Annotated in this window: 52 protein-coding genes and 3 pseudogenes (3 of these 55 running past the window's edge); 18 read left to right on the top strand and 37 right to left on the bottom strand. The window is 65.0% G+C overall.

What is annotated here, in order from left to right; translation table 11 throughout:
• A protein-coding gene (locus tag N5A92_RS25480) for a hypothetical protein (RefSeq protein WP_260907282.1) crosses the window boundary here: on the top strand, positions 1-128 show its 3' portion. It extends 4 nt beyond the left edge of the window; 128 of the gene's 132 nt are visible here — the last part of the coding sequence; its start codon lies off the left edge, out of view; the stop codon is at positions 126-128.
• Between the two features lie 41 nt (positions 129-169).
• Positions 170-376 (top strand): annotated as a pseudogene (locus tag N5A92_RS25485) (SAM-dependent methyltransferase); the annotation flags it as partial.
• A gap of 107 nt (positions 377-483) precedes the next feature.
• Here N5A92_RS25485 and N5A92_RS25490 read toward each other — a convergent pair.
• Positions 484-681: pseudogene (locus N5A92_RS25490) on the bottom strand (transposase); the annotation flags it as partial.
• A gap of 338 nt (positions 682-1,019) precedes the next feature.
• On the opposite strand from N5A92_RS25490, the gene N5A92_RS25495 reads away from it, so the two are divergent.
• On the top strand, positions 1,020-2,042 hold the full coding sequence (locus N5A92_RS25495; protein ID WP_260907283.1) for an IS110 family RNA-guided transposase: 1,023 nt from the start codon (positions 1,020-1,022) through the stop codon (positions 2,040-2,042).
• A 715-nt stretch (positions 2,043-2,757) separates the two neighbouring features.
• On the opposite strand, the gene N5A92_RS25500 is transcribed toward N5A92_RS25495, so the two are convergent.
• The 6 genes from N5A92_RS25500 to N5A92_RS25525 form a co-directional block, all read right to left on the bottom strand.
• Positions 2,758-4,062, bottom strand: a complete 1,305-nt coding sequence (locus N5A92_RS25500) for a TRAP transporter large permease (protein WP_260907284.1) — start codon at positions 4,060-4,062, stop codon at positions 2,758-2,760.
• Entirely contained in the window at positions 4,059-4,607 is a 549-nt protein-coding gene (locus N5A92_RS25505) for a TRAP transporter small permease (protein ID WP_260907285.1), read from the bottom strand. Before N5A92_RS25505 ends, N5A92_RS25500 begins: the two co-directional genes overlap by 4 nt.
• Before the next feature lie 88 nt (positions 4,608-4,695).
• The gene (locus N5A92_RS25510; RefSeq protein WP_260907286.1) at positions 4,696-5,817 is read right to left on the bottom strand and encodes a C4-dicarboxylate TRAP transporter substrate-binding protein; all 1,122 of its coding nucleotides are present in this window, start codon (positions 5,815-5,817) and stop codon (positions 4,696-4,698) included.
• Between the two features lie 74 nt (positions 5,818-5,891).
• The gene (locus tag N5A92_RS25515) at positions 5,892-6,761 is read right to left on the bottom strand and encodes an amidohydrolase family protein (protein ID WP_260907287.1); all 870 of its coding nucleotides are present in this window, start codon (positions 6,759-6,761) and stop codon (positions 5,892-5,894) included.
• A gap of 37 nt (positions 6,762-6,798) precedes the next feature.
• Positions 6,799-7,290 (bottom strand): MarR family winged helix-turn-helix transcriptional regulator, encoded by a 492-nt coding sequence (locus N5A92_RS25520; RefSeq protein ID WP_260907288.1) that lies wholly within the window; start codon positions 7,288-7,290, stop codon positions 6,799-6,801.
• Entirely contained in the window at positions 7,287-8,075 is a 789-nt protein-coding gene (locus tag N5A92_RS25525; protein ID WP_260907290.1) for a crotonase/enoyl-CoA hydratase family protein, read from the bottom strand. Before N5A92_RS25525 ends, N5A92_RS25520 begins: the two co-directional genes overlap by 4 nt.
• Before the next feature lie 132 nt (positions 8,076-8,207).
• Here N5A92_RS25525 and N5A92_RS25530 point away from each other — a divergent pair, with 132 nt between their 5' ends.
• Positions 8,208-10,034 carry a feruloyl-CoA synthase gene (locus N5A92_RS25530; protein WP_260907291.1) on the top strand — a complete coding sequence of 609 codons (1,827 nt, stop codon included), beginning with the start codon at positions 8,208-8,210 and terminating at the stop codon, positions 10,032-10,034.
• A gap of 21 nt (positions 10,035-10,055) precedes the next feature.
• Here the strand turns inward: N5A92_RS25530 and N5A92_RS25535 are convergent, their stop codons facing one another.
• From N5A92_RS25535 to N5A92_RS25585, 12 genes and pseudogenes are all read right to left on the bottom strand, one after another.
• Complete coding sequence (locus N5A92_RS25535) at positions 10,056-11,324, bottom strand: LysR family transcriptional regulator (RefSeq protein ID WP_260907293.1); 1,269 nt, start codon at positions 11,322-11,324, stop codon at positions 10,056-10,058.
• Between the two features lie 19 nt (positions 11,325-11,343).
• Positions 11,344-12,399: a 4-oxalomesaconate tautomerase gene (locus tag N5A92_RS25540; protein ID WP_260907295.1), complete on the bottom strand. Its 1,056-nt coding sequence runs from the start codon at positions 12,397-12,399 to the stop codon at positions 11,344-11,346.
• Positions 12,392-13,063 (bottom strand): 4-carboxy-4-hydroxy-2-oxoadipate aldolase/oxaloacetate decarboxylase, encoded by a 672-nt coding sequence (locus N5A92_RS25545; protein WP_260907296.1) that lies wholly within the window; start codon positions 13,061-13,063, stop codon positions 12,392-12,394. The genes N5A92_RS25540 and N5A92_RS25545 overlap by 8 nt, the downstream gene beginning before the upstream one ends.
• Positions 13,063-13,794 carry a PIG-L deacetylase family protein gene (locus tag N5A92_RS25550; RefSeq protein ID WP_260907297.1) on the bottom strand — a complete coding sequence of 244 codons (732 nt, stop codon included), beginning with the start codon at positions 13,792-13,794 and terminating at the stop codon, positions 13,063-13,065. Before N5A92_RS25550 ends, N5A92_RS25545 begins: the two co-directional genes overlap by 1 nt.
• 10 nt (positions 13,795-13,804) lie before the next feature.
• Positions 13,805-14,773 (bottom strand): catechol 2,3-dioxygenase, encoded by a 969-nt coding sequence (locus N5A92_RS25555; protein ID WP_260907298.1) that lies wholly within the window; start codon positions 14,771-14,773, stop codon positions 13,805-13,807.
• A 56-nt stretch (positions 14,774-14,829) separates the two neighbouring features.
• Positions 14,830-16,137, bottom strand: coding sequence for a TRAP transporter large permease (locus tag N5A92_RS25560; RefSeq protein WP_260907299.1), 1,308 nt, complete (start codon positions 16,135-16,137; stop codon positions 14,830-14,832).
• Positions 16,134-16,649 carry a TRAP transporter small permease gene (locus tag N5A92_RS25565; RefSeq protein WP_260907300.1) on the bottom strand — a complete coding sequence of 172 codons (516 nt, stop codon included), beginning with the start codon at positions 16,647-16,649 and terminating at the stop codon, positions 16,134-16,136. The genes N5A92_RS25560 and N5A92_RS25565 overlap by 4 nt, the downstream gene beginning before the upstream one ends.
• A gap of 20 nt (positions 16,650-16,669) precedes the next feature.
• The gene (locus N5A92_RS25570) at positions 16,670-17,665 is read right to left on the bottom strand and encodes a TRAP transporter substrate-binding protein (RefSeq protein WP_260907301.1); all 996 of its coding nucleotides are present in this window, start codon (positions 17,663-17,665) and stop codon (positions 16,670-16,672) included.
• Positions 17,666-17,795: 130 nt separating this feature from the next.
• On the bottom strand, positions 17,796-18,068 hold the full coding sequence (locus tag N5A92_RS27605; protein ID WP_425248645.1) for a DUF1932 domain-containing protein: 273 nt from the start codon (positions 18,066-18,068) through the stop codon (positions 17,796-17,798).
• A gap of 304 nt (positions 18,069-18,372) precedes the next feature.
• A pseudogene (locus N5A92_RS27610) lies at positions 18,373-18,684 on the bottom strand (NAD(P)-binding domain-containing protein); the annotation flags it as partial.
• A 43-nt stretch (positions 18,685-18,727) separates the two neighbouring features.
• Positions 18,728-20,137 (bottom strand): syringate O-demethylase, encoded by a 1,410-nt coding sequence (desA, locus tag N5A92_RS25580; RefSeq protein WP_260907303.1) that lies wholly within the window; start codon positions 20,135-20,137, stop codon positions 18,728-18,730.
• Positions 20,138-20,304: 167 nt separating this feature from the next.
• Positions 20,305-21,054 (bottom strand): IclR family transcriptional regulator, encoded by a 750-nt coding sequence (locus N5A92_RS25585; protein ID WP_260907305.1) that lies wholly within the window; start codon positions 21,052-21,054, stop codon positions 20,305-20,307.
• A gap of 112 nt (positions 21,055-21,166) precedes the next feature.
• Here N5A92_RS25585 and ligM point away from each other — a divergent pair, with 112 nt between their 5' ends.
• The gene (gene ligM / locus N5A92_RS25590) at positions 21,167-22,531 is read left to right on the top strand and encodes a vanillate/3-O-methylgallate O-demethylase (RefSeq protein WP_260907307.1); all 1,365 of its coding nucleotides are present in this window, start codon (positions 21,167-21,169) and stop codon (positions 22,529-22,531) included.
• A 251-nt stretch (positions 22,532-22,782) separates the two neighbouring features.
• On the opposite strand, the gene N5A92_RS25595 is transcribed toward ligM, so the two are convergent.
• From N5A92_RS25595 to N5A92_RS25615, 5 genes are read right to left on the bottom strand one after another with little or no spacing between them, the layout of a single operon-like run.
• Positions 22,783-23,289, bottom strand: a complete 507-nt coding sequence (locus N5A92_RS25595; protein ID WP_313958462.1) for a GAF domain-containing protein — start codon at positions 23,287-23,289, stop codon at positions 22,783-22,785.
• A 13-nt stretch (positions 23,290-23,302) separates the two neighbouring features.
• A complete protein-coding gene (locus tag N5A92_RS25600; RefSeq protein WP_260907308.1) occupies positions 23,303-24,049 on the bottom strand; it encodes an ABC transporter ATP-binding protein in 747 nt (248 codons plus the stop codon).
• The gene (locus tag N5A92_RS25605) at positions 24,046-24,882 is read right to left on the bottom strand and encodes an ABC transporter ATP-binding protein (RefSeq protein ID WP_260907310.1); all 837 of its coding nucleotides are present in this window, start codon (positions 24,880-24,882) and stop codon (positions 24,046-24,048) included. Before N5A92_RS25605 ends, N5A92_RS25600 begins: the two co-directional genes overlap by 4 nt.
• Entirely contained in the window at positions 24,879-25,784 is a 906-nt protein-coding gene (locus N5A92_RS25610; protein ID WP_260907312.1) for an ABC transporter permease, read from the bottom strand. The genes N5A92_RS25605 and N5A92_RS25610 overlap by 4 nt, the downstream gene beginning before the upstream one ends.
• Complete coding sequence (locus N5A92_RS25615; RefSeq protein WP_260907363.1) at positions 25,781-26,809, bottom strand: ABC transporter permease; 1,029 nt, start codon at positions 26,807-26,809, stop codon at positions 25,781-25,783. The genes N5A92_RS25610 and N5A92_RS25615 overlap by 4 nt, the downstream gene beginning before the upstream one ends.
• A gap of 186 nt (positions 26,810-26,995) precedes the next feature.
• Between N5A92_RS25615 and N5A92_RS25620 the strand changes: the two genes are divergently transcribed.
• Complete coding sequence (locus N5A92_RS25620; RefSeq protein WP_260907314.1) at positions 26,996-27,661, top strand: helix-turn-helix domain-containing protein; 666 nt, start codon at positions 26,996-26,998, stop codon at positions 27,659-27,661.
• Positions 27,658-29,244: an ABC transporter substrate-binding protein gene (locus N5A92_RS25625; RefSeq protein WP_260907316.1), complete on the top strand. Its 1,587-nt coding sequence runs from the start codon at positions 27,658-27,660 to the stop codon at positions 29,242-29,244. The genes N5A92_RS25620 and N5A92_RS25625 overlap by 4 nt, the downstream gene beginning before the upstream one ends.
• Positions 29,245-29,393: 149 nt before the next feature.
• On the opposite strand, the gene N5A92_RS25630 is transcribed toward N5A92_RS25625, so the two are convergent.
• Together N5A92_RS25630 and uxuA are read right to left on the bottom strand one after the other, a co-directional pair.
• The gene (locus tag N5A92_RS25630) at positions 29,394-30,881 is read right to left on the bottom strand and encodes a mannitol dehydrogenase family protein (protein ID WP_260907317.1); all 1,488 of its coding nucleotides are present in this window, start codon (positions 30,879-30,881) and stop codon (positions 29,394-29,396) included.
• Positions 30,878-32,095 carry a mannonate dehydratase gene (uxuA, locus tag N5A92_RS25635; RefSeq protein ID WP_260907318.1) on the bottom strand — a complete coding sequence of 406 codons (1,218 nt, stop codon included), beginning with the start codon at positions 32,093-32,095 and terminating at the stop codon, positions 30,878-30,880. The genes N5A92_RS25630 and uxuA overlap by 4 nt, the downstream gene beginning before the upstream one ends.
• Positions 32,096-32,239: 144 nt before the next feature.
• Between uxuA and N5A92_RS25640 the strand changes: the two genes are divergently transcribed.
• The 5 genes from N5A92_RS25640 to N5A92_RS25660 all read left to right on the top strand — a co-directional run bounded on the left by N5A92_RS25640 (position 32,240) and on the right by N5A92_RS25660 (position 36,972).
• Positions 32,240-32,968 carry a GntR family transcriptional regulator gene (locus tag N5A92_RS25640; protein WP_260907320.1) on the top strand — a complete coding sequence of 243 codons (729 nt, stop codon included), beginning with the start codon at positions 32,240-32,242 and terminating at the stop codon, positions 32,966-32,968.
• Positions 32,965-33,933, top strand: a complete 969-nt coding sequence (locus N5A92_RS25645) for a TRAP transporter substrate-binding protein (RefSeq protein ID WP_260907321.1) — start codon at positions 32,965-32,967, stop codon at positions 33,931-33,933. Before N5A92_RS25640 ends, N5A92_RS25645 begins: the two co-directional genes overlap by 4 nt.
• 200 nt (positions 33,934-34,133) lie before the next feature.
• On the top strand, positions 34,134-34,640 hold the full coding sequence (locus tag N5A92_RS25650; protein ID WP_260907323.1) for a TRAP transporter small permease: 507 nt from the start codon (positions 34,134-34,136) through the stop codon (positions 34,638-34,640).
• A complete protein-coding gene (locus tag N5A92_RS25655; protein WP_260907325.1) occupies positions 34,637-35,914 on the top strand; it encodes a TRAP transporter large permease in 1,278 nt (425 codons plus the stop codon). The genes N5A92_RS25650 and N5A92_RS25655 overlap by 4 nt, the downstream gene beginning before the upstream one ends.
• Positions 35,915-35,925: 11 nt before the next feature.
• Entirely contained in the window at positions 35,926-36,972 is a 1,047-nt protein-coding gene (locus N5A92_RS25660) for an L-idonate 5-dehydrogenase (RefSeq protein WP_260907327.1), read from the top strand.
• Positions 36,973-36,997: 25 nt separating this feature from the next.
• Here N5A92_RS25660 and N5A92_RS25665 read toward each other — a convergent pair whose 3' ends face one another.
• From N5A92_RS25665 to N5A92_RS25705, 9 genes are all read right to left on the bottom strand, one after another.
• Positions 36,998-38,164 (bottom strand): PQQ-dependent sugar dehydrogenase, encoded by a 1,167-nt coding sequence (locus N5A92_RS25665; protein WP_260907329.1) that lies wholly within the window; start codon positions 38,162-38,164, stop codon positions 36,998-37,000.
• Positions 38,165-38,238: 74 nt separating this feature from the next.
• Positions 38,239-39,543, bottom strand: coding sequence for an aminotransferase class V-fold PLP-dependent enzyme (locus tag N5A92_RS25670; protein ID WP_260907330.1), 1,305 nt, complete (start codon positions 39,541-39,543; stop codon positions 38,239-38,241).
• 104 nt (positions 39,544-39,647) lie between these two features.
• Positions 39,648-40,706 (bottom strand): Gfo/Idh/MocA family protein, encoded by a 1,059-nt coding sequence (locus N5A92_RS25675; RefSeq protein WP_260907331.1) that lies wholly within the window; start codon positions 40,704-40,706, stop codon positions 39,648-39,650.
• Positions 40,703-41,569: a sugar phosphate isomerase/epimerase family protein gene (locus N5A92_RS25680; protein ID WP_260907332.1), complete on the bottom strand. Its 867-nt coding sequence runs from the start codon at positions 41,567-41,569 to the stop codon at positions 40,703-40,705. The genes N5A92_RS25675 and N5A92_RS25680 overlap by 4 nt, the downstream gene beginning before the upstream one ends.
• A gap of 240 nt (positions 41,570-41,809) precedes the next feature.
• A complete protein-coding gene (locus tag N5A92_RS25685) occupies positions 41,810-43,228 on the bottom strand; it encodes a CehA/McbA family metallohydrolase (RefSeq protein ID WP_260907333.1) in 1,419 nt (472 codons plus the stop codon).
• Positions 43,215-44,324, bottom strand: a complete 1,110-nt coding sequence (locus tag N5A92_RS25690) for an ABC transporter ATP-binding protein (RefSeq protein WP_260907334.1) — start codon at positions 44,322-44,324, stop codon at positions 43,215-43,217. Before N5A92_RS25690 ends, N5A92_RS25685 begins: the two co-directional genes overlap by 14 nt.
• A 7-nt stretch (positions 44,325-44,331) precedes the next feature.
• Positions 44,332-45,162 (bottom strand): carbohydrate ABC transporter permease, encoded by an 831-nt coding sequence (locus N5A92_RS25695; protein WP_260907335.1) that lies wholly within the window; start codon positions 45,160-45,162, stop codon positions 44,332-44,334.
• On the bottom strand, positions 45,159-46,070 hold the full coding sequence (locus tag N5A92_RS25700; protein ID WP_260907336.1) for a carbohydrate ABC transporter permease: 912 nt from the start codon (positions 46,068-46,070) through the stop codon (positions 45,159-45,161). The genes N5A92_RS25695 and N5A92_RS25700 overlap by 4 nt, the downstream gene beginning before the upstream one ends.
• A 286-nt stretch (positions 46,071-46,356) precedes the next feature.
• Complete coding sequence (locus N5A92_RS25705; protein ID WP_260907337.1) at positions 46,357-47,718, bottom strand: extracellular solute-binding protein; 1,362 nt, start codon at positions 47,716-47,718, stop codon at positions 46,357-46,359.
• A 303-nt stretch (positions 47,719-48,021) separates the two neighbouring features.
• On the opposite strand from N5A92_RS25705, the gene N5A92_RS25710 reads away from it, so the two are divergent.
• From N5A92_RS25710 to N5A92_RS25725, 4 genes are all read left to right on the top strand, one after another.
• Positions 48,022-49,071 (top strand): LacI family DNA-binding transcriptional regulator, encoded by a 1,050-nt coding sequence (locus N5A92_RS25710; protein ID WP_260907338.1) that lies wholly within the window; start codon positions 48,022-48,024, stop codon positions 49,069-49,071.
• A gap of 19 nt (positions 49,072-49,090) precedes the next feature.
• Positions 49,091-51,040: a DUF5054 domain-containing protein gene (locus tag N5A92_RS25715; RefSeq protein ID WP_260907339.1), complete on the top strand. Its 1,950-nt coding sequence runs from the start codon at positions 49,091-49,093 to the stop codon at positions 51,038-51,040.
• 80 nt (positions 51,041-51,120) lie between these two features.
• Positions 51,121-51,474, top strand: a complete 354-nt coding sequence (locus N5A92_RS25720; RefSeq protein WP_260907340.1) for a DUF1428 domain-containing protein — start codon at positions 51,121-51,123, stop codon at positions 51,472-51,474.
• A 165-nt stretch (positions 51,475-51,639) separates the two neighbouring features.
• Positions 51,640-52,038 (top strand): hypothetical protein, encoded by a 399-nt coding sequence (locus N5A92_RS25725; RefSeq protein ID WP_260907341.1) that lies wholly within the window; start codon positions 51,640-51,642, stop codon positions 52,036-52,038.
• Positions 52,039-52,058: 20 nt separating this feature from the next.
• Here N5A92_RS25725 and N5A92_RS25730 read toward each other — a convergent pair whose 3' ends face one another.
• Both N5A92_RS25730 and N5A92_RS25735 read right to left on the bottom strand, forming a co-directional pair.
• Complete coding sequence (locus N5A92_RS25730) at positions 52,059-54,263, bottom strand: amylo-alpha-1,6-glucosidase (RefSeq protein WP_260907342.1); 2,205 nt, start codon at positions 54,261-54,263, stop codon at positions 52,059-52,061.
• 30 nt (positions 54,264-54,293) lie between these two features.
• Entirely contained in the window at positions 54,294-55,388 is a 1,095-nt protein-coding gene (locus N5A92_RS25735; RefSeq protein ID WP_260907343.1) for a glycosyltransferase family 4 protein, read from the bottom strand.
• A gap of 261 nt (positions 55,389-55,649) precedes the next feature.
• Here N5A92_RS25735 and N5A92_RS25740 point away from each other — a divergent pair, with 261 nt between their 5' ends.
• Positions 55,650-56,330 carry the 5' portion of a glutathione S-transferase family protein gene (locus N5A92_RS25740; RefSeq protein WP_260907345.1) on the top strand. Its footprint extends 3 nt past the window's final position, so only the first 681 of its 684 coding nucleotides appear in the window; its start codon is at positions 55,650-55,652; the stop codon falls past the right edge of the window.
• Position 56,330, top strand: a 1-nt sliver of a protein-coding gene (locus N5A92_RS25745) for an ArsR/SmtB family transcription factor (RefSeq protein WP_260907346.1). It continues 353 nt past the right edge of the window; just 1 of its 354 coding nucleotides falls inside the window; only part of the start codon is in view: it crosses the right edge, with 1 base visible at position 56,330; its stop codon lies beyond the right edge, outside the window. Before N5A92_RS25740 ends, N5A92_RS25745 begins: the two co-directional genes overlap by 4 nt.

Genomic DNA, 56,330 nt, shown 5'->3' on the forward strand with positions numbered 1-56,330 from the left:
TGGGAGACATGATGGACATGATGGGCGGCATGGGCTGGATGATGGGCGGCATAGGAATAATCTGGATCTTGGTCCTGGTCGGCCTCGTCCTCGGCATCGCCGCGCTCGTCAAGTATCTGCAGAGATAAGTGGGCGGGAAGCCAGGAGCGCGAGGAGACGGAGGTGAGCCATGGGGCTCTACGAAGAGAGGATCCCGCCGCATCTCGTCAATTTGTCGATGCGCATCTGCTATCTGGTGCCCTGTCGCGAGCGCGTGATCTGCACGGCGGACGGCCGCGTGCTGGAAATAGGCATCGGCTCCGGCCTCAACCTGCCGTTCTACGGACCGCAGGTGGGCCGCAGCGTCTATATCCTCGGCCCCGCCGCGCCTTTCATTCGGTGAAGTTCTACGGCGAATCCTGACTGCGTAGCCGCCGTTCGAGATAGACTGATTGCCGCAAGGCGAAGCCCTCATCCAAGCGGCGGCCTTTGACCGTTTTCTCCTGCGCTGGCGCCGATAATCAGCAGGCGGCGCAGCGTTCGCTCGCCCATCTTCGACGTCGCGCCGAGCTTCTGTTTGCCTCCGGTCGATCGCTGCAACGGTGTCAGACCCAGCCAGGCGGCGAAGTCGCGACCCTTGGCAAAGGTTTCGGCAGCGGGAGCAAGCGCGGTCAACGCCGTCGCGGTGATCGGCCCGATGCCAAGGCGATTGCGCAGCGAAGAAGTCGAGCACCTTCGCCCGGCTCAGCCGCTTCGAGAAAACGCCTCGACCGCGTGAATCCGAACCATGCGCATGGAACACATTCTTCGCGATATCCAGACCGATCGTGGTAATCTCAGGCACGGACGCCTCCCTTCGAATGGTTGCAACACCCCATTCTGGCACAGCGATGCCGTCGGGGGGCGTCCACATGGGGTAATCGCGGGAGCGGTTTCGCCCTAAAACCAATCATAGTCTTGGAGGGTGGCTGTTCCCCGATAGGATGGAGATACGGGCTCACGACCTGACGCCGGGCCCAAGCATCTAAGGGAGAACAGCCATGGAAGAATATATCGGTCTCGACGTGTCGATGAAAGAGACGGCGGTGTCGATCCGCCGTGAAGGCGAGCGCATCTGGCGCGGCAAGTGTGCCTCGAACCCAACGATCATTGCCGAGCTTATCCGCAAGCGGGCGCCCGCGGCCAAACGTGTGGTGTTCGAGACTGGGCCCCTTTCCGTCTGGTTCTATCATGCACTTCAGGAAGAGGGGTTGCCGGCAATCTGTATCGATGCGCGCCATGCCAAGGCAGCGCTCGACATGGCCGCGAACAAAACCGACGCGAACGACGCCGATGGTTTGGCGCATCTTGCAGAGGTGGGGTTCTTCCGTGAGGTGCGGGTGAAAGGATACGACAGCATGCTGACCCGCACGCTCGTGGCCGCGCGCACCCGACTGGTCAGGATCACCACTGAGCTTTCGAACCAGATTCGTGGAATCATGAAAACGTTCGGCCTGGTCGTTCCCGCAGGTAAGGGGACCACGTTCGAGAAGAACGTTCGGCGCCTTGTCGATCAGGACCAACTTGCTCCCGTCGTTCTGCCGATGCTGGAGGCCTGGCGCGGCATTCGCATCCGTGCCGCCGAACTTGGGCGCCAACTCGCCGCAGATGCACGTCAGAGCCAGGCATGCCGCATACTCATGTCGATCCCCGGAATCGGCGCCATCACCGCAACCTCTTTCGCCACTGCCATCGAAGACCCGGACAACTTCAAGAAATCCCGATCTGTTGGCGCCTGGATCGGCCTGACGACACGCCGCTACCAATCCGGAGAAGTCGATTATGATGGCCATATATCCCGACGCGGCGACCGCCATTTGCGGGGCCTTCTCTATGAGGCGGCGTCAGTTATTCTGACGCGCAGCTCAACCGACAGCGCCCTGCGAACATGGGGGCTCCAACTCCGGGAGAGGATCGGCTTCAAACGCGCCGCCGTGGCTGTGGCGCGCAAACTGGCGGTGATAATGCATACGATGCTTAGAACCGGCGAACTCTTTAACCCGAATGCAGGAGCCACAACGTAACCCGCATAGCGTTCAGATTCTGAACGCATGAGACGTCCCTGCCGGGACGTGAGCCGAGCCATTCCGCTGATGGGGTTGCACCGCTGTCTCAGCGAAGTGCGTCGTCCACATTGAAGGCTCGCCCCGCGAAGCTCCATCATGCGGCGACCGATGTCGACCGCGAAGACAACCATGCACCCGGCAGCGTCGTCTCAATGCACCAAATGCTTGACGTCCCAGCTGCGATTAGACAACCCCATCAGCTTTTGACTTCGTAGCGAAGATGGCAGACGTTAAACCAGCTGGGATTGCGGTCGCGAGCTGCCTCGGAGTGGTGGTCTGTCCTTACCAGCCTTCACGCTTCACTGCGCTGGAACAAGATGCAGAAATTTGTCAGCAACAGCACGTTCGAATTCCATGGATGAGCCGCACTGGAATACAGCCGCGACGAGCCCGACGGCCGCATCTAAACAGTCTCAAGTGTGAACATCCTCACAGTCCCCATCCACCCGGTCCTGTAGAAGAGGGACCTCAACGCGCCTCCTCCCAGGCGACCGTGGAACTTGGGGAGGGCTTCGGCCCTCCCCTTTTTCGTTCCAAGCATGCATGATCCAGCGCCGCGAGGCGTCGCCCACGCCGTGCCATGAGGCAGCAAGTTGTCTTACTCTCTTAACCGAGATCGAAACCGGCGCCGATCTCCCTAGCCGCCGTTTTCAGGCGGAGCCGCGACGGCGACCTACCGCCCGCCCAATCCCGCAATTGACGTCACAAGCTCCGGGAATGTGATCAACAGCCCTATGATGACAATGTCGGCGAGGATGAAGAGGGTGACGCCGCGGAAGACGTCGCCGAGGCCGGCATATCTGGAGGCTACGTTGCGGATGACGAATACGTTCATGCCGAGTGGCGGCGTGATCATGCCGACCTCCAGAAGCTTCACCAGGAGGACGCCGAACCAGATCAGGTCGATGGAGGCGGCGTTGAGAAGGGGCAGGAGCACCGGCAACGTGATCAGCATGGCGCCGAAAGGCTCCATGAACATGCCGAGGATCAGGTAGAGGATAACGATAAGCACCATCAGTTCGACATAACCGAGCTCCCAGGCCGTCAACGTCGTTGAGATGAAGCCGGCGGTGCCGCTCAGCCCCAGGAAACGGGTGAACATCACCGCGCCGACGCCGATGATGAAGAGCGCCACCGACGTTCCGACGGTCTCCAGAAGCGCGGTGCGGAAGCGGTCCCATGTGAGCCTGCGGGTGAAGGCGGCGATCAGGATCGCGCCCGCCGCCCCGACAGCGCCGGCCTCGGTCGCCGTGAAGGCGCCGCCGAAAAGGCCGCCGAATACGAGAACGATGAGGACTGCGACCGGCCAGACGTCGCCAAGGATGGTGCTGTCGACGGTGGCCCGCGGCTCCTTCGGCAAAGGGGCGATGTCGGGGCGCAGCCTGGCGACCAGAAAGATCAGCAGGCAATAGATAGCCGCCGTCATGACACCCACCGAGATGCCGCCGAGGAAAACCTTCGTCACCGACTGTTCGGCGAAGACGCCGTAGATGATCATGAGGATCGAAGGCGGGATGAGCGCGCCGATGGTGCCGCCGGCCGCCAGCGTTCCCGTCGCGAAGCTCGGCCGATAGCCGGCCCTGATCATCTCGGGAATGGCGATGCGCCCCATCGCGGCGGCGCAGGCGAGGCTCGAACCGGAGACCGAGGCAAAGCCGGTGCAGGCGAGAACGGCGGCCATGCCGAGCCCGCCGGGAAGGCGGTGCAGCAGGCGCTCGGCGGCGGCGAAGAGCCGCGTCGTCAGCCCGGCATGGAAAGCGACGAAGCCCATAAGCAGAAACATCGGCACCGCCGACAGGGTCCAGCTGGCGACGAAATCGTAAGGCGTCGTCGTCAGCACGCCGACGGCCGGATTGAAGCCCAGCATGAGCCAGATGCCGGCAAAGGAGACAAGGATTAGCGCCACCGCCACGGGCACGCGAAGCGCCAGCAAAAGGAGAAGGACGGCGATACCGAGGAGGCCGGTGGCGACGCTCACGGCGACGTGCTCCCCTCACCCTGCTCGGAAAACGCCGCGCCTTCGGCGCTATCTTCCGTACCCGTCAGGCAAAGGTACAGCTTAAGCGCTGAGACGAGGCTCGCCAGCGCGAAGGCGAGCGGCAGGACGAAATATCCCGGCCACACCGGCACCGCCACGCTGAGCGAAAGCACGAAACTTCCCGACCCGAACTCGCGCATCGCTGCGAACCAGGTAGTGTAGGTGAGGAAGGCGAAAGCGGCGAAGCTGAGAACGTTCACCAGCACCTTGTCCACGCGTTCCCACCGGCCCCTGAACAGGCCGGCGAAGACATCGACGGCGATCATCTCGCCACGCCGCTCCGTCCACGCCAGGGGCAGGAAGGCGATGAGGAGCATGTAATAGCGCGACACGATCTCCACCGTCGCCGGCACCGGCCGCCCAAAAATCTGCCGCCCCACGATATCGGCGGTTACGTGGAGAAGCATGGCGAGAACACCCGCGGCCGCCACCAGCGCGAGCGCGTTGGTCAGGTGGCGGAGCAGGGTCAGGATGCGGGCGCGCATGCGAAGACGTTGCGATGTACCGGGCGCGGATTGGCCCGATTGAGAGGCACTGTCATCTCCAAACCGTCTCCGCCCCTACATCCGGCCTTCACATCCCGTAGCTCTCATAATCGATCTTGTCCCACACATCCGCCTGGATCGCCGCCGCGATCGCTGCGGGATCATGCCCGGCGTCCTCGACAATACCGGTCCATTTCTCCACCAACTCCTGAAACCGGGAGATCTTCGCCTCGGCGTCGGCAATACCGTACTGGCTCTCGGCGATGCCGACGGCCGCCTCCAGATCATCCTCGACGAACGCCTCGGTCAGCTCGACGAGCTCCTCGTCCGGCTCGATGAATTCCAGCCCCGCCTCGCGGGCTGCCTGGCGGGCCTCGTCCGGCCGCTCGAACCCCCAGTTCTGCGTGAAGGCGACGTTGGCCTTGTTGGCGGCGCGCATGAAGCCCCGGCGTTCCTGGGCGCTGAGCGAGCGCCAGGTGTCGGTGTTGACCGTGAAGTTCGACGTCGCGTGGTAGGTGCCGAGCGGCAATTCCACCACATAGCGCGCCAGATCTACGAGCCGGTAGGCGGTGAGATCGGAGACCGAGCCCATCGTGCCGTCGATCACACCCTGCGACATGGTCTCGAAGGTGTCGCTGACGGGCACGTTGGCCGGCACCGCGCCGACATACTCGGCCCAGCGGGCAAACGGCGCACCGCCGCTCCTCAGACGCAGCGCCTGAAGGTCGGCCTTGTTGCGCACCGGCACTGTGGTCAGGAGAACATAGACATCCGACGAGCCGGCGCCGGCGAACACCCCGCCCATCCTGGCGAATTCTGCTTGGCATTCGTCGCAGGTGGCGACGTACTCTGTCATGGCCGCCCCCATAACGTGAGGGTCGCGGCCGAGAAACGCCAGATCCCCCACCAGCGCGGAGTTCGGCAGGTCGCCCGGATAATAAAGCGGCAGCACGTTGCCCACCTCGGCCACCGACGACTGCAGTGCGCCCTTCATGCCGCCGATGTTGACCACCTCGGTTCCCAGGATGGTGCCGGTGAGCGCACCGTCCGTTTCCTTCGGCAATTCCTCGGCGAGTGTTGAATAGAGTGGTGTGTGGGCTGGATGGGTTGGCGGGCCGCCGGGCGCCAGCCTCAGCTCGCGTGCTTCGACGGCAGCAATGGATGCGCAAAGGCCTGTCGCCAAGGCGACGGCAGTGACGAACGCTTTCATGGCTTCTCCTCCTCTTTTGCGCGTTCCCCCCGAACGCGCTTGCAGTCGATGCCGGCGTTGCCTCCTCCGGCTTGTCAGATGTTAAGCAGCCTGCGGGCATTCTCCTTCAGGATGCGCGGCCTCACCTCGGGCTTGATGTCGAGCTTTTCGAAATCGGCAAGCCAACGGTCCGGCATGATCGCCGGCCAGTCGGAGCCGAAAAGGACCCGGTCCTTGAGCAGCGAGTTGGCGTATTTCACCAGGATCGGTGGAAAGTATTTCGGCGACCAGCCGGAAAGGTCGATCCACACATTGGGCTTGTGCGTGGCGACCGCCAGCGCCTCCTCCTGCCAAGGGAAGGAGGGGTGCGCCATGACAATCTGCATATCCGGGAAGTCGGCCGCCACGTCGTCGATATAGATCGGGTTGGAAAATTTCAGCCGCATGCCGTTGCCGCCGCGCATGCCCGCGCCGACGCCGGTCTGGCCGGTGTGGAAGAGCGCCGGCACGCCGGCTTCCGCGATCGCCTCGTAGAGCACATAGGCGCTGCGGTCGTTGGGATAGAAGCCCTGCATGGTGGGGTGGAACTTGAAGCCGCGGATGCCGTAGTGCTCCACCAGCCGCCGCGCCTCGCGCGCACCCATCTTGCCCTTGGCGGGATCGATCGAGGCGAAGGGGATGAGGATGTCGCTGTGCTCGGCGGCAAGCTCCGCCATCTCCTCGTTGTTGTAGCGGCGAAAGCCCGTCTCGCGCTCCGAATCGACGGGAAAGATCACCGCTCCGATCCTGCGCTCGCGGAAATAGGCGGCGGTTTCGGGGACGGTCGGCGGATGCTTGAAGGGCGAGCGGAAATAGGCGGCCATGCCGGCCTGGAAGCCGTCATAGCCGTCGTCGGCATGGGTGCCGCACGGCTCTTCGGCATGGGTATGAATATCGATGGCGACAACGGTATCCGGATCGAACATCACGGCCTCCATTCAGTGGCGGCAAACGAGTACGGCATCAAAGAGGCGGCCATCCCGACACCTTTCTAAGCAGCGCCAGGAAGGTGGCGTGCTCCTCGTCCGACAGCATGGGAAGGGAGCGTCGGTCGGCCTCGAACATGAGCGGCGTGAAGGTTTCGAGGAGCTTGCGGCCCTCTTCCGTCAACCGCAGCTCGACCGAGCGGCGGTCGTGGGGCGGCACGAAACGCTCCACCAGTCCCCGTTCCTCGAGCGAGCGCACCAGCTTGGTCATGTTCGACCATTTTATTTTCAAGACGTCGGCCATCGCGCCTTGGCGGACGCCGGGATTCTCCGCGATGGCGAGGAGGATCGTGAATTCGCCGATCTTGACGTGACCGTCCTTCAGCTCCGCGAACATGCGCTCGAACACCGTGAGCTGGGCAATACGCAGGAGGAAGCCCGCGGAGCGCTCGAACTTGCCGAAGGAGAGGCCGGTCTTGCCGTCCTCTATCCCGGCTTCCTCGACCGGCAGGATCTCCGCGCCCGTCATGACGAGACCCCCGTTCCGGTCGGGATCGCCAGGCGCTCCGCCTTCTTGTCGAGGAAAGCGCGCAGCCGCTCGTGCGCCTCGGGCGTCGCTTGGGTTAGCGAGGCGATCATGGATTCGAAGAACAGCCCCTCGTCATAGCCGCTGTCGTGGATGCGCTGCAGAGCATTGACGATGGCGTAGTTGGAAAGCGGCGCGTTCTTCGCCGCAAGCTTTGCCAGCTCCTTGGCCCTGGCAAGCGCCCCGCCGGGCTCCGTCAGATAGTTGACGATGCCGTAGCGCTCCGCCTCGTCGGCCGTGAACACGCGGCCCGTCAGCATCATGTCCGTCATGCGCGCCACGCCCATCAGCCGGGCGACGTTCACCGAGCCGCCGCCGCCGACGAAGATGCCGCGCTGGCCCTCCGGCAGGGCGAAATACGTGTTGGCGTCGGCGACCCGCACATGGCCGGCGGCCGCCAGTTCGAGCCCGCCGCCCACCACCGCGCCATGGAGCGCGATGAAGTAAGGAATGGCGCCGCGCTGGATGCGGGTGAAGACGGCATGCCAGCCGCGCGAGCCGGCAATGCCCTCCATGACCGACTTTTCCACCTGCTCGGAAAGGTCGAGCCCGGCGCAGAAGTGCTTTCCACTCCCCGCGATGACGGCGGCCCTTGCTTCTCCGGCCGCGCGATCGACTGCGGCGCCGAGATCGGCGAGCATGGCATCGCTCATGGCGTTGCGCTTCTCCGGCCGGGAGAGCGTCAGAACAGCAATGCCGTCGTCGATCTCGTAATTGACCAGCGCCATGGGCCGGGAGCCTCCGTTCTCAGTGCCTATGAAATTGACACTATTTACTTTTCAACTATTACTAAATGAACGAATATATTCGTTTGTGTCAAGTGAGGCGGTGCCTCTCCCGGCCCGCCGAGGGAGGACGGTATGAAGGGATCCGCACCGCGGCCGCGCCCTTGGCTTGCGGCCCCTTTTCGTCCTGTACGGTGCTGGAAACCGGAGGTCGAAGTCCGGCACGGGCCGGGCGGCGTGCTTTACCTGGAACAGAGGGTTCCCCTGCCACCTTATCCCGAGCGCATCGCCGACATGCTGGTCCATGGGGCGAGCCATGCGCCCGACAGGACGATGCTCGCCGAACGCAACGCGGACGGTGGCTGGCGGCGCCTAAGCTATGCCGAGGCGCTCGCCCGCACGCGCCGCCTCGGCCAATATCTGCTCGACCGCGGCCTCTCAGCCTCCGCACCGCTCGCCATCCTTTCAGGCAACGACATCGAGCATGCGCTTGTCGGCCTCGCCGCCGTCTATGTCGGCATCCCCTATGCCGCCATCTCGCCCGCCTATTCGCTTGTCTCGACCGACTACACGCGGCTCCGCGAGACCTTCGAGACGATCCGCCCCGCCCTCGTCTTCGCCGCCGATGCCGAAAACTTCGGCCCCGCCATCGAGGCGGTTGCGCCGGGGATAAGGCGGCTGTTCACGAAAGGCGCGCGCGGCCCAGAGGAGGATTTCGCCGAGGCGCTGGCGACCGAGCCGGGCCCAACGGTCGATGAAGCCTGCCGCTCCGTCACCGGCGAAACCATCGCCAAGTTCCTCTTTACCTCGGGCTCCACCGGAACGCCGAAGGCGGTCGTCAACACCAACCGCATGATCTGCTCCAACCAGATGATGAGCCGCGAGTCGTTCGCCTTTTTCAAGGACGAGCCGCCGCTGCTCCTCGACTGGGCGCCCTGGCACCATACGGCCGGCGGCAACAAGCTCTTCTACATGCCGATCTTCAACGGCGGCACGCTCTATATCGACGACGGCCGCCCCACGGAGGCCGACATCGGCAGGACGGTGCGCAACCTCAAAGAGATCTCGCCGAACTGGTACTTCAACGTGCCCAAGGGTTTCGAGGCGCTGATCCCGCATCTGGAGGCCGATCAGGATCTGCGGGAGAGTTTCTTCAGGAACCTGAAGCTCCTTTGGTACGCCGGCGCCGGCATGGCGCAGCACACGTGGGACGCGCTGGAGCGGCTTGCCGTCGAGACCACCGGCGAGCGTATTCTTATCGGCACCGGGCTCGGCGCCACGGAGACCGCGCCAGCGGCCCTCTTCTGCACATGGCCGCAGGAAAAGACCGGCAATGTCGGCCTGCCCTGCCCCGGCGTGTCCCTCAAGCTGGTGCCGTTCGACGGAAAGCTCGACGCGCGCGTGAAGGGGCCGAACATCACCCCCGGCTACTGGAACGCGCCTGCCCTCACCGCCGAGGCCTTCGACGAGGAAGGCTACTACCGCCTCGGCGATGCCCTGCGCTTTGCCGACCCCGACGACATGCAGGCCGGCTTCTTCTTCGACGGGCGCACGGCGGAAAACTTCAAGCTCGACACCGGCACTTGGGTGAGCACCGGCGCACTGCGCACCCGCTTCATCGACCATTTCGGTGAAGTGGTCCGCGACGTCGCCATCGCCGGCGCCGACCGTCCCTATCTCGCCGCCCTCGTCTTCCCCGACCCTGCAGTCCTTGCAAGGCTCGCCGCGGACGAGAACGTACGCGCGCATCTGCGCGAAAAACTGAAAAGCCTCGCCGCGACCAGCACCGGCTCCTCGACGCTGATCCGCAGGATGATCCTCGTCGATCCCCCTCCGTCCATGGACAAGGGGGAGGTGACCGACAAGGGCTCGATCAACCAGCGCGCCGTGCTCCGGAGCAGAAGCGAGTGGGTGGAGGAGGTCTATTCGGATAGCGGGCGGGTGATCGGGATCGAGGAATAGGCCTGCGCCCCTTCACAACCTCTACCCGCTCGCCGCCTCACGCAACGCGGCGACGAAGTCGCGCTGCAGCGCCGTCGGCTGCCAGTCGCTGCGCGCGGTCATGCCGATGGGCCGCTCCGATTGGGGAAGCGTGAAGGGGATAACCTTCAGGAGGCCCGCCTTCTCGTCATACTCGATCTGTTGGCGCGAGAGGATCGTCAGGCGGTCTGTCTGCATGAGAATGCCGCGAACGGCGATCAGCGAGCCGGTGACGATCGGCCCGTTCCACCGCCACTGCGGCGGGAACTTCTCGGCAAGTGCGTTGAAGATCGCCCGCGTCGGCGTTCCCTGGCGCGGCAGCACCCAGGGGTAGCCCGCCAGGTCCTCGTAGGTGACCGTCCTTTTCTGCACCAGCGGATGGTCGGCACGACCGATGATCGACACTCCGTCGCTGAACAGCGTTTCCTCCACCAGGCCCTTCCCGACAGCCTCGCGCCGCAGCGCGCCGACGAGAAGGTCGATCTTGCCGATCAGAAGCGCCCGGATCAGGCTGTCATAGTCCCCGTCGAGAATCACCACCGTGGCCCGAGGCCGCAGGCTGTACAGCCTGGCAATGGCGCTGGGGATGATCCTGGTGCGCACCAGCGGCAGCGTGCCGACGATGACGCGGCCGTCGAAAGTGCCTTCATATTCGCTCACCTCATCCAGCGCGCTCTCGAATTCCCTGAAGATCAGATGCGCGTGGCTGGCGAGCATTGAGCCGGCCGGCGTCAGCCGCAGCGCGCGATAGGCGCCGTCGAATAGCGGAACCCCGCCGATACGCTCCAGTTGGCGCGCCGCACGCTGCACCGAGGGCTCCGCTTGGCTAAGAAGCCGCGCCGCGCCAAGGAACGTCCCGGCCTCGGCAAAGGCGGCGAGCGCGCGAAGCTGTGTGCTCGTCGCGTGCACCTCCAGGAGATCGATCGCCAACCCCTTGCCGATACGCGATAGCCGAGCGAGGCTCACGCTTGCCGCGCGCAGAAGCTCGAGGCTCCGCCGGGCACGTCGGGCAACGATGGCGCCGCGCTCCGTGGGAAAGACGCCGGCCCCCTTCCGGTCGAGCAGCGGGCCGCCGAATAGTTTTTCGAGCCGGGAGATCGCCTGCGAGGCGGCCGGCTGCGAGATGTGCACTTTCTCGGCGGCCCTTGAGAGGGAGGAGGAGGCGATTGCGGCGTCGAACAGCCGGATATGGCGCAGATTGGGTTGCGACTGCATGCCGTACTCTACGACAGCAGACCGCCCACCGGAATGCGCCTCGTCGTCCAGCCGCACCGTCGATCATGCCTCCGCGTCAGGCAAAAACCACGCCGTCGGCAAGCTTCCGCGCCGTCCTCAGAACGCCGGTCGATTGCACGTTGCCTGCCTCATCGAGATTGGCGATGACGGTGAACTCCCCCGTCGGATGCTCGACCGACATTGTTTTCGTGCTCCCTTCCGGCACCTTCGCATGTCGCGCCGCCGGGCCCTCGGGCAGCAGGCAGGCGGTGGCCACGCTGACGGCACCGAGGACGCCGATCGCTGCGTGGCAGCGGTGCGGGATGAAGGTGCGGGTGGAGATCATCCCGCCGTGGCGCGGCGGGCTCACCAGCGTCATCTTCGGCACGGATTTTTCCCTCACGTCGCCGAGATTCATCATCGGCCCCGCCTTGAGGCGGATCGCCTCGACGCGCTCCCTAAGCACGGCATTCGCCTCCAGTTCGGCCGGCGCCTCGTCACCCCTGATGCCGAAATCCGCCGCGCCGAGGACGACGCAGGGCATGCCGTTGTCGATCAGCGTGACTTCTACCCCGTCGACTGTGTCGGCCGCCCTGCCCGAAGGCAAAAGCGCCCCGCAGGTGGAGCCGGCGGTATCCTCGAAGACGATGGGAATGGACGCCGCCGAGCCGGGCACGCCGTCGATGCGCGTCTCGCCCGCGTAGTTGACCCTGCCGCCGGGCGTCTCGACGGTGGCGACGGCGATCTGGCGGGTGTTCTCCATGAAGATGCGCACCTCCGTGCGCTCGGCCCGCGCCTTCACCAGCCCGCGCTCGATCGCGAAAGGTCCGACGCCGGCCAGGATGTTCCCACAGTTCTGGCTGTCGGTGACGATCGCCTGGTCAACGAAGACCTGCAGGAACAGGTAGTCCACATCCACCCCCTCCCGCTCCGACGGCCGGACAACAGCCACCTTGGAGGTCAGCGGATCGGCCCCGCCAAGGCCGTCGATCTGGCGCGGGTCGGGCGAGCCCATGATGCCGAGGAGCGTGCCATCGCGCGTCTTCACATCCTGCGGCAGGTCGGCGGCGAGGAAGTAACCGCCCTTGGACGTGCCGCCCCGCATCCACATGGCGCGAATGCCCTCAGACATATTTGAGGCCCTTCTCCTTCAGCCGTTCACGCATGCCGTAGATGTCGAGGCCGAGCTCGCCGGCGGCGAGCCGCTTGCGCTTGGCCTCTTCGTTGGCGACACGCGCCTTGGCGGCCTTCAAGACTTCCGCGGCGCTCTCGCCGCGTACCACGCAGACGCCGTCGTCGTCGGCGACAATCACGTCACCCGGATTGATCAGCGCGCCTGCGCAGACGACCGGCACGTTGACCGAACCCAGCGTCTCCTTGACGGTGCCTTGCGCCGAGATGTGATGAGACCAGACGGGAAAATCCATCTTCGTCAGATCGGCGACGTCGCGCACACCGGCGTCGATCACCAGTCCCTTGCAGCCGCGCGCCATCGCCGAGGTGGCCAGAAGATCGCCGAAATAGCCGGCATCCGACGGCGAGGTGGGCGCCAACACGAGGACATCCCCGTCCCTGAGCTGCTCGATGGCGACATGGACCATCCAGTTGTCGCCTGGCGGGGCGGAGATCGTCACCGCCGAGGCGGCGATGCGTGCGCCGGAATAGATCGGCCGCATATAGGAGGCGAGAAGCCCGCTGCGGCCTTGCGCCTCGTGCACCGTCGCCACGCCGCATTCGGCAAGGCCCGCTGTAACCTTCGGGTCCGCTCGCTCGATATTCTCAACGACGACGCCCATCACAACTGATCCACGGTTTTCGGAAAGATTGACTGGAACGCCTCGGCATACCGGGCGGGGCGCCCGCCCGCCTGCCCGCCGGAGTTGCGGCGGAACTGGTTGGCGCGGTTTTCCGCGACGTTCGTGTAGTAATCCCAAAGATGCTGCTGGCCTTCCATGCACTCGATGGCCGCGCGCTTCTTGTCCCACACCTCGGTGATGTCGAGTACGGTGTCTGGCTTCCAGCCGCACTGCTCGGTCTGATGCGGCTCGAAGAGATAGAGCTGCGGCGCCCCCAGCACCTTCTCCCCCGGCTTGTGCCCCCAGGCCTGGGCGATCATGCGGCATTCGAGCGCCATCCGCGTCGCATAGGGGTGGTCGGTGTTGTACGGGTCCTCGAGTGAGTGCGAGAGCATGAACGCCGGCTGCACCCGGCGGATCACATCGACCAGCCGGTCTTTGGCCGCACGATCCATCTCCAGCGGATAGTCGCCCAGGTCGAAGAACTCGATCTCGTGCGCGTCGAGCGCCTTCGCCGCATTCTCCGCCTCCTTGCGCCGCGCCGCCTTGACGCCTTCCAGCGTTGCCCCTTCGCTCTTCCACAGCTTGGCGCTCTCCCCCCGCTCGCCGTAGGAGAGGCAGACGATCGTGACGTCAAAACCCCGCCCCTGATGCAGCGCGATGGCGCCGCCGCAGCGCCAGACGAAGTCGGCCGAATGGGCGCTGATCACCAAAGCCGTCTTGTCGCTCATGGTCGGCCTCCTAGGATTTGTCCGTGCTTGTCTCCACCGGCGGCGTGCCGTGGGTGTGGAAGGATTCGATCGTCTTGAGGCCCCATGCCTGGCCCTTACGACGCTCGGCTTCGGTCCAGGTGACGGGCTGCCAGTCCGGCTGCAGGATCAGCCGCGCCCCGGCATTGGCGACCTCCACGCGGTTGCCCGCCGGCTCGTAAACATAGAGAAAGAAGGTGCCCTGGATGGCATGCTTGTGCGGTCCGGTCTCGATGAAGACGCCGTTTTCCAGGAAGATGTCGGCGGCTCTCAGCACGTCCTCGCGGCTGTCGACCGCGTAGGTGACATGGTGGAAGCGGCCGGACATGCCGGAATGATCCTCCGTGTAGGCAATGTCATAGCTCTTGTTGTTCACAGTGAACCAGCAGCCACCCAGGCGGCCGTTGTCGAGCTGGATCTGCTCCGTCACGCGGCTGCCCAGCGCCTCGCACATGAAGTCGCGGATGACCGAGACATCCCGGGCGAGAAGGTTGAGGTGGTCGAGCCGCCGCACGCACACGCCCCGCCCGTGATAACGCTGCGCCAGATTCTTGAGCGCCGGGCGCTCCTCCGGCGGCGCCTCATAGACCTTCGTGTCGTAGTAGAGTTCGAAGATGTGGCCGTCCGGATCGGTAAAGCGGTAAGCGCTCCCGTGCCCCCGATCACCATCGACCCAGCCGATCCCCCAGCCCATCTCCTCGATCACGGCAACCCGCCGTTCCAGCGCCTCGGGCGAAGTGGTGCGGTAGGCGACGTGGCCGACGCCTGTTGTGTCGGAACGGGTAAGCTTGAGCGTGTGGAACTCATAGTCGTCCCAGCCGCGCAGATAGGCGGATGTGTCATCGCGGCCGCTCTCGGTCAGGCCGTAGACATTAACGAAGAAGTCGAGGCTCTCATCGAACTTGTCCGTCAGCACCTCCACATGGCCAAGATGAGCGACGTCAAAACAGGGTTCGGCCATTCTCTTCACCTCCCATTCTTCGTTCTGAGAAACGCGTATGCGACCATCTCGCTCCCCTAACCGCCGATCATCGTATTGGGCAGGAACAATGCGATCTGCGGGAACAGGACGAGCAGGATCACCGCGACCAGCATCACCAGCCAGAACGGCATGACGCCGGCGAAAATGTCGCGCAGCGGAACGTTCGGCGCCACCGACTTGACGATGAAGACGTTGACGCCCACCGGCGGGCTGATCAGCCCCATCTCGAGGGTAAGCACCACCAGCACCCCGAACCAGATAGGATCGAAGCCGAGCGCGACGACGACCGGGAAGAAGATCGGCATCGTCAAGACAAGCATGGCAAAGCCTTCGAGGAACAGGCCGAGCACCAGATAGCACAGAAGGATGAGCGCCAGGATGCCGGTCGGCCCGATGTCGAGGCCGGTCAAAAGCGTCGCCACCTCGTGCGGAATACGGCTCAGGGCGAGGAACGGGTTGAGCAGGTGCGCGGAGATCAGGATCAGCATGACGGTGGCCGTCGTGGCGATGGTATCGCGCACCGCATGGTAGAACGACTTCACCGTCAGCTGGCGCGCCACGACGCTGAAGACGATCACCAGCCCGGCGCCCACCGCCGCCGCCTCCACCGGCGAAAAGAAGCCGACATAGATGCCACCTATGGTCAAAAGCACGATGCCGATGATCGGAATGGCGCCCATAAGGGCGACCGACTTCTCCCGCAAACTCCTGTGCGGGCCCGTCGGCCCGTAGCTCGGCCGCATGATGGAGAGCGCCGTAATGAGCAGGATGAACAGGAGCAACAGCATGATGCCCGGCAGCACACCGGCGAGGAACAGCCGGCCGATCGATTGCTGCGTCAGGATGGCGTAGACCACGAAGCCGGTGGACGGCGGGATGAGGATGCCGAGTGTACCACCCGCCGCCACTGCACCCGTCGAAAGCCTGGGGTCGTAGTTGAAGCGCTCCATCTCGGCCAGCGACACGCGGCCCATGGTCAGCGCGGAAGCGACCGAGGAGCCGCATAATGCTGCAAAGCCGCCGCAGCCGACGATGGTGGCCGAAGCGAGACCACCCCTGATCGAGCCGATGATGGCGTATGCCGCGTCGTAGAGCCGCCGGCTCATGCCGCTGGCGGTCGCCACGTTGCCCATGAGAATGAAAAGCGGGACCACGATCAGCTCCGCACTGGAAGCCAGCGTAAAGGTCTCGCTCGCCAGGAGGTTGAACGCGTTGGCCGGGCTCGACAGGACCGATACGCCCGCCAGCCCGACGACGAACATGGCGAAGGCGACAGGAACGCGCAGCGCAAGAAGCGCGAACAGCGCGAGGATACCGATCAAGCCGACCAGATCGGGGCTCAAAGCACCTCTCTCCCCTGCTCTCCGTGGACTTCAGGTCCCGCCAGAATGATCTCGACTGCCCGCAGCGCCATCGTCAGCGCCGTGAGAATGGAGAAGCCGGCCAACGCCCACTGGAACCACGCCTTGGGAAGGTTAATGATGTTGGTGGACAGGTTGAGCATCAGCGACAGCTGGGCCGACTGGATGACCTTCCATGCGATGGCCGAGAAGATCGCGGCACCGAGCATCGCCACGGCGATATCGATCGCGTGGTTCAGCCGCGGCGGGAAGGCGTTCTCGAAGATGTCGACAGCGATGTGCCCCTTGATGCGGTCGCAATAGGCCATGCCGCCGAAGACGATGATCACCATCGACATCTGGCCAATGTCCTGCGCCCCGCGCAGCGGCGCACCGAAATAGCGGCCGATCACGTCGACAAGCACGACGCAGGTGACAAGCACCAGCGCCGCGCTGCCGAGCAGGCTGGACAGGCCGATCAGCCTGTCCACGTTTGTCCGCAGGAAAGCCAGCATCGAACCCGCTCGCCCGGCCGTCAGTTTCCGGTCATGGCGGTCAGCACGTCCTCTGCCCCCATCTCTTCGATCAGCTTCTCGCGCAGGGGATCGGCAATCTCGGTGAAGGTGGCGATCTCCTCCTCCGTCAGGTCGATCACCGTGTTGTCGGGATTGTCGCGCAGCGCCCGCAAGGTGCGCTCGGCCGAAGCGTTCCACCCTTCTTCGCCCTTCTGCGAAAGGCCGCGCCCCGTGTGCTCGTCTAGGATCGCCCGGTGCTCCTCGCTCAGGCCCTCGTAGCGCTCCTCGTTCATGACCAGGTAGAACATGATGTGGCCGAGCGGTGCGCCGACCGTATAGGAGTTCGCCACCTCGTCGAGCTTGAAGTCATTGACGGCGCTGGCGCCCGTCACGATGCCCTCGATCAGCCCCGTCTGCAGGGCATTGTACATCTCGCCGGCCGGCATCTGCACCGGTGTTGCCCCGAACGCCTCGACAAGGGCGCCCGGCACCGAGCCGGAGACACGGATGCGCAGGCCTTGCAGATCCTCGGGTGAACGTATCTCACGGTCGCGCATGATGAAGATGCTGGGCTCGGAGACCCAAAGCGCGAGCGGCCGCGTGCCTGGAAACTCGTCGGCAAGATGCTCGTCGAAGGCGTTCCACAGCATGTCGTAGCCGGTCATGCCTTCGGGGATGGCGCCGGGCATCTCGACGATCATCGACTTGGGAAACTGCGAAGACGTATAGCCCGACAGGCCCCAGGTGATGTCGGCCACGCCCTGGACGGCGCGCACATACTGCTCCATCGGGCCAGCACCCAGCTCGCCGCCGGGATAGACCTGGATCGTCAGGTCTCCATTGCTGTCCGCCTCCACACCCTCGGAGAGCGGCTCCACCACAGAGGCGGTAACCACATGGGCGGGCGCCACGAAATGCGCCAGCGACAGGGTCTCGCCCAGCGCCATTGCCGGCGCCGCGATCATGCTCGACGCCAGCATCAACAAACCGGCGGACTGCTTGAAAAAAGCTCTCATCTCATTTCCTCCCTGACGCCAACACGACCGCCGGCGCCGATACCGGCACGCGGCCCGATGACGAGGACAATGGTTAGGCCTGGAGCCGGGGCCGGGCCAATTCGAAGTCGGTTCGTGGTATAAGTTTTTGCTATAGTTGTGTTCGGTTATACAAGGTCAGTGCCCGCGAAACCACCTCCACCGCGTCCTCGCCGGGACTAAGGGCAGGGCCTAGCCCTCCAACCGCCTCCTGCACCTGTGCAATAGCCGAAGCCAGCGCTTCCCCGTCGGGAAGTCCGAGTTCTTTCATCGCAACGGCGGATTCGCGCATTTCGGCCGCGCGCCTGACGCCATGGGTCGCCACGCGCTCGAACTGGTAGGAGACGAAACGGGCCCAGTCGAATTGCGGAAAGGTCGGCGCCAGCGAGGCCCCTCACGCGATCCAGGCAGCCGGCCCTGTGCGCCGCGATCATCGTCTGCACGCTGATCGCCTCCAGGCCCTTGACGAAAAGGCTGCGCACCATCTTGACGGTCGCCGCCATCCCCGGCTCGGTGCCCACCGTCTCGAAGGCGAAGCCGTAGCCGTCGAGCGCGTCGAGCACGACCCCGTCGATGGCACCGGCGATCAGCACCGGCGAGCGGTGGCCGCGCGGGTGCACCGGCGACATCACCGCCATGTCGATGTAAGCACAACCGTTTTCCGCAAATAGCGCCGCCGTCTGCTGCTTGACGCCGGCGGAGACGGAATTGATGTCGATATAGACCTGTCCGGCGCCCACCGCCCCGGCCACCGAGCGGCCGGCTTCAAAGCTGGAGGCGGCGGTGACGGCGCAGATCACCCAGTCCGCGTTGGCGACTGCCTCTTCCGGCCTTTCCGCCAGCAGCACGCCGAGAGCCTCGGCGGCAGCACGCATCGAAGCATCATCGCCGGTGCCGAGAAGGATGTCATAGGCCGAAAACGCGATGCCGCCGTCGCGTTCGCGGAACGAGCCGGCAAAGGCGCGGGCGGCTTCGCCGAAGCCGATGAACGCGATATGCATGGCATTCCTCTCCCCAAGGCTGCAGGGCTTTGCGCCCGGCACCTCAGCTCACAGGCCCGCCCTCGGCGCGCCAGCCCTTGCCGACATACACCTTGCGCGCTGCTTCGGCGTAGGGAACCGGGCTGACGACGGCGCGAATCTCCTTCTGCGCGTGCGGCTCGACGGTGGGCTTCGCCGTACCGCCTCCCTCCTCGCCCCAGACGAATATAACCTCCGTGCCCGGCTCGGCATATTCGGCATCGAGAATGGCCAGCGTCAGCATCCTGCGTTCGTTGGAACTGTAACCGATCCAGGTGGAAAGGCCGACCGTCTTTCCGCCTGCGGTCACCTTGTCGAAGGGGTGCATGGAATAGACAGCCGACGGGAATTCCATGAACTTGGCGCGGACCTCCCCCTTCTCGAACTGCGAGGCGATAGCGCGCATCACGTCCTCGTTCTCCAGCGCCAGTGTGACCTTCTTGCGGTGCGGCTCCCCGGCCTTCTTCTCCAGCGCCTCGCGGCCGATGAAGTCGTGGTCGAACTTCACCACATGGCCGTAGCCGAGATCCCACGGGGTCAGGTAATAATCCTCGATATCGTCGGAAGCGAAGCTGCCGCCGATCGAGGCCTTGGCTTCGTAGCCGTCATCCGGCAGCCACTCCCGGTAGGCCCTCATCTTTTCGCCCGTATAGATCGCCGGCAACGGCGAGGGGATCCAGCCCGATTCCAGCGTATTCGACGAGTAGGCCCGCCCGCCCACCTGCAGGAGGCCGAACTCCTCGCCCGCAGCGACGATCGCCTCGCGCACCGCCTCGCCGTCCGCCCAGGGGCCGAAGAACTCGAAGCCGGGCTGGCCGGCCATGCCATGGCGCAGCGCCCGCACTTTCCTGCCGGCGATCTCGACCGGCGCCATGTTGAAGAACTTGATGTCCGGCGCCGGCCCTCCCAGCACCTTTTCGATGACCTTCATCGCGTTCGGCCCCTGCACCTGAAAGCGGTAGGACTTGCGGTTGAAGGGATCGGGGCGCGCCGCCGAGCGCTCGTCGAGCTCGGTCTTCACGTCATAGCCGCCGGTCTCGGCGTGAAAGCGCACCCAGTTCAACGCCGGGATGCGGCCGACGAGGTTGAACGTGTTCTCGGCTAGATAGAACAGGATGACGTCGCCGATCACATAGCCGTCAGGGCTGCACGGGATGAACTGCTTGGCCTTGTCGATGGCGAAATGGGCGAAGCTGTTGATGCCGAGATTGGAGAGCAGCCTGAGCGCGTCCGGCCCTTCCACCGCAAGGTCGGCCATATGGTAGGACTGGTTGAAGAGCACGCAGGTGTTCTGCCACGCCGCCTGCTCGTCACGCCAGTTGGTGAATTCCGGCGGCACGCCGGGATAGACGTTGGGACCTGTTATCTGATTGCGGAGGAGTTCGACGGGATTGCCACAATCCTGGAGCAGGACCTCAAGGCTTCGTCGCGACATCAGCTTCCTCCCAAAATGCTTCATGGATATGAAGTACATATACATGAAAACAGCCGAGTCGCCTCCTTGTCAAGCGGCGATGATGGGCGCCCATTCCTCGCCCCCACGAATGTGGGGCGAGGAACCGTCGGCCGCATGCTCCGAGCCAAGCCTTGGCCGACCAGTCTCTACCCTCTCTCCGGCCCCCACCCGTGCATCTCATCCACGATCCGGACGATCTCACCGGCGATCCTTCTCTCGGTGGGATGGTCGAAGCGGGGAGAAGGGATCGCCACGCTCAGGCTGTACTGGCGGTCGAGTGCGACGCCGATGCCCATGACGCCGATCGTATGCTCCTCTCTCGACAGGGCGTATCCGCGGTCGGCGGTGCGTTTCAGGTCCTCCCGCAGGCTTTTTTCATCCACCAGCGTATAGGGCGTGAAGCGGGCGCGCGGCATGGTCGTCAGGCATTCGTCGCGTTCATCGGGCGGAAGCGCCGCCAGAAGCGCCTTGCCGGAGGCGAAGCTATGCAACGGCACGCGCATGCCCTTCTGCGGCGTGAAGCGCAGCGGGTGGGCGGAAAGCTCGACGTCCACGACCTCTACATCATTGCCGCGCCGGATGAAGAGTGACGATGTCTCCCCCGTCGCACGGGTGATAGCACGCAGGATCGCCGCCCGCCGTTCGGCGAGCGTCGGCGGGTCGCCGGAGGCAAGCCGCGCGAGCGCCGGGCCGATCACGTAGGCCCGGTCGGCCCCGGGCAAAAGCCAGTTGCGGCTGACCAGCGTCGTCAGCAGATAGGAAAGGCTGCTCTCGGGAATGCCCGTGGCACGGCTGATCTCACGCGCCGTCGCCGAACCGCACCGCGAGACCTGCTCAATGATATCAAGAGCGCGGGCAGCGGACTTGACAGAGGCTTGCTGTTTGTCTTTCATCATTATGTAGCTTCAAATATGTGAAATTCCGAATTCCGTCAATTCGCTACGCTCGGGGTGGAGAGGGCGTTAGCACGGCAGCGCGTGAAGCGGGAGCGGCATGGGAGGACACGAAATGGCCGCACGAAACCTCGAGCAGAAGATCCAGGAAATCGGCTCCCCGGTGGAGATGATGCGCACTTCCCCGGTGGGCGCCTATGTCTATCCCGTGCCGGCGGAGTTCTCCAACTGGCGCGACGAGCAGAAGGCGTGGCGGGAGACGGCGGTGCTGTTCGACCAGTCCGCGCACATGACCGACATCTATTTCGAAGGGCCGGACGTCATACGGCTGTTGTCGGAGACCGGCGTCAACAGCTTCGAAAGCTTCACGCCCGGCAAGGCCAAACAGTTCGTCCCCTGCAACGATGACGGCTATGTCATCGGCGACGCCATCCTGTTCCACCTCGCGCAGAACCGCGTGAATGTCGTCGGCCGCCCACCGGTGGCGAACTGGCTGGAATTCCGGGCAAGGACCGGTGGTTACGATGTGAGAGTCGAGCGGGACGAACGCACCGTCGCCAACAGGGGCGCCCGCAAGACCTATCGCTATCAGCTCCAGGGGCCCAACGCATGGAAAATCCTGGAAAAGGTCAACGGCGGGCCGCTGCCGGAGATCAAGTTCTTCAACATGGGCGAGATCACCATCGCCGGCCGCAAGGTGCGGGCGCTCAGGCACGGCATGGCCGGCGAGCCCGGCCTCGAGTTCTGGGGGCCGTCCGAGGAAGGTTCGGAGATCCGTGCGGCGGTGCTGGAGGCCGGCCGTGAGTTCGGGCTGCTTCCGTCCGGCTTCCGCGCCTATGCTACCAGCGCTCTGGAAGCTGGCTGGATCCCCTCGCCCATGCCGGCGATCTATTCCGGCGGCAAGATGAGGCCTTACCGGGAGTGGCTTCCCGCCGACGGTTTCGAGGCGATGTCCTCGCTCGGCGGCAGCTTCTATTCGGACGATGTAGAAGATTATTACCTGACGCCTTGGGACCTCGGCTACGGCCATGTCGTGAAGTTCGACCACGACTTCATCGGCCGCGAGGCGCTGGAGCAGAAGGCCCACGAGCCGCACCGAAAGAAGGTCACACTCGTGTGGAACAGCAAAGACGTGGTGCGCATCTTCGCTTCCCTGTTCGGAGAAGGCGAGCCGGCAAAATACCTCGAGCTCCCCGCCGCCCACTATGCCACCCTCCCCTACGATAAAGTCTCGGTCGGCAACGAAATGGCCGGCATCTCCACCTATTCCGGCTACAATGCCAACGAGCGCGCGTGGCTGTCGCTCGCCATGATCGACGAGCGATGGAGCAAGCCTGGAACCGAGGTCACGCTGACCTGGGGCGAGGAAGATGGCGGCACCCCGCGCCCGGTCGTCGAGCGCCACGCCCAGACCAAGGTCCGCGCAACCGTGGCGCCCTGCCCCTATTCGACGGTGGCGCGGGAGGCGTATCGGGTTTGAGCCATGGCAGTGTGGAGGGGTCGATCTCTCTGGAAATGGCAGCCGGTACATAGGACTGTGCATTTCCCCCTCACCGACCCGCTTCGCGGGCCACCTCTCCCCCATCAAAGATAGGGGAGAGGAAGGGCGCCTTTCATCACGGCCGGCGACTCCTTGCCCCCGCGAAGTGGGGGAGAGGTGGATTGGGCGAAGCCCAAGACGGTGAGGGGGCCTGCGCTGCAATGTCCGAAAGCCCCACCGGCCACCAAAGCCTACCCCCGCGAAAGATACCGCCCCGCCAGATAGGCCGCCTTCGCCGGCACGGGCAGCACCTTTTCCACCAGCGCCTGCCGCTCAGGCGTATAATGCTCCTCCCCGTGCAGAATGTTGACCGTTCCCACCAGTTCATCGCCCAGCACCACGGGCAGGTTGATGACCGAGCCGCAGCCCAGCGCGCCGATTAGCGCGTAGTCGGGAAAAACCTTGGCGATATCGGCCAGCCTGTTGGCGACGAACATGCGCCGCGCATCGTGCACCTGCTCGAACCAGCGGTCCTGGCGCACGGGCTTGGTACCGGAGGCGGGATAGCTTTTCGGGTCGCTCGTATAGGCACGGCGGGCAAGCTTCCTCTCCATGTCCACCGTCGTGAAGGTGAAAAGCTTGGCGCCGACGAGGGCTTGCGTGAGCGCGAAAAGTGCATCGAAGGGCGCCTCCGGCTCCTTGGCAAGGGAGAGCGCGTGGTCGAAGGCGGCGAGCGCACCGTCAATATCCGTCATCATGAAATGTCCCGATTTATGCTGGTTGGAGAGTGCCACCGCTGGCGGCGTAAAGTTCGCGTGAATAAGGTTCGGCAAGCGCACCCCTCTTCAGCGCCTCGACATGCGCCACCTCGACGATGCGGCCGTGCCGCATGACAGCGAGCCGATCGCAGAGGAAGGAGACGACGGGCAGGTTGTGGGTGACGAGAAGATAGGTCAGCCCCTGCTCGCGGCGCAATTTCTTCAAAAGGTTGAGGATTTCCGCCTGCACCGAAACGTCGAGCGCCGATGTCGGCTCGTCGAGGAGGAGGATGCGCGGCTCCAGCATCAGCGCGCGGGCAATCGCCACGCGCTGCCGCTGCCCGCCGGAAAGCTGGTGCGGGTAGCGGAAGCGGAAACGCTGGTCGAGGCCGACGGCCGCAAGGACCGCCTTCACCCGGCCGTCGCGCCCTTTGAGGCCATGCACGGCAAGCGGCTCGGCCAGACAGTCGTCCACCGTCTTGCGCGGGTGCAGTGAGCCGTACGGGTCCTGGAACACCATCTGGCAGGACTTCGCAAAGCCGCGGTCGGGCCGGTGCGCGCGTGGGCTGCCGAGCACCGAGATCTCTCCCGTCCAGTCCGGCGCCAGCCCGGCAATCGCCTTGAGGATGGTCGACTTGCCCGAGCCGCTCTCGCCCACCAGTGCAAAGCTCTCTCCCTCGGCGATCGCGAGCGACACGTCATGCACGACCCTGGTCGGCCCGTAGGCGATGTCGAGATGGGTGAGTTCGATGGCGTTCATGTCGCCGCCCATGCGGTTCTGTCGAGGACCGGCAGTTCCTCCCGATCTTCGTCCATGCGCGGCATGGCGGCAAGCAGCCCGCGCGTGTAGGGATGCCTGGCCTTGTCGAGGTCGCGCGCCGCGCATTCCTCGACGATTTCCCCGCCGTTCATCACCAGGATGCGGTCGCAATAGCGCGCCACCATGTTGAGGTCATGGCTGATGAGGATCAGCCCCATGCCCTTCCCCGTCACCAGCTCATCGATGATGTCGAGCACCTGCGCCTGCACCGACACGTCAAGCGCCGATGTCGGCTCGTCGGCGATCAGGAGGTCGGGCTCTGGGATCAGCATCATGGCGATCATCACCCGCTGCCCCATGCCGCCCGACACCTCGTGCGGATAGAGATCCGCCACGCGATCCGGCTCGTTGATGCGCACGGCGTGGAGCATCTCCAGCACCCGCGCGCGCAACTGGCGCCGTGGCATCGGCCGATGGGTCTGCAATGCTTCGCCAATCTGCTCGCCCACCGTCATCACCGGATTGAGCGAAAACTTCGGGTCCTGCATCACCATGGAGATGCGCGCCCCGCGCAGCGCCCGCATCCGCCGCTCGCTCTCAGCCATCAGATCGATGCCGTCGAACACCATCTCGTCCGCCGTCACCCGTCCGGGCGGGCGGATCAGCTTGAGGATGGAGCGCCCCGTCATCGATTTGCCGGAACCGCTCTCACCGACGATGCCCAACCGCTCGCGTCCGAGCGAGAAGGAGATGCCACGCACCACGTCCACCGGCCCCTTCGGCGTCGGGAAGGTGACCGTGAGGTTCTTGATGGAAAGCAGCGGCCCCGTCATCGCCCGTCCCTCTGCTTGGGGTCGAGCACGTCGCGCAACCCGTCGCCCAGGAAGCAGAAGCCGAGGCTGACGGCGATGATGGCGAAGCCCGGCATCGTGGCAACCCACCACTGGTCGAGGATGAAGTTGCGCCCGCTGGAGATCATCGCACCCCACTCGGGCATCGGCGGCTGGGCACCCAGGCCCAGGAAGCCGAGCCCGGCGGCCGTCAGGATGATGCCGGCCATATCGAGCGTGACGCGAATGATGGTGGAGGAGGCGCAGAGCGGCAGGACGTGGCGCAGGATGATACGCGCCGACGAGGCGCCCTGTAGCTGAACCGCGGCGATGAACTCCGAATCTCGGAACGTGATGGTCTCGGCGCGGGCGATGCGGGCGTAGACGGGCCAGGCGGTAATCGCGATGGCGATGATGGCGTTCTCGATGCCCGGCCCGAGTGCAGCCACGAAGGCGAGCGCCAGGATGAGCTTTGGCATGGAGAGAAAGATGTCGGTAATGCCCATCAGCACGCGGTCCGCCCAGCCGCCGAAATAGCCGGAGATGGCGCCGACGAGCAGCCCGATAGGCGCCGAGATGACAGCCACCATGGTGACGATCATGAGCGTGATGCGCGAGCCGTAGACGACGCGCGAGAAGATATCACGGCCGAGCTCGTCGGTGCCCATCCAGTGGATGGCCGAAGGCGGCATCAGCCGATTGGCGAGGTCCTGCCCGGTGGCCGAATATGGCGCGATCAACGGCGCGAAGATCGCCATGACGATCAGCGCCAGGATGATGAGTGCGCCGGCCACCGCCAACGGGTTGCGCATCAGCGCGGAAAAACTGCGCCAGGTGCGCCCAAGGCTCGCCTGCAGACGCGAGGACGGGGAATCGTCGAGCAGCCAGTCGCGCACGGCACTCATCGCCGCGCCCTCGGATCGAGTATGCGGTAGAGCACGTCGGAGAGCTTGTTGATGAGGATGAAGACCGAGCCGATCACCAGCGTGGCGCCGAGCACGGCGTTCATGTCGGCGTTCAGAAGCGCCACCGTCAGATAGCGGCCGATACCGGGCCAGGAAAAGACGGTCTCGATCATCACCGAGCCTTCGAGGAGGCTCGCATAGGAAAGCCCGATCACGGTGATGAGCTGAATGCGGATGGGATAGAAGGCGTGGCGCCAGATCACCCGCCGCTCCGGCACGCCCTTCACCCGCGCCGTCGTCACATATTCCTGCGAAAGCTGGTCGAGCATGAAGGAGCGCGTCATGCGGGCGATGTAGGCGAGGCTGAAGAAGCCGAGGATGGAGGCCGGCAGGAGCAGGTGGCTCATCGCGTTCCAGAAAACCTCCGTCTCGCCGGCCAGCAGGCTGTCGATCAGGTAGACCCCGGTCACCGGCTCCACCAGCCCCTCGTAGAAGATGTCGATGCGCCCCGGCCCCGCCACCCAGCCGAGGCCTGCATAGAAGACGGCAAGCCCCACCAGCCCCAGCCAGAAGGCCGGCACGGAATAACCGAGCAGGCCCAACACGCGGATGACCTGATCGCTCAGGCTCCCCTGCCGCGTCGCAGCGGTGACGCCCATCGGCACGCCAAGCACCACCCCGATCAGGATGCCCACCGTCGCCATCTCGAGCGTTGCGGGAAAGAAACGGCCGAGATCGTCAACCACCGCCCTGCCCGTTGAGATGGACCGGCCGAGATTGCCGGTGAGCACATCACCGACATAGGAGAAGAACTGCACGACGAGCGGCCGGTCGAGCCCCATGCGCTCACGCGCCGCCTCGTAGACCGCCGGCGTCGCCCGGTCGCCCACCACGGCGAGCACCGGATCGATCGGCACCACACGCCCGATGAAGAAGGTAATTGCCAAAAGCCCGAGGAAGGTCGCCGCCACCACCAGAATGAAGCGGGCAATGCCGCCCACGCCGCGCGCCGCCTGCCCGGCCATGACCCCGGCACTCATGCGCGTGCCGGTTTCTGCTGGTGATGGTTCGAACGCCACAGGGACCCCATTGAGAAGACATATCCGGCGTCGGATAGAGTAGCCGCTGACGCGGCAGCCCGCCGAAAAAACCGCTTGGAGCATACAAAGAAGTCTGCTTACATCAAAAAAATTTTTGTGGGGGAAAAAGTTTTGAGCAGCCTCGAGCAAACCGAGCACGATGTTCAAGCAAGGCTGGGCGTCCTCATCCGCGCCCGCCGGCGCAAGCTCGGGCTGACACTCCAGGAACTCGGCAAGGCCGCCGGCCTCTCGGTCGGGTATCTGAGCCAGGTCGAGCGTGATAACGCCACGCCGACACTCGGCACACTGGCACAGATCGCCCGCGCGCTCGGCGTACCGCTCGACTATTTCATCGCCACCCCGCGCGCCGAGGATGCGCTGACGCGGGCCGAGACACGGCAGCGCTTTTCCGTCGACGGCTCGTCCATCGTCTACGAGCGGCTGGGCACCGAGTTCCCCGGTAACGTTCTCTCGTCCTTCATCCTCACCGTGCCGCCCGGCTACGCCTCGGAGACGGTGAGCCACGAGGGCGAGGAGATCATCTACATCCTGGAGGGCTCCATCACCCAGGTTCTCGACGGCAAGGAGATGGTGATGCGGGCCGGCGACAGCCTGCATTTCCGCGGCAATGTCCCCCACGCCTGGGCCAATCCCAACGACGAGCCGGCACGCATGCTGTGGACTGGTACGCTGGCGCTCTTCAACGCGGCAAACCGAACAGCACTCGGCAGGCCGGACGTGATCGTCGGCGGCGAGACAAAACAGAAAACCTCCAGAAACAGGGAGCGCAGACCATGAAACTTCTGAAATCAGCCCTCTTGGCGGCAGCCATGTCGCTGCCGCTCGCCGGTACGGCCTTCGCCGTCACTCCGCCCAACCTCCTGGTCGTGGCCCAGAACATCGACGACATCGTCGCCATCGACCCGGCGCAGGCCTACGAGTTCTCCTCCGGCGAGCTCGTCACCAACGTCTACGACCGCCTCGTGCAATACGACGCGGAAGACCCGACGGTGCTCGCCCCGGGCCTTGCCACCGAGTGGGAGGCGGACGCCGAGGCCAAGACCATCACCTTCACGCTGCGCGGCGATGCCACCTTCCATTCCGGCAACCCGGTGCGCGCCGAGGATGTCGTCTTCTCCTTCGCCCGCGTCATCAAGCTCAACCTGACGCCCGCCTTCATCCTCGCCCAGCTCGGCTGGACGCCGGAGAGCGTGGAGGAGATGGTCACCGCCGACGGCAACACAGTGACGGTGAAGTATGAGGGCGAGTTCTCGCCGGCCTTCGTGCTCAACGTTCTGGCCGCCCGCCCGGCCTCCATCGTAGACGAAAAGACCGTGATGGAGCACGAGGAAGACGGCGACATGGGCAACAAGTGGCTCAACGCCAACTCCGCCGGCTCCGGTCCCTTCGAACTCCAGACCTATCGACCGGGCGAGCTGGTGCGCTTCAAGGCGAACCCGAACTACTTCAAGGAGGGACCCAAGATCGAGGGTGTCTTGATCCAGCACGTGGCCGAGGCCGCCACCCAGCAGCTTCTGCTCACTTCAGGCGACGTCGACATGGCGCGCAACCTGACGCCCGACCAGATCGCCGGGATCACCAGCGACGACATCAAGGTCGAGACCTTTCCGCAGGCCGCCGTCCACTTCCTCTCCTTCAACCAGAAAGTCGAGGCCCTGCAGGCGGAAGCCCTGTGGGAGGCCGCGCGCTATCTCGTCAATTACGAGGGCATGGTCGACAGCTTCCTGAAAGGTCAGATGGAGATCCACCAGGCCTTCTGGCCCGAGGGCTTCCCCGGCTCCTATGACGAGACGCCCTACACCTACGACCCCGAAAAGGCGAAGCAGATTCTGGAAGACGCCGGCGTGGAGACGCCCATCAACGTCACCCTCGACGTCATCAACTCCACCCCCTTCACCGACATGGCGCAGTCGCTTCAGGCAAGCTTCGCCGACGCCGGCATCAACTTCGACATCATCCCCGGCACCGGCTCGCAAGTCATCACCAAATACCGCGAGCGCAGCCACGAGGCGATGCTGCTCTACTGGGGCCCCGACTTCATGGACCCGCACTCCAACGCCAAGGCCTTCGCCTATAACAGCGACAATTCCGACGACAACTACCAGGCCACCACCACCTGGCGGAACGCCTGGGCCGTGCCCAACGAGATGAACGAGATGACCATGGCGGCGCTGGCCGAGTCCGATCCCGAAAAGCGCAACGAGATGTATGTCGAGCTGCAGAAACGGGTGCAGGAGACGTCGCCGATCGTCATCATGTTCCAGGCCTCCTATCAGGTGGCGATGGACAAGGACGTGAACGGCTACGTCAACGGCGCAACTTCGGACTTCGTGTTTTACCGGCTGGTGACGAAGGAGTAGTGCCGACCGTCTTTTGCCTAAAGCCGCCCCGTCAAGCGGGGCGGCTTTCTTTAGCTCTTCATGGAGTAGCGTGCGCACGTGCAACTACATCTGAAGCGCGAGAGATTTAGTCGCCAGGAGATATTCTGGCCAAAGCGTCTCGCTTGCTTTCAGCTACCAGCGGAGAGAGCTTCCTCTTTCGCTGCGTGCATCATGCCCTTCGCCAACATTTCTGAAAGAATATTGGCAACGAAATCATCCCAGCGCTCATTCCTCGCCAACTCGACGGGAAAAACCCCCGGCAACGCCGACAGCGCCCGAACCATCCCCCGCGCATCCTTCCCAACGCCCGCCAGCGCCCCACCAATCGCCTCCTCCCGCGGATCACGCAGCGCATAGCCCGCACCGTCGTCCGTGCGACCCAGGCAGTAGCGCATCCATGCGGCCACCGCGAAGGCGAAGGGGCGGAGATCCTGGCCGTGCTGCAGCGCGTGCAGCGCCGGCGCCGCGATACGCTGAGGCAGCTTTTCCGTGCCGTCCATGGCGATCTGGTAGGTCTCGTGGGCGATTGCCGGGTTGGCGAAGCGGCGCGCCAGCGCCTCCGCATAGTCGCCCGTGTCGATGCCTTCAAGCGGCGCCAGCGTGGCGGCCGCGGCTTTCAGGTGGCGGTGCACGAGCTTTGCAAGTGCCGCGTCGGCCATCACGTCACGCACATACCTATGGCCAGAGAGGTACCCCGCATAGGCTATCATTGAATGCGTGCCGTTGAGCATCCGAAGCTTCATCGCCTCGTAGGGGGCGACGTCCTCCACGAAGATCGCCCCGCCCCGCTCCCATTCAGGCCGGCCTGTGGGGAAGCGGTCCTCGATTACCCATTGCGAGAACGGCTCCGTCTCGATTGCCGCCAGATCGCGCACCCCCAGTTGCCGCTCGGCTTCCGCCAGCGTGTCGTCAGTGGGCGCCGGGGTGATGCGGTCGACCATGGTCGAGGGGAAGGCGACATGCTCGCCGATCCAATCGGCGAAAGCCGGATCGAGTCTTCTTGCCAAATCAATCAGGCCCGTGCGAACGAGGTGGCCATTGTCCGGCAGGTTGTCGCAGCAAAGCACGGTGAAGGGCTGAAGCCCCCTCTCCTTCCTGAGCCGCAATCCCTCCGCGAGAAGCCCGAGCACGCCTTGCGCCGCTCGCGGATCAGCGAGATCGGCGATGATCGCCGGGTGCGCCGCGTCCACCGTCCCTTCCGCCCGGTCGATGCCATAGGCCTTCTCGGTGACGGTGAGGCTGACGATGCGGGTCTCCGGCGCTGCAAGGGCAGTCAGCGGCGCCTGGCGATCGTGCGCCGCGGCGATCACCTTGCGGATGCTGCCGATCACCCGCGCCGAGACCCCCTCCTCGCCGCGCTCGATCAGCGTGTAGAGCCCATCCTGCGGGTTCAGCGCATCGGCGATTTCCGTGCTGCGCAGGCTGATGCCGTCGATGCGCCAGCCGCCGCCCGCCTCGGCAAGGGCAGCGTCCGTATAAACGGCCTGATGCGCCCGGTGAAACGCGCCGAGTCCAATATGGACGATGCCGGCGCCGAAGCGAGCCGGATCGTAGGCAGGACGCGCGACGGCGGCGGGCAGGCCGGCAAGCGCGGCAATGCCGAGCCGCCCGCTCATGGCGCCAGCCCGTATTGCGGATGGGAAAGCGCCGTCATGATGCCGCGCAATTCCGCCAGTCCCTTGAGCCGGCCGATGGCCGGATAGCCCGGCTGCGCCTGGCGCTTAAGGTCGTCGAGGATGTCCTGCCCGTGGTCCGGCCGCATGGGGATCGAATGATCGGCCCGCCCGGACGCCCTGCGGCGCGCCTCCTCCTTCAGCACCTCGGCAATCAGCGCCACCATATCGGTGCCGCCGGCAAGATGCTCGTCCTCGAAGAAAGAGCCGGCAACGGCGTCGCTCTCGCGCCTCACATTGCGCAGGTGCAGGAAGTACACGCGCTCACCCAGCCGCTGCATCATGCCCGGCAGGTCGTTGTCAGGCCGCGCGCCGAGAGAGCCGGAACACAGCGTGATGCCGTTGGCGGGGGAATCGACCGCCTGCATCATGGCCGCGTAGTCGGCCTCCGTCGACATGATGCGCGGCAGGCCGAGCAGCGGGAACGGCGGGTCGTCCGGATGGCAGCAGAGCCGGATGCCCGCCTCCTCCGCCGTCGGCACCACCGCTTCCAGAAAAGCAATGAAGTGACTGCGCAGCCGATCCGCCGAAATGGCACCATAAGCCTCGAGATGCGCCCGAAGGCCGTCCAGCGTCAGATGCTCGGCAGCACCCGGAAGACCGAAGGCGACGTTACGGGCTAGCGCCTCCTGCCGCGCCTCGTCCATTCCGGCAAAGCGGCGGGCAGCCTCCTCCGCCACCTCAGCGGGAAAGTCGTCCTTGGCCCCCGGCCGCTTCAGGATGTGGATGTCGAAGGCGGCGAAGTCCGCGAAGTCGAAGCGCATGCAGGTGCCGCCGTGCGGCAGGCGCCAGGCGAGATCCGTGCGCGTCCAGTCGAGCACCGGCATGAAGTTGTAGCAGACGACTTCGATGCCCGCGGCCGCAAGGTTCTTCAGGCTCGTCTTGTAATTGGCGACGTGCTCGCGCCAGGCGCCCGTCTGCCGCTTGATGTCCTCGGAGACCGGCAGGCTCTCCGCCACCTCCCAGTTGAGCCCCGAGGGCCGGCCGTCGGACATGCGGCCGATATCGTCCTGCCTTTTGGCAATCTCCGCCGGCTCCCAGATCGCGCCCGCAGGCACGTGATGCAGCGCCGAGACGACGCCCTCCACACCCGCCTGCCGCATGTCATCCACCGAGACGAGATCCCTCGGCCCGAACCAGCGCCACGTCTGCCTCATCGATACTCCTCTTCACCTCGCCACAAGCGTCGACCGCCCCGCCGGTTCCATACCAGCCCCCGTGAAGCGAATTGGTAGCAGGAACCCTTCCTGTTGACTAGTATGGAAGTATGGAGCTAAATACCCTTCGGGAGGCAAGTGCCGATGAACGTCGAACCGCGCAGGGAATGGACGCTGGAGCAGGGCGCGCCAATCGGGCCGCAGCTCTACCGCATCCTGCGCGAGCGCATCATCGGCGCCGACCTCACCCCCGGCAGCCTGATCTCCGAATCCGAGGTCGCCAAGACCTATTCACTCAGCCGTCAGCCCGTGCGCGAGGCCTTCATCAAGCTCGCCGAGGACGGTCTGGTGGAAATCCGCCCACAGCGTGGCACGCTGGTCCGAAAGATCTCGCCGGCGGCGGTGATGGACGCACGCTTCGTGCGCGAGGCCATCGAGGCAGACATCGTCAAGCTGGTCGCCGAAGAAGCCGACGAGGCGCTCGTCAAGGAACTGACCGGCCAGCTCGCGATCCAGCGGGAACTGCCGGACAACGAGGCTGACCGCTTCATCGCGCTCGATGAGCGCTTCCACCGTACGCTCGCCGAGGCGGCGGGCAAGGCTTATGCCTGGAAGATGATCGAGGAAGTGAAAGCGCAGATGGACCGGGTGCGCTACCTGAGCGCCCTGCACTTCCCCAAGCGCGCGCTCGTCGCCCAGCATACGGAGATCGCCGAGGCCATCGCCCGGCGCGACGCACAAGCGGCGGAACAGGCCATGCGCGGCCATCTGCGCAAGATTCTGATAGATCTTCCGGCAATTGCCGAGGCACGACCGGATTTTTTTGAAACGGCGGACCGAACCATCACAATCAACAAGGAGGAAACACCATGAAACCATTGTCTACATTCACGACGGCGCTGGTGGCCGGCGTCATCTTCGCCGGCTCGGCGCTGGCGCAGGAGATGACGCTGAAGCTCGGCCATCTCGCCAACGAGGAGAACACCTGGCACAAGGCGTCGGTGAAGTTCGGCGAGGAGCTCGAGGCGCTCACCGACGGGCGCATCACCGTCGAGGTCTACCCCAACGAGTCGCTCGGCAAGGAGATGGACCTCATCAACGGCATGCAGCTCGGCACCGCCGACATGACGATCACCGGCGAGAGCCTGCAGAACTGGGCACCCAAGGCCGCGCTGCTTGCCGTGCCCTATGCCTATGGTTCTCTGGAAGAGATGGACGAGGTGGCCAGCGGCGAGATCGGCGACCAGATCGAAGCGCAGATCATCGAGAAGGCGCAAATCCGTCCCATCGCCTATTTCGCGCGTGGCCCGCGCAACCTCACCTCCAACCGGCCGATCACCTCGCCGGACGAGCTCAACCGTCTGAAGCTCCGCGTGCCGAACGTGCCGCTCTTCGTCGACGTGTGGGAGGTGCTCGGCGCCCAGCCGACGCCGATGGCCTTCTCGGAAGTCTTCACCTCACTGCAGAACGGCACCATCGACGCCCAAGAAAACCCCTTGGCGCTCATTCACTCGGCAAACTTCAACGAGGTGCAGAGCCACGTAAACCTGACAGAGCACGTGCGTTCCTGGATCTACCTCACCATCTCTGAGGTCACCTGGAACAAGCTCTCCGATGAGGACAAGGAAGCGGTGATGGAAGCGGCGAGCCGTGCCCAGGAGTATGAGCGCGAGCTGTTCCTCGCCGACGAGGAGCGCCTCGCCGAGACGCTCCAGGAGAACGGCATGACCTTCGTCGAAGTCGACCAGGATGCCTTTGCGCAGAAGGCCAAGGACGCGGTTCTGGCCAATGTGAACGAGGAGATCAAGCCGACCGTCGAGCAGTTGTTCGCGGATTGATCATGAAGCAATGTGGGCGGCGCGGGGTCGGGCTCGCGCCGCTTGCTCCGGCGCCTCTTCTGCACCGCTGGCGAGAGCCAACACAATGGCCAATCTTCCCCCTCGTGGGAGAGATGTCCGGCAGGACAGAGGGGGGCGCCAAGGAACACCGGCATCTCCCTGTGGCCGACCTCACCTAAAGCGCTCACCCCGGAGCCCATATGCCGCCCCACCTCCACACCGCCCTCATAACCCTCTGCCGGTTTGCGGTAGGCTTCTCCTTCGCGGTGCTGATCTTCGCCGTGCTGGTCCAGGTTCTCGGCCGCTCCGTCTTCTCCTCATCCCCCGTCTGGACGGAGGAACTCACCCGCTTCGCCCTGCTCTATCTCGCCGCCTTCGGTGCCGGCCTTTCCTACCGCAGCGGCGATCTCGTCAACGTCGACATCGTCAGCGAAGCCCTGCCGGGCCGCCTGCCCGTCCTCCTGCGCTTCGTCTCCGCCGCCGCAACTATCGTCCTGTGCGCTGCCCTGATCCTGCCGGCCTGGCGCTTCACCGTCATCGGCAACCTGCAGACCTCGCCGGCGCTCGGCTGGCGGATGAGCTTCATCCACGCGAGCGTTCTCGTTCTCATCGGCTCTCTGTTCCTCTTCGCCCTCCTGCGCGCCGTCGCCATGCTGGCAGGGCGCAGTGACGGGCGCCCAGCCGTCGACCCGGACCTACCACAATGAACCTCGCCATCCTCATCGGCGTCTTTATCGGCGGTCTCGCCGCCGGCATTCCCGTGGCCGTCACACTCGGTCTCGCTTCCATGTGCTATCTGCTGGCCGCCGGCATCCCGCTCGTCGTGATGCCGCAGAAGATGTATGCGGGCATCGATGTCTTCGTGCTCCTGTCCATCCCCGGCTTCATCCTCGCCGGCAACCTGATGAACCACGGCGGCATCACCGAGCGCATTATCCGCTTCGCCAATGCGCTGGTCGGCTGGATGCGCGGGGGCTTAGGTCTTTCCAACGTGGCGGGCTCGATGCTGTTCGGCGGCATTTCCGGCACGGCGGTGGCCGATGCGGCCTCCATCGGCGGCGTCATGATCCCGGGTATGAAGAAGGCCGGCTACCCGGCCGACTTTTCCGCCGCCGTCACCGCCGCCTCCTCCACCGTCGGCCCCATCATCCCGCCCAGCGTGCCGATGATCATCGTCGGCTCGCTGTCGGGCATCTCCGTCGGCCGCATGTTCATCGCCGGCGCCGTGCCCGGCATCCTTCTCGGTCTCGCCATGATGGTGACGGTCTATATCATCGCCGTGCGCCGCAATTTCCCGCGCCAGCCCTGGCAGGGCGTCCCCGAGCTCGGCCGCGCCTTCATGGGCGCCTTCTGGGCGCTGGCCATGACTGCGCTCATCGTCGGCGGGCTGCTCTCCGGCATGATGACGCCGACCGAGACGGCGGTGGTCGCCAGCGTCTACGCCTTCATCGTCGGTGCCTTCATCTACCGCGACCTCCAGCTGAAGATGGTCCCCAAGGTGCTTGTCGACAGCGCCGTCTCCTCCGCCGCCATCCTGGCGCTGGTCGGCTTCGCCAACGTCTTCGGCTGGATCCTCGTCTCCGAGCGCATCCCGCAGACCGTCGCCAGCGCCGTGCTCTCGGTGACGGAGAACAAGTTCCTCGTCATCCTGCTCATCAACCTGTTCCTGCTCTTCATCGGCATGTTCATGGAGACGATCGCCGCGCTGATCGTGCTCTTCGTGCCGCTGCTCACGCTGGCACAGAGCGTCGGCGTCGAGCCACTGCACTTCGCCACTTTCGCCGTTTTGAACCTGATGATAGGGCTGACCACGCCACCCGTCGGCGTCTGTCTGTTCGTCTGTGCGGGCATCGCCCGGCTGCCGCTGGCGCCGGTGGTCAAGGCGATCGCGCCGTTTCTTTTGACAAACATCCTGGTGCTGCTCATGGTCTCCTACTATCCCCCCTTGGCGACCTGGTTGCCCAGCCTTCTGTTCGATTGAGGTATCAAGATATGGAAACCCGAGTCTGCCGTCTCTACGGCGCCCACGACATCCGCATCGAGCGCCAGCCGGTGGCCGCCCCCGGCCCCGGCGAGGCGCTGGTGCGCGTCGGCGCCGGCGGCATCTGCGGCTCCGACCTGCATTACTACCACGACGGCGGCTTCGGCCCCATCCGCGTGCGCGAGCCGATCATCCTCGGCCATGAGGTCGCGGGCACTGTCGAGGCCGTAGGCGAGGGCGTGGAAGGCCTCAGCCCCGGCGACCGCGTGGCGCTCAACCCGAGCCGGCCGTGCGGCGAATGCCGCTATTGCCGCGAGGGCCTGCGCCAGCATTGCCTTTCCATGCGCTTCTACGGCTCGGCCATGCGCTTCCCCCACGAGCAGGGCGGCTTCCGCGACCTGATCGTTACGCAAGCGTTCCAATGCGAACGGATCGGCCCCGAAACGAGCCTTGCCGAGGCTGCCGTGGCAGAACCCCTGGCCGTGTGCCTGCACGCAGTAAATCGCGCCGGCACGCCCGAAGGCAAGCGCGTTCTAGTGACCGGCGCCGGGCCGATCGGCGTCCTCACCGTGGCGGCGTGCGCCCATGCCGGAGCGGCCGAGATCGTCATCACCGACTTGCAAAACCCACCGCTGGAGGTGGCACGCGCCATGGGCGCTACGAAGACGGTAAACGTGGCCGCAGAGGCGCAAGCGCTCGAGCCCTACTCCGAGGAAAAAGGCACCTTCGACCTCGCCTTCGAATGCTCCGCCGCCGCACCCGCCCTGAAATCCGCCATCCAGGCCGTGCGTCCGCAGGGCACCATCGTCCAGGTGGGCGTGACGGGCGAGCTTCCCATTCCCGTCAATCTCCTGGTCGGCAAGGAGATCAACCTCATAGGCTCGCACCGCTTCGACGCCGAATTCGCCGAGGCCGTCCGCCTCATCGACAGCCGCGCCATCAATGTGCGCCCGATCATCTCCGGCAGCTTCCCGCTGGAAGACGCCGTGGCCGCCTTCGAGCGCGCCGGCGACCGCAGCCGCGCCGTGAAGGTGCAGCTGACCTTCGCGGACAGCTGACGCTCCGGGGGATGCAGCCGCCGCCCTATTCGTGGGCAATGCGGTAGATCGCCCCGTTCGCATCGTCGGCGACGAGCAGCGCACCGTCGGCGGCGATGGCGAGGCCGGCGGGGCGGCCGAAGTGGGCCTGGCCGTCCTCGATCAGGAAGCCGGTGAGGAAGTCCTCCACCTGCTGCGGCTCACCATTCTCGAAGACGACGCGCACGACCTTGTAACCTGCAGGCTCGGCGCGGTTGAAGGAGCCGTGCAGCGCCACGAACGCATCATTGTGGTATTCCTCGGGGAACTGCTCGGCATCATAGAAGACCAGGTTGAGCGCCGAGGCATGGGCATCGAAGGTGAGCGTCGGGGCCTCCGTCTCGTTGCGGCAGTATTCTCCCTTCTCCGCGCCTTCCGGCTCCGTAAAGCTCATCCAGTCCGGCTCACGGTCGCCGATGCAGAAGGGCCAGCCGTAATGAGCACCTTCCTCGATGAGGTTCAGTTCCTCGCCGGGAAACTCGTCGCCGCGATGGTCAACGCCCTGGTCAGTAGCCCACATCTGCCCCGTCTCGGGGTGCCAGTCGAAGCCGAGATGGTTGCGCAGGCCATGGGCGAAGACGGAGCGGCTGCCGTCCTCGACATTGACGCGGAGGTCGGCCGCCTTCTCCTCCGTCAATTCGAAGCAGGAATTGCACGAGCTGCCCATGTTGACATGGAGCGCGCCGTCGGGTGCGAAGCCAATGGTGGTGCGGGCATGCTGGCCGCCGCCCGGCAGATCGTCGATGATCGTCTCCATCTCGCCCAGCGAGCCGTCATCGCCGATATCGGCAGCCATGATCTCGGTTGCCGTGGCCAGATACATGCGCCGATCGCGTATGGCGATGCCGTGGACCCCCGCCAGATCGGAGGCGACCGTGCGCGGCTCGCTCCCCGCACCGTCGAGCGCGATGACCTCCCCTTGCGACGGACCAGTTGCGTAGACGGTACCATCCTCGCCCACGGCCAGCATGCGCGGCCCCTGAAGATCGCGGGCAAACAGCGTCACCGAAAAGCCGTCAGGAAGCTGAAGCTGCTGCACGAGGTCGTCGCTGAGTTCCCTCTGCTCGGGGCGGAAGACATTGGTCTCGACCGTATGCAGCTCGCCATATTGCTGTGCATGGACATGTGCCGGCAGCAGCAGGGTACCTGCGGCCAACAAGGCTTTCCAGGCCATGGTTTCCTCCTCTCGTCTTGGCTCCGCCTCCCAACCCCGTTGCACAATTCCTGTTCCGCCGCACGGGCGGCGGATCAGACGATTTCCCGTAGCGCCGCCGCCACCCGCTCAATCTCCCCCTCGCTGTTGCGGATGCTCGGTGTCAGCCGCACATGCTGCACGGCATAAGGCGCAGCGGAAGCAATGATGTTGCGGCTGCGCAGGCTGGAGACGACGGCTTCAGGATGCGCGCCCTCGACGTCGAACGAGACGATGCCGGCGGAAAGGCTTGCATCACGAGGGGTGCGCACGGCGACGTTGGGTAGCCCTGACAAGGCGTCCTTGAGAGCGCCGGCCAGCACGTGGGTGCGCTCGGCCACGCGTTCGCGGCCGATCTGGCTATGCAGCGCAAAAGCTTCGGGAAGCGCCCAGATGTGTTCGAACGGCTTGAAGCCGCCGGGGGTCATGCGCGGGCCGCTGTTGCCGCCGGGCGGCGCGCCGTCCTCCTGCAGCCAGGCGCTGAAGACGGCATCGTCCGTGAAACTGGGGATCGAAGGGCGTGCCAAGGCAAGGCCTCTGTCGCTGAGCGCTGCTATGCCCGTGCCACGCGGGCCGAACAGCCATTTATGGCAGCCGGCCATGAAGAAGTCGCAGCCGAGCTCTGCAAATCGCGCATCCTCGACGCCGAAGCCGTGCACGGCATCGAGGCCGAGCAGCACCTGGTCCTCCTCGTCGCGTTCGGCATTGACCTCGCGCAGTGCCGCGGCCACGGCGGCGACGGGAAGCTTCAGGCCTGTATTGGAGTGCACCCAGGTGAGCGCCACAAGCCGCGTGCGCGGCCGCACCGCCTCGACAATGCGGGTCACGATCTCGTCCTCGCTCGCTTCCTCGACCCGCTCGAAGAGCGGGATCTTGCGCACCGCAGCACCGGTCCGCTCGGCGGCGAGACGAAGGGATTCGTGGGTGACGTAGTAATCTTCCGTGGTGGTCAGCACATCGTCGCCCGGGCGCAGCTTCAAGCCCGTGTAGACCAGGCCGACGCCCATGGTCGTGCTGTCGGTCAGCGCCACGTGCGAGGAGTGGATGCCGAGATACTCGCCGGCGGCCTGGCGGGCGGCCGCGGTCAGCCGGTTGTCGTTGCGCGCCAGATAGCGCACCGGATCCGCATCGAGCGCCCGGCGATGCTCCTCGATCGCCTCGCGCACCGGCCGCGGATGCGAGGCAAGCAGCATGCTGCTCATATGCACTGTATCGGGCGACAGGTCGAACAGCCCGCGCAGCCACTCCCAGCTGCCGGGATCGCCGCCCTGCGCGACCGCCTCCGGCACCCGTGCGCCAGAGGCAACCGTGACGGCCGCGACGCCCGAGGCCTTCAGGATCGCTCTTCGTGAAAGGCTCATCTTCCCCTTTCCGCCATCGCGAACCGGCCGCCTCAGGCAGCCCGAAACGCATTGGTGGCAGTGCACACAACACCGCCGCCCGGCACTTGTTCCGGCGCAAAGAGTTAGAAGAGCCTGCCGACTTCGGCAAAGAGCTCCAGATCCGCAAGGGAATCCTGGAGATCGGTCTTGGGCCGCGCCCCCGTGGTCACGCATTCGTGAAAGGCGTCGAGCTCGACACGGAAGGCGTCCTCGTAGAACGGGCCGACGATTTCCGTTCCCGTCTCATGGTCGGTCGAGCGGGTGATCTCCAGCCGCGTCGGCAGGTTCCGGATATAGGGCGTGTCGTAGTTGATGCGGTAGTGCGCGTCCTGGGTCAGCACCTCGATGCCGGCATCGAAGCGGGCGACGTCATGGATGATCGCCTCGTAGACGCAGGTGAAATGGCCGTAGTCGAACAAGACGACGAGGGACTCGCCACCCGTCTGCCTGGCTCCGACAACACCCTTCGGCTGGCCAAACAGCTCACGCATGGCCGAGAAGCTGTGCGAGGAAAGGCCGGTGAGCACGGTATAGGCGCGCAGCGCATCACGAGCCGCCTCCGCACCCATCACCTCGCGCACCAGCGCGTCCGTACGCGCCCACCCCTCGGCGACAACATCCGAGGGCACGTCCGTCGGCCGCACGATATGGCGCGTCTGGTCGACGAAGAAGTGCGACTCGCGGATCAGGTCGCGAATGCGCACGTGGCGGATGTCGCCCTGCGCCGGCATGCGCTCCTTCAGCGCCAGGAAGGGTCGGGCATAGCGGCGCATATAGCCGACGAAGACCGTCTTCGGATTGGATTTGTCACGCTCGATGAGCGGCAGAAGCTCGCGGCTGGTCAGGCAGACCGGCTTCTCTATGAAAGCATGCTTGCCCGCCTCCATCGCCCGGCTAAGAAGCTCGGCGTGGAGATAGTCCGGCGCCAGGATGAAGACGGCGTCGATCTCCGGCGCGGAGAAGATCTCCTCCGCCTTCGCGGTGCGGAGTTCGGCGCCGTAGCGCGTGCCCATGGCCTCGACCAGGCTGGGCGAGACGTCGCACACGCCGGCGATCTTAAAGCGCGGATCGTCCGCCAGAAGCGGCAAATGCATGAGCTGGGCCACCTCGCCCAGTCCGATCAGGCCGACAGATATCGTCATCGGCTTGTCTCCCCGAGAAGCGGTTTCAGAAATCGGGCGTTGCGTCGCGCGAGCTGGGCCGCGCTTTCGCCCGCGGTCTCGAAATAGTCCTGCTCGACGACCACCGGGCCTCTAAAGCCGCGCCCCTGGAGCATCCGCATCACCGCGGCGATGTCCACCGCACCGTCCGGCAGCGGACACATGACCCCGGCCTCGAAGGCTTCACGCACGCCCAGGCTTTTGTCGAGAACGCGCCGGCGCACCGTGGCATCCACATTCTTCAGGTGCATGTAGCCGATGCGGTCCCAGACCTTTTCCATATAGGCAATCGGGTCCTGGTTCCAAAAAGCATGGTGCCCCGTATCGAAGCACAGGCCGATATCGGTATCCTGAAGCAGCCGGTCGATCTGGGCCTCGAACTCGACCGCCGTCGCCACATGCGGATGGAACGTCAGCGCAATGCCGAACTCCCCGGCAAGCCGCGCCCGCGCGTCCCCAAGCATCACCGTCATCGCCCGCCATTGGCTCTCGTCCAGCCGGCCCACGGCGTCGGGCGGATAGATGTTCCCCTCGTCCATCAGCACGAGTTGATCGACACCCAGCGCATGGAGCAGGCGGCCGATCTTCTCGATGTCCGCCCGAAGCGCAGGCGCGCTTTCCGGCACGGAAAAGGCATGCACATGGACCCCGCCAACAAGGCTCAAGCCCCGCCGGCCGAGTGCATCCGCAAGCGCCGCCGGGTCCGTCGGCAGGAAGCCGTAGGGGCCAAGCTCGGTGCCCGCGTAACCGGCAGCCGCCACCTCATCCAGATAGGCATCTGCGCTGACGCGCGGGTTGTCGGGATAGAAGATACCCCAGGAACACGGGGCATTGGACAGAAACATGCCTTACCTCCTAATTGGAGATCGGGTGGTGTGGCACCTGAGATGCCGGTGTCCGTCACGCCCCCTCTGCCCTACCGGGCATCCCCCCGAGGGGGGAGATCGGCTGTCGCAACGACCTGCGCCAATCGCCGACGTTACTGAAGAGATGCCGGAGCAAGCGGCCGTCGCAATCTCCCCCCTTGTGGGGGAGATGCCCGGCAGGGCAGAGGGGGGCGCGAAAGCGTGCCGACCAAGCCATTTTCACCCCCTCCCCACAACATAGACCGGATTGGACACCGCCCTGCGCAGCGGCTCGGCGGCAACCTCGGCCTCCGACAACTGCCAGGGCAAAGGCCCCTCGCCCAGCGCGGCGCGGAATTCCTCCATCAGCCCGGCATGGCTGGCATCCGCCAAGACCTCGCAGCGCACAAAACCGCGGAACTCCGCCTCAAGAGCCAGCGTCTGATCATCCTCGTCGATGGGCACCCGCGCGATCTCGCCACGCGCATCGAACCAGGCAAGCAGATCACCCGCCGCCCCCTTCACATGCGCCTCGGCGCGTCCTCCGCGAACCGTCGCCCCCATCGACGCCCCATCCACCGTAAGCGCGAGATGCGGTCCGGACGGGCTCTCGGTGACGTAGCCGCGCCCAGCCTTCATCGCCGCGAGCACTGCCTCCTCGGAAAGCTCATCAAGCCACAACACCGTCGTCGGCCGCGCAAGCACGAACGGCCCCTCGGGCATCAGCCGGTCAGGCTGGTGAAAGTCGCTTCCGCCGATAGCGGCAATCCTTAGCCCCGCCGCGAGCCGCTCCTGATAGCGGGCAAGCGACACCCAGTTGCGGGAAAGCCAAGCCTGCTGCCAGACCTCCATACAGTCGATCTCGGGAAGCGCATGGTTCCACGGGATCGGCGGCTTGTCGTGATTCACCGAGAGAAGCCCGCCCTTCTCGCGGACGATACGCGACAGCGCATGCGCATCCTCCGGTCGGCTCATGCGGAAGTCGACCCACTCGTCGACGCCGAAGACGTTGGCGTGGCCATGCTCCGTCGTCACCTCCATGGCCCGCACGAAAACGAGATCCGGCGAGGAGTGCACATGGAAATAGCGCCGCTGGGTGATGGTGTTGTGGTCGGAGACGGCGAGGAAGTCGAGCCTCGCCTGCCTCGCCGCCGCATGCAGCAGCTCCGGGCTGCCCTTGGCATCGGAGTGGAAGGTGTGGCAGTGCAGGTCGCCCTTATACCAGCCGGCGCCTTGTCGCACCGGCCGCGAAGGCTGCGGCTGCGGCACCAGCGGACGCGGCGCGTTGTCGAACGAAAACGTCAGCTCGACATCCACGCCGCGCGCGGGAACCTTGTAGAGCCCGAGGATCACGCGCCATCTGCCGGCGGGCATTTCCCCATGGACGTAGCCGGGCGTGGCATCGTCGGCGGCGATGAAGAAAGCCTCGCGCGCCCCGCCGCTCCAGCCGCGAAACCCCTCCTCACTCGGGAAGTCGCCAAGCCGCGGATCGGCACAGCCGAAATCTATGATGCAGTCGTCCGCCCGCGCATAGCGCATCGTCACATCTAGGCGCGTGGTGCCCTCCGACACATCGAAGGGCACGTAGAAGTAGGGCGAACGTCCCTTGCCGGCGGGTGTGATATGCACCTTGCGCGTCGGCACGTCAGTCCTCTTCATGATCGAGCGGCAGCCTCAGGCCCCGCTCATCGAAGAGATGGATATGATCGGAGGAGAAGCCGAGCGTCACGCGGCCTTCCAGCGCCACCATCTCGTCGGTGAAGATGCGGGCGGTGAAGCGTGCGGCATCCTCGCGCTCCAGCGTCACCAGTGCCTCGGGGCCCATGTTCTCGTTGGCAAACAATTGACCGGCGATTGTGTTCTCCTCGCCGCCAGAGGCAAGCGACAGGTGCTCCGGTCGCACGCCCAGCGTCAGGCTCTTGCCGCTTTCCAGCGCCTTCGCCGCTGCGCGCGTCACCCGCAGGGGCGCCGTCGCCAATCCGACCGCCTTCAGGTGCAGCGCACCGTCCGAGATCATCGCCTCGACGGGAAGCAAGTTCATGGGCGGATTGCCGACGAAATTGGCGACGAAGGTGGTGGCCGGCCGCCGATAGACCTCGAGCGGGGGCGCATATTGCACCACGATGCCGGCATCCATCACGGCGATGCGGGTCGCAAGCGCCATGGCCTCGGCCTGGTCGTGGGTCACGTAGACCGCCGTCATCCCCAGGTCGCGCTGCAAGTGATTGAGAAAGCCGCGCGCTTCCAGCCGCAGTTTGGCGTCGAGATTGGAGAGCGGCTCGTCGAAAAGATAGACGTCCGAGGGATAGACCAGCGCGCGGGCGAGCGATGTGCGCTGCTGCTGACCGCCGGAGATCTGCGAAGGCATGCGCTCCAGAAGCTGACCGATCTTCAGGATGTCCGCAACCTCGCGGGCGCGCGCATGGCGCTTCTCCTGGCTCTCGCCGCGCACCTTCAGCGGATAGGCGATGTTGTCGGCGAGATTCATATGCGGATAGAGCGCGTAGTCCTGGAAGACCATGGAGATCTTCCGGTCCTTTGGGTGCATGAAGGTCACGTCCCGCTCGCCGATCATCACGCGGCCCGCGCTGGGCGTCTCCAGCCCAGCGATCATCCTGAGCGTCGTCGTCTTGCCGCAACCCGATGGGCCGAGCAGGCAGACGAACTCGCCGTCGCCGATGGTGATGCCGAGGTTGGAAACCGCGGTGAAGTCGCCGAACCTTTTGGTGACGCTGTCGAAACTGACTGAAGCCATTGAAGAATCAAGCCTTGATGCCGCCGAAGAACCGGAAGCCGAACTTCCAGCTCACGAAGAGATAGAGAGCGATGACAGGGAGCGAATAGATGAGTGAATAGGCCGCAAGCAGCGTGACGATGGGCGTGCCGGCCTCCGAATAAAAGGAATAGATGGCGACCGAGGCCGGCATCTTCTCGCTGGAGCGAAGCAAGATGAAGGGGATGAGGAAGCTCCCCCAGATGTTGACGAAAGCCCACACGACAACCACCACGACGCCCGGCCGGATGACCGGCAGCGCCACGTCGAAGAAGGCCTGCACCGGCGAGGCACCGGCCACCATGGCGCTTTCCTCATAGCTTCTCGGGATGCCGTCGATGAAGTCGCGCAGGATGAACATGGCCGTAGGCAGAAGCCCGCCGGCAAAAACCATGATCACCGCGATATGCGTATCGATCAGCCCCATGCCGTTGATGATCAGGAAGATCGGCACCATCGCCGCCGAGCCGGCAACGACGGAGGAGAAGAGAAGCAGGATATAGGTGATGATGTGCTTGCCCGGAATCGGCGAGCGCGACAGCGCGTAGGAGGCGAGCGTGGCGCCGCCGCCAACCAGCACCACCCCGCCCACACTCTGGAGCAGGCTGTTCCACAGGCCACGAAGCGCGAACGTGTTCTGGAACACCGTCTCGAAATTGGAGAGCGAGAACGGGTCGGGGATGGCAAGTCCCAGCTCCGCACGCGGGTTGAACGGCGCGAAGATGAACCACACCAGCGGTAGCGCGAAGAAGACGCCGATCAGCGCCGTCGCCACAGAAAAGCCGATGCGCGTGAAATAAAGGCTCATATAGCGCGTCATGCCACCACCTTTGCCGTCCGCTTACGCGCCACCCAGAGATAGAACAGCGCGAAGACGAGATTGATCAGCATGACGATGACGCCCACGGCCGCCCCCTTGCCGAACTCGAAATCGCGGAAGGCGACGCGGTAGGTGTAGATGGGCAGGATCTCCGTGCGGTAGGACGGCCCGCCCGCCGTCAGAAGGAACGGCGTAAAGACGTTGAAGGTCCACATGGTGATGAGGATCAGGTCGGTCACCACATGGCCACGGATGAGCGGCAGGCCGATGTCGCGGAATTTCTGCCAGCTCGAGGCCCCCGCCACATCCGCCGCCTGAAAGTAGCTCGGCGGGATCGACGAGAAGGCCGAGTTGAACAGCATCATGGAAAAGGCCGTCCCACGCCAGGTGTTGAAGACAACGATCACCCAGAAGGGGAATGAGAGCAGCCAGTCCCCCCGCGGCAGGCCGAGCGCATCCATGATCATGTTCAGCGTGCCGTCGTCGTAATCGAGGAAGGCGAACCAGGCGAAGGCGATCACCACCTCCGGCAGGATCCAGGCTGCGATCACCACCATCTCGGTCAGCCGCTTGAGCGACTTCGGCACCGACTGCAGCATCCAGGCGAGCAGCATGCCAAGTACCGCCTGCCCGATGAGCGCGGAGAACAGCACGAACTGGACGGTAAGGATCAGCGAGAAGCCGAACTCGCCGCGCGTGAAAAAGGAGCCCGCGTCGAACAGGGAGATGTAGTTGGCAAGCCCAACGAACTCCGGATTGAGCGCAGTGCGGCCGAGCAGCGTCCGGTTGGTGAAGGAGACGTAGATGACCCAGAAGAAGGGCGCGATGACGAAGGCGCCGATCAGCACCCCCGCCGGTGTCATGAAGGCCGCGCCGGCGGTCCGCGACAGAAGGGAAAATTGTCTCACCTGTCCTCCGTCCTCCCACTCTGGCCGGTACCGGACATCAGGTCCGTCCTGTGGAGACCGGACCCGCGCCGGCACCGGTCAGGCGGGGAGGAGTGCGATGTTTCTTCAGTCTGTGCGCTGAACCGCGCCCCGCGCTGTCATCCCGGCCGAACGAAGCGAAGCGTAGAGAGGGCCGGGACCCATTCCGTGACTCTTCCAGATTCCGGAATGGGTCCCTGACAGCCTTTCGCTGCGCTCCGGCTTCCGGGATGACGCTCCTTGCGCAAGTCGAGCCGACCCCGTCATTTCAGAGCAAGCTCACCGTATTCTCCTCGCCGACGATGCCGATCACCGCATCACGGTAGCGCGCCATCGCCTCCTCCGGCGACAGCTCACCCGACACCACGGCCTCCGTCATGCGCTGGATTTCTGCGGAGACGGCGTTGTACTCGGCGCTGTTGGGCCGCGCGGTGGTGAGCGGCAGGAGCGTCTGCGAGGTCTCCGTCAGGAACGGCTCATCGGGGATCGGCACGTCGTCACGGATGCGGATGCGCGGCTGGAAATCCTGGAACGCGGCGAGCTGCTCCTTGCTGTTCATGTAGGCGAGCAACCCCCAGGCAAGCTCCGGCTCGTCCGTGTTGGGATTGAGCACGAAGCCCGTACCGCCGGAGATCGTGACGAAGTCCTGACCGCGCAGGCCGGCACCCGGCTCCTTGGCCGGCATTTTCGCCCAAGTCATCACCTCGTCGCGGTTCTCCACCGCGAACTCCGAGTCCGGAGCGGTGACCGAGCGGTAGAACCAGTCGCCCTCGACCAGCAGCGCCGTCGTGCCGTCGCGGAAATTGGCGAAGGTGCGGTTGCGCCCGTCGCCGAGCAACTGGGCGCGCTGGTCGCCCAGCTTCTCGTCCACATAGATGGTCTTGTAGAGGTTGAGCGTATCGAGGATGCCCTGGCTCTCGACGATCCAGCGTCCCTCCTCGTCGGTCACCTCCTCACCGGTGCCGAGCAGCGCCATCCAGTAGCCCTGCATGGTCGTCGCCTCGCCCATCGGCACGCCGGCGTTGAGCTGCAGGGGGAAGGAGTCAGGGTTCTTCTCTTTAAGCGTCCGCGCGGTCTCGAGAAGCTCCTCCCAAGAGCCCGGCTGCCAGCTCTCGGGATCGATGCCGGCTTCCTCGAGGATGTCGGCGCGCACGAAGATCATGCGCACGTCGGTGCCGAGCGCGATGCCGTAGGGCTCGCCCTGATAGGACATCAGCGCCACCGCACCCTCTGAGATGTGATCCCAGCCTTCCCAGTTCGTCACGGCATCTCCCGCCAATTCTTTGAGCGGCTTTAAAAGCCCGCCCTCGACGAAGCTCGGGATGAGGAAGCCGTCGAAGCCGGCAACGTCCGGTCCCGCACCGGTGGAGAAGTCGAGCGCGAGCTGCTGGGTAAGCTGCTCGTCGGAGCCGGCGAACTCGGTAAGGGTGACGTTCACCTCCTCGCCCGCCTCGGCCTTCATCTCCGTGAAGCCGGGGATGACGCTCTCCTTGATCCACATGGCCTGTTCGGAGTTCACCCCGTCTTCCACGCAGCGGCAGGTGATGGTGAGGTCGGCGGCCATGGCCGGCGCGGCCAGTGCGGTCGCCGCGGCAACGCTGATCCAGTAGGCATGCTGACGAATACGCATCGCGATAACCCTCCCTTCGCGACATTTCCGTTGAACGGCTGCGACAGTTGCGGCCATGCCAGTATCGCACCGAAAGCCCGGTGCCCAAACAGCAGAAAAGTGAACACGTTTTCACTTAGGCGTCAATCCCGCCATGGGCACCAGGAAATCAACGCGCGCCGAAAGCCTGGCTCACGCTGTGGATTGTCATCAAACAGACGCATTTCAAAGGGCAGCGGGGCACGCTCCCTTGACAGCGATCTTCTTTGCGGAAAGATGAAAGAAGTGAACACGCTTTCAAAAATTGCACGATAGGCCGGATATTTGACGGGAAAGCCTGAGGGAACCCAGCAGCGGGCGACGGCGGAGATGGTGGCAAGGGCGGCCCAGGTCTCGCGCGCCGCCGTCTCGCGCGCCTTCAACCCGCAAGCGCCCCTGAAGCCGGAGAAGCGTGCGCGCATCCTGAAGATCGCCGAGGAGCTGAGCTACACGCCGGACCGCGCCGCCCGCGCGCTCGTCACGCGGCGCTCGCATCTCGTCGGCGTAATTGTGCCTGACGTCTGCAGCCCCTGGGAAAGCCAGGAAGTCGACGCGCTGACGACGGCGCTGCAGGCAGAAGGTTTCGCCACGCTGCTCTTCAAGACGCGCATCGATTCCAGCATGGACGAGACGCTGCTTACCTATATGCGCGGTTTCAATCCCGATTCGGTGATCGTCTTCACCGAAAACGTGCGCCCGCACATGCTGTCCCGTTTCCTCGACCGGGCGGTGCCCATCTACGTCAACTATCTGATGGAACGCGAGGGCGACGGCACCTTGCCGCACGAGCCCGACGCGCTGTGCGACCGCATCGACGTCAACCAGTGGGAGGGTATGGAACAGGCGGTGGCGTTGCTTGCAGGCTACGGCTGTCGGCGCATCGCCTATCTCTCCGGCAAGCCGGAGTCGCTGGGCCAGCAGGCGCGGCGCAAAACGCTCGAGGCGCTGATGGCAAGGCGGGGTCTGCCGGCACCCGTCATCGTCCCCGGCGACTTCAGCTACGACCGGGGTTACGCCGGCACGCTCGACCTGTTCCGGCTGGAGGGCGGCGCCGACGCCGTTTTTGCCGCCAACGACGAGAGCGCCTTCGGCGCGCTCGACGCGCTGCGCTACGAACTGAAGCTGCGCGTGCCCGAGGATGTGAAGGTGATCGGCTTCGACGACATCACCCAGTCGCATTGGCGCAGCTACAATCTCACCACCGTCAAGGTCGACCTCGAAGCCCGCGTACGCGCCCTGGTGCGCCTGATCCAGCGCCGGCTGAAGGCGCCGAACGCCCCCGCCCTCGCCGAGACGGTGCACACCCGCCTCGCGGTGCGCGGCACGGTGGGTTGAACCCGACAACAGGACACAAATGACCGCCCGCATTCACCTGGTCTACAAGACCCATCTCGACATCGGCTTCACCGACCACGCGGAGAAGGTGCGTCGGCTCTATCACGAGCGCTTCATCCCACAGGCGATCGCCACCGGCGAGCATTTCCATGCCGAGGACCCGGACAACCCGAAATTCATCTGGACCACGGGCGCCTGGCTCATCTGGGATCACCTCAATTCGCGCCCGAAGGACGAGGTGGCACGGCTGGAGCGCGCCATCGGGAAGGGGATCATCCGCTGGCACGGCCTGCCCTTCACCACCCATTCGGAGCTGATGAGCCCAGCCCTCTTCCGCGCCGGCCTCTCCTTCTCCGCCGAACTCGACAAGCGTTTCGGCAAGAAGACAATCGCCGCAAAGATGACCGACGTGCCGGGGCACACGCGGGGAATCGTGCCGCTGATGGCGCAGGCCGGGCTCAAGTTCCTGCACATCGGCGTCAACACCGCCTGCCCGCCGCCCGACGTACCGGAAATCTTCCGCTGGCGCGCCCCGTCCGGCGAGGAAATCGTGGTGATGTATCAGCACTCCTACGGTGAGACCCACCTGCCTAAGGGGTTTTCGGAGGGACTGAGCTTTGCCCATACCAACGACAATATGGGCCCGCAGCAGATCCACCAGGCGGTCGAGGTTCTGCGCGCCCTCTCCCACCGGCATCCGGACGCCGAAATCCGCGCGGCAACGCTGGAGGACTACGGTGCAATCCTGTGGGAGAACCGCGAGCGCTTCCCGGTCGTCGATCTGGAGCTCGGCGACAGCTGGATCCACGGCAGCGCCAGCGATCCGATCAAGACCCAGCGCTTCCTCGCCCTGCAGCGCCTCTACGACGCCTTTGAGGCGGAGGGCCTGACGCCCGCCCGGCAGGCCTTCGGCCGCGGCCTGACCATGGTTGCCGAGCACACCTGCGGCGTCGACATCAAAACCTTCCTGCGCGACGAGACCGCCTGGGACCGACGCGATTTCGAGACAGCGCGGGCGAAGGATTTCCGCTTCCGCTACGCGGAGGCCTCTTGGGCCGAGCAGCGCGCCTATCTGGATGCGGCGGTCGAGGCGCTGTCAGAGGAGGACCGCACCCAGGCGGCAAAAGCCCTGGCGGAAGGCGCTATCCCTTCCGCACCGCCGATCCTGAGCCGGGCAAGTGAGAACGAAAGCATCGCCCTCGATGGCTGGCACGTCAAGATCGACCCCGAATGCGGCGACATCCGCACCCTGCAGCCGGCTGACGGCAAAAGGCTGCGGGGACTGGACAGCCCGCTCATCGGCTACCGCTACGAAAGCTACGACGCCGCCGATATGGCCCTCTACAGGGACAGCTATCTCACGGACCGCCCGGAATGGGCGATCCTCGACCACGACAAGCCGGGGCTCGAGCGGGCGCGCACGGCGCAGTCGGCCGTCTGGACCCCGCGCCTCCTCGGCATCGCCCAGACCAGGGAAAGGCTCATCGTCGCCACGGCCTTGCCCGAGACAGCCTACGAGAGGCTTGGCGCGCCGCGTCGTGTCGATTACGTCCTGTCGCAGGACGGGAGCGGGCTGGAGCTTACCGTCGTCCTGCGCCAGAAGCCGGCCAACCGCATGCCGGAAGCGGGTTTTCTGGAGTTCGCGCCGCACGGTGCGCAGAAATGGCACTTCCTCAAGACCGGCCTCTGGCAGGAGGCCGCGTGCACGGCACCGCACGGCGGCGGCGCATTGCAGGCAATTTCCGTCGCGCGTACCATGCTCGACGGCGAAACACCGCTCAGGATCGCACCCCTCGACACGCCGCTCGTCGGCCCGCTCGGCCAGCCCTTCATGATCTTCCCAGAAGCGCCGCCCGCCTATGACGCCGGCCTGCGTTTCAACCTTCACAACAACAAATGGTGCACCAACTTTCCCATGTGGTGGGAAGGCCAGTTCGCCGCCCGCTTCCGCATCGCCATCGGGGGATAGCCGGAGCCGGAACGCAACAGTGTCGGTTTCACCGGCCTGCGTTCGTCCTCCGACCGCAACCCAACGCAATGGAGGTCCCCATGGCTTATGTCGACGGCTTCATCCTCGCCGTACCGAAGGAAAACATCGAGGCCTATAAGAAGATGGCGCGGCTCGGCGAAGAGGTATGGAAAGAGTACGGCGCGCTCGACTATGTCGAGTGCATCGGCGACGACGTCCCCTACGGCGAAGTCACCTCCTTCCCGCGCTCCGTGCAGGCGAAGGAAGACGAGATCGTCATCTTCGCCTGGATCGTCTACGAATCGCGCGAGCACCGTGACGCGGTGATGGCCAAGGTGATGGCCGACCCGCGGATGCAGCCCGACTGGGAGAACATGCCCTTCGACGGCAAGCGTATGATCTTCGGCGGCTTTCAGCCGTTTCTGGGGCTTTAGGCGTCACAGTTGTCCGCACCGCCGTAAATGATCCTCCCGGGCATCGGGTAATTCCGAACGAACGGGCCGGAACTCTCGGTGCCCGGCGCCGTTCTTCTCCACTTAAGCGGAGAAGCTTCCGTCCACATGGAAGGAGGCGGAAAAGCCCTATCAATGGAGGATCAGATGCATATGCGTATTTTGACGGCCAGCGCATTGGCCCTGCTCCTGGCATCACCGGCTTTTGCCGATTGCCAGGAGGAGGTTTCAAACCTGGAAGAGGCGGTCATCGCCGCCGAGACCGGCGCAGAAACGGGCGAGACCGAGATGCCTGCAACCGAACATCAGGAACAGGCGCTGGAGGAAGTTCAGACGGAAGGCGAGACGGCAGACACCGCTGTTACTGGCAGTGTCGAGGCTCTGTCGGAGCATCAGCGGGAAGTGCTGAGGGAGATGCCGGATGAAGACCGCACCGAGGCCAGCACCGTCTTGCGCGAAGCGCGCGATATGGCGGCAGCCGGCGACGAAGAAGGCTGCATGGACAAGCTGACGGAAGCGAAGACCCTGCTCGGCCTTGAAGAGTAGCCAGCCTTCCGCTTGCCAGCTCAATAGGTCGTCGTCACTCTCGCCTCGCCTTGCCGGTCGAGCACCTGGACGACGACCTCCGAGCCCGCCCGCGTGAGCGCCACATCCAGGCTGCCGCCGGGCAGCGCAAGACCGCGCAGCGTCACCTCCTCCAGGAACTCCGGCAGCATCGGCCGGTGGAAGACCAGGGCAGGCCCGGCGCTGTCGAAGCGCATACCGAGGCAGGATTGCAGCATCGACAGCGGCGCCACGGCCGCCCAGGCCTGCGGCGCGCAGGCGACGGGATAGAAGGTGGGGCCGCGGCTGCGCTGGCGTGGGAAGCCGCAGAAGAGCTCCGGCAGGCGTCGAAGGTCGATATAGGTCGAGGCCATGAACAGCCCCTCGAAAACGCGCACCGCCTCCCCCCGGAATCCGTATCGGGCGAAGCCGGCGGCGATCAGCGCGTTGTCGTGCGGCCAGACCGAACCGTTGTGATAGCTCATTGGGTTGTACCGCGCCTCCGTCGTCGCGACGGTGCGGATGCCCCAGCCGGAGAAGGAGGGCCGGCCCATCAGGGTTCTCACCACCGAGGCTGCGCGCTCGGGATAGGCAATGCCCGTGAACAGCGTATGGCCGGCATTGGAGGCGCGCACGCAGCAGGGCTTCTTGTCGCCGTCGAGGGCCAGCACGTAGGTGTCGAGCTCTTCATCGAAGAACGCGCGGTCGAAGCGCGTGCGCAGTTCTTCGGCCGAGACCTCCAGTTCAAGAGCCCGGCCGCGCATGGACAGCGCGTCCGCCATCCGCGCCGCCGCCTTCCATGCTGCATAGACATAGGCCTGCACCTCGGCCATGGCGATTGGCCCCACCGCCAGCCGCCCGTCGGCGTGGAAGACGGCGTCGTAACTGTCCTTCCAGCCCTGGTTGGAAAGGCCCTCCAGCGTGCGCCGGCCGTATTCGACGAAGCCGTCACCGTCGCGGTCGCCATAGTCGGTGATCCAGCGGAGTGCGGCCTCGATGCCGGGCCATAGCGCGCGGATCGTCTCGAGGTCGCCGGTGCGTTCAAGATAGCTGCCGGCCAGCATGATGAACAGCGGCGTCGCGTCGACGCTGCCGTAGTAACAGCGGAACGGCACCTCGCCCAGTTCCGCCATTTCGCCGTAGCGCACCTCGTGCAGGATCTTGCCGGGCTCTGCATCGGCGGCCGGATCCTCCTCGCGCGCCTGGTTGGCCGCCAGGTGCTTCAGCACGCCGCGGGCAATCGTCGGGTCGAGCCACAGGGTCTGAAGCGCGGTGATCAGCGCATCGCGGCCGAACACCGTGCTGAACCAGGGAATACCGGCATAGGGGTAAGGCCCGTCCTCCGTCTCCGTCACCAGCATGTAGAGATCGGCCACGGCGCGGCGCACGGCCTCGTTGAAGACGTCGTTGGAGGTGGCCATCGAGGCTGCGTTGCCGACGGCTGCGCGCGTGGCGCGGCGCGCTTCGCGCAGGCCGGAGAAGAACTGGCGGCGTGGCGTCATCTCCCAGGGGCTTTCGCCGCAGGTGACCTCTATGAAGAACTGCCGCGTCTGCCGGGGCTTGAGCTCGATCTCGTAGATCGCGTGGTCGCCGGCAAGCTCCGTCGGTGTAGGGTCGAAACGCAGGTTCGTCTCGCGCCGCACGTGGTCGAGCCCGATATATGCCAGCTTCACACGATCGGCCGTCGCCTTCGGCGCGTGCATCCTGCCCCGCTTCGCCCGCCGCGCGCCGCGCACCTCGAAAAGGTCCGCGAAATCGGCGTCGAAGGCGAGCCCAATGCACACCGTCTGCGTCTCCTCGTCATAGTTGCGCACGCTCACGCGCTCGAAGCAGCTACCGTTCCACAAGAAGCGCGTTCGGCGGATGTGGATGAGATCGTGCTGCAGCTTCAGCGTCCCTTCCTCGTAGAGATCGGGATTGGCGAGATCGAAGGTCAGAAGCGCGTTGTCGTCACGCAGCATGGAGCTAAGGAGCAGCGGCCGCTCGCCGTTGATCGTCAGGAAGAGATGCGAGAGATGGCGCGTGTCGCGGTGAAAGATGCCCTCGGGGCTGCCAGGCCCCGAGAGCGCATCGCCATTGTGGTCGAACATGGAGAAGGTGTCGCCATGCTTCTGCGTGCGCGGCCGCCGCTCCTGCAATGGCGCGGTGGCGGCAATGAAGAATTGCGGCGTGCGCACCGTGCCGAATTCGGCCGGCTGCGGGGCAAGAGAATCTGTGTGATCTTCCATGGCGCCACCTGTTTCGGCTCGTTTGAAGCCTCAAGCGACGACTGTCTGCGCACCGGTGCCGACAGCGTCGGCCGGGAACGGGACCGTCTCCAGACGATGGTGCAACAGACGATCGTAGACGTCCAGATAGTCCGCCGCCATCCGCTCGACACTGAAGCGTTCCTCGAAGGTGCGGCGTACGCCGGCGCGGCTCAGGGAGCGGGCGCGTTCCACGGCCGCCGCCGCTTCCTCCACCGTGTTGACGATGAACCCGGAGACGCCGTCCTCCAGCACCTCTGGCACTGAGCCGCGGCGGAAGGCGATCACCGGCGTGCCGCAGGCCATCGCCTCGATCATCACCAGGCCGAAGGGCTCCGGCCAATCGATGGGAAAGAGGAACGCCGCCGCCCTGCCCAGAAACGCCGCCTTCGCCCCGTCATTCACCTCGCCGATATATTCCACGTTGGGATGGTGGGCGATCATCGGCGCGATGATCTGGTCCCAGTAATCCTGATCGGCCCTGTCGACCTTGGCGGCGATCTTCAGCGGCATGCCGGCCAGCGCGGCGATTTCGATGGCGCGATCCGGCCGCTTCTCCGGCGAGATGCGCCCCAGGAACGCCAAATATCCCCCCTCGCCCGCCGGATCGAAAGGCAGGAGGTCGCGCGGCAGCCCGTGCTGCACCGTCGCCACCCAGTTGGCCAAGGGCAGCGGCCGGCGCTGGTCTTCGGAGATCGAGACCACCGGGATTTCCGGAAATGCCCGGTAGAACGGTTCGAGATCGGGAAGGTCGAGGCGCCCGTGCAGCGTGGTCACGGTGCGGTGCGCGAAGGGGCGGACAAGAGGAAAATGCAGAAGATCCATATGGAAATGCAGGACATCGAACATATCCGCCCGCTGCCGCACCTCCTCGAGCAGAATCAGATGATGCGGAATGGGGTCGCAGACGGTTGGGTTGAGCCTGAGGGCGCTTCCCGTCGAGGCGACGAGCTGCGCCGACGTCACGGAGTCGGCTGAGGCGAACAGCGTCACCTCGTGGGCTTGGCGAACAAGTTCTTCGGTCAAATAAGAAACAATGCGCTCCGTGCCGCCATAGAGCCTTGGAGGTACACGTTCGAACAGCGGCGCGATCTGGGCGATCTTCATCAGCAATACCTCCTCGCCATGAGCAAGCATCACAAAGGGCCGGCACGGCCCTTGGAACACCACTGGAGGGATCCGGGAAAGATTTAGGAGCAGCTTGGCCAAGTGGAAAGAGGTGCCGGCGAATTATCGTCAGCTGGCGCGGGCGACGAAAACAGTTACCCAATCAGGAAACTATCCCTTGCGCATCAGCCGCGGAGAGGTTAGTTACCCAATCGGATAACTTTTAACAGCGGCCCGACCGCCGCCATCCATGAGGAAACCATGCCTCTCACGCTCTATCTCCACCCCCTTGCCTCCTACTGTCACAAGGTGCTGATCGCCCTTTACGAGAACCGCACCGCCTTCGAGGGCCGGATCGTCGACTTCGCCGACGAGGCATCGAGCGCCGAGCTCTTCGCGCTGTGGCCGGTCGGCAAGATCCCCCTCCTGAGCGATACGGACCGCGACCGCACGGTGCCCGAGACCAGCATCATCATCGAATATCTGGACCGTCACCATCCCGGCCCCACCCCGCTCATCCCCGCCGACCCGGAGGAAGCGCTGGAAGCGCGGCTGTGGGATCGGTTCTACGACCTTTATGTCAGCACGCCGATGCAGAAGATCGTCACCGAAAAGATCAGGCCCGATGACAGCCGCGACCCGCATGGCGTGGCCGAAGCGCGGGCAATGCTCGAGATGGCCTATGGCATGATCGAGCAGCGCATGGCCGACAGGCGCTGGGCCGCCGGCGAGGCCTTCACCATGGCCGACTGCGCGGCCGCGCCCGCCCTCTTCTATCTCCAGGCCATCCAGCCTTACAGCGACAGCCACCCGAACGTCGCCGCCTATTTCGATCGCCTCGCCGAGCGCCCCTCCTTCATGCGCACGCTTGCCGAAGCGCAGCCCTACTTCCACCTCTTCCCCTATCGCGAGGCAATCCCCGCGCGCTTCCTGGAGGCGCAA

This window comes from Chelativorans salis (assembly GCF_025336525.1).
GTDB lineage: Bacteria > Pseudomonadota > Alphaproteobacteria > Rhizobiales > Rhizobiaceae > Chelativorans > Chelativorans salis.

Bases quoted from the DNA above. Each gene is read 5' to 3' on its own strand.
- N5A92_RS25495 (WP_260907283.1), top strand. From the start codon at position 1,020: ATGGAAGAATATATCGGTCTCGACGTGTCGATGAAAGAGACGGCGGTG.
- N5A92_RS25505 (WP_260907285.1), bottom strand. From the start codon at position 4,607: ATGCGCGCCCGCATCCTGACCCTGCTCCGCCACCTGACCAACGCGCTC.
- N5A92_RS25510 (WP_260907286.1), bottom strand. From the start codon at position 5,817: ATGAAAGCGTTCGTCACTGCCGTCGCCTTGGCGACAGGCCTTTGCGCA.
- N5A92_RS25515 (WP_260907287.1), bottom strand. From the start codon at position 6,761: ATGTTCGATCCGGATACCGTTGTCGCCATCGATATTCATACCCATGCC.
- N5A92_RS25520 (WP_260907288.1), bottom strand. From the start codon at position 7,290: ATGACGGGCGCGGAGATCCTGCCGGTCGAGGAAGCCGGGATAGAGGAC.
- N5A92_RS25525 (WP_260907290.1), bottom strand. From the start codon at position 8,075: ATGGCGCTGGTCAATTACGAGATCGACGACGGCATTGCTGTTCTGACG.
- N5A92_RS25530 (WP_260907291.1), top strand. From the start codon at position 8,208: ATGAAGGGATCCGCACCGCGGCCGCGCCCTTGGCTTGCGGCCCCTTTT.
- N5A92_RS25540 (WP_260907295.1), bottom strand. From the start codon at position 12,399: ATGTCTGAGGGCATTCGCGCCATGTGGATGCGGGGCGGCACGTCCAAG.
- N5A92_RS25545 (WP_260907296.1), bottom strand. From the start codon at position 13,063: ATGGGCGTCGTCGTTGAGAATATCGAGCGAGCGGACCCGAAGGTTACA.
- N5A92_RS25550 (WP_260907297.1), bottom strand. From the start codon at position 13,794: ATGAGCGACAAGACGGCTTTGGTGATCAGCGCCCATTCGGCCGACTTC.
- N5A92_RS25555 (WP_260907298.1), bottom strand. From the start codon at position 14,773: ATGGCCGAACCCTGTTTTGACGTCGCTCATCTTGGCCATGTGGAGGTG.
- N5A92_RS25565 (WP_260907300.1), bottom strand. From the start codon at position 16,649: ATGCTGGCTTTCCTGCGGACAAACGTGGACAGGCTGATCGGCCTGTCC.
- N5A92_RS25570 (WP_260907301.1), bottom strand. From the start codon at position 17,665: ATGAGAGCTTTTTTCAAGCAGTCCGCCGGTTTGTTGATGCTGGCGTCG.
- desA (WP_260907303.1), bottom strand. From the start codon at position 20,137: ATGTCGCGACGAAGCCTTGAGGTCCTGCTCCAGGATTGTGGCAATCCC.
- N5A92_RS25585 (WP_260907305.1), bottom strand. From the start codon at position 21,054: ATGATGAAAGACAAACAGCAAGCCTCTGTCAAGTCCGCTGCCCGCGCT.
- ligM (WP_260907307.1), top strand. From the start codon at position 21,167: ATGGCCGCACGAAACCTCGAGCAGAAGATCCAGGAAATCGGCTCCCCG.
- N5A92_RS25595 (WP_313958462.1), bottom strand. From the start codon at position 23,289: ATGATGACGGATATTGACGGTGCGCTCGCCGCCTTCGACCACGCGCTC.
- N5A92_RS25600 (WP_260907308.1), bottom strand. From the start codon at position 24,049: ATGAACGCCATCGAACTCACCCATCTCGACATCGCCTACGGGCCGACC.
- N5A92_RS25605 (WP_260907310.1), bottom strand. From the start codon at position 24,882: ATGACGGGGCCGCTGCTTTCCATCAAGAACCTCACGGTCACCTTCCCG.
- N5A92_RS25610 (WP_260907312.1), bottom strand. From the start codon at position 25,784: ATGAGTGCCGTGCGCGACTGGCTGCTCGACGATTCCCCGTCCTCGCGT.
- N5A92_RS25615 (WP_260907363.1), bottom strand. From the start codon at position 26,809: ATGGCCGGGCAGGCGGCGCGCGGCGTGGGCGGCATTGCCCGCTTCATT.
- N5A92_RS25625 (WP_260907316.1), top strand. From the start codon at position 27,658: ATGAAACTTCTGAAATCAGCCCTCTTGGCGGCAGCCATGTCGCTGCCG.
- N5A92_RS25630 (WP_260907317.1), bottom strand. From the start codon at position 30,881: ATGAGCGGGCGGCTCGGCATTGCCGCGCTTGCCGGCCTGCCCGCCGCC.
- uxuA (WP_260907318.1), bottom strand. From the start codon at position 32,095: ATGAGGCAGACGTGGCGCTGGTTCGGGCCGAGGGATCTCGTCTCGGTG.
- N5A92_RS25640 (WP_260907320.1), top strand. From the start codon at position 32,240: ATGAACGTCGAACCGCGCAGGGAATGGACGCTGGAGCAGGGCGCGCCA.
- N5A92_RS25645 (WP_260907321.1), top strand. From the start codon at position 32,965: ATGAAACCATTGTCTACATTCACGACGGCGCTGGTGGCCGGCGTCATC.
- N5A92_RS25650 (WP_260907323.1), top strand. From the start codon at position 34,134: ATGCCGCCCCACCTCCACACCGCCCTCATAACCCTCTGCCGGTTTGCG.
- N5A92_RS25655 (WP_260907325.1), top strand. From the start codon at position 34,637: ATGAACCTCGCCATCCTCATCGGCGTCTTTATCGGCGGTCTCGCCGCC.
- N5A92_RS25660 (WP_260907327.1), top strand. From the start codon at position 35,926: ATGGAAACCCGAGTCTGCCGTCTCTACGGCGCCCACGACATCCGCATC.
- N5A92_RS25665 (WP_260907329.1), bottom strand. From the start codon at position 38,164: ATGGCCTGGAAAGCCTTGTTGGCCGCAGGTACCCTGCTGCTGCCGGCA.
- N5A92_RS25670 (WP_260907330.1), bottom strand. From the start codon at position 39,543: ATGAGCCTTTCACGAAGAGCGATCCTGAAGGCCTCGGGCGTCGCGGCC.
- N5A92_RS25675 (WP_260907331.1), bottom strand. From the start codon at position 40,706: ATGACGATATCTGTCGGCCTGATCGGACTGGGCGAGGTGGCCCAGCTC.
- N5A92_RS25680 (WP_260907332.1), bottom strand. From the start codon at position 41,569: ATGTTTCTGTCCAATGCCCCGTGTTCCTGGGGTATCTTCTATCCCGAC.
- N5A92_RS25685 (WP_260907333.1), bottom strand. From the start codon at position 43,228: ATGAAGAGGACTGACGTGCCGACGCGCAAGGTGCATATCACACCCGCC.
- N5A92_RS25690 (WP_260907334.1), bottom strand. From the start codon at position 44,324: ATGGCTTCAGTCAGTTTCGACAGCGTCACCAAAAGGTTCGGCGACTTC.
- N5A92_RS25695 (WP_260907335.1), bottom strand. From the start codon at position 45,162: ATGACGCGCTATATGAGCCTTTATTTCACGCGCATCGGCTTTTCTGTG.
- N5A92_RS25705 (WP_260907337.1), bottom strand. From the start codon at position 47,718: ATGCGTATTCGTCAGCATGCCTACTGGATCAGCGTTGCCGCGGCGACC.
- N5A92_RS25715 (WP_260907339.1), top strand. From the start codon at position 49,091: ATGACCGCCCGCATTCACCTGGTCTACAAGACCCATCTCGACATCGGC.
- N5A92_RS25720 (WP_260907340.1), top strand. From the start codon at position 51,121: ATGGCTTATGTCGACGGCTTCATCCTCGCCGTACCGAAGGAAAACATC.
- N5A92_RS25725 (WP_260907341.1), top strand. From the start codon at position 51,640: ATGCATATGCGTATTTTGACGGCCAGCGCATTGGCCCTGCTCCTGGCA.
- N5A92_RS25730 (WP_260907342.1), bottom strand. From the start codon at position 54,263: ATGGAAGATCACACAGATTCTCTTGCCCCGCAGCCGGCCGAATTCGGC.
- N5A92_RS25735 (WP_260907343.1), bottom strand. From the start codon at position 55,388: ATGAAGATCGCCCAGATCGCGCCGCTGTTCGAACGTGTACCTCCAAGG.